General features: G+C 59.1%; 34 protein-coding genes. 16 read left to right on the top strand and 18 right to left on the bottom strand.

Annotated elements, in window-relative coordinates:
* Positions 1-251: 251 nt before the first annotated feature.
* Positions 252-3,005, bottom strand: coding sequence for a pitrilysin family protein (locus tag VFQ24_10700; protein HET9178812.1), 2,754 nt, complete (start codon positions 3,003-3,005; stop codon positions 252-254).
* 311 nt (positions 3,006-3,316) lie between these two features.
* On the opposite strand from VFQ24_10700, the gene VFQ24_10695 reads away from it, so the two are divergent.
* The gene (locus VFQ24_10695) at positions 3,317-5,512 is read left to right on the top strand and encodes a PQQ-binding-like beta-propeller repeat protein (protein ID HET9178811.1); all 2,196 of its coding nucleotides are present in this window, start codon (positions 3,317-3,319) and stop codon (positions 5,510-5,512) included.
* A gap of 289 nt (positions 5,513-5,801) precedes the next feature.
* Positions 5,802-7,112, top strand: a complete 1,311-nt coding sequence (locus VFQ24_10690) for a citrate (Si)-synthase (protein ID HET9178810.1) — start codon at positions 5,802-5,804, stop codon at positions 7,110-7,112.
* A gap of 123 nt (positions 7,113-7,235) precedes the next feature.
* On the opposite strand, the gene VFQ24_10685 is transcribed toward VFQ24_10690, so the two are convergent.
* Complete coding sequence (locus VFQ24_10685) at positions 7,236-7,664, bottom strand: response regulator (GenBank protein ID HET9178809.1); 429 nt, start codon at positions 7,662-7,664, stop codon at positions 7,236-7,238.
* A 489-nt stretch (positions 7,665-8,153) separates the two neighbouring features.
* On the opposite strand from VFQ24_10685, the gene VFQ24_10680 reads away from it, so the two are divergent.
* A complete protein-coding gene (locus VFQ24_10680) occupies positions 8,154-10,430 on the top strand; it encodes a PQQ-binding-like beta-propeller repeat protein (GenBank protein HET9178808.1) in 2,277 nt (758 codons plus the stop codon).
* 31 nt (positions 10,431-10,461) lie between these two features.
* On the opposite strand, the gene VFQ24_10675 is transcribed toward VFQ24_10680, so the two are convergent.
* Entirely contained in the window at positions 10,462-10,605 is a 144-nt protein-coding gene (locus VFQ24_10675) for a hypothetical protein (GenBank protein HET9178807.1), read from the bottom strand.
* On the opposite strand from VFQ24_10675, the gene VFQ24_10670 reads away from it, so the two are divergent.
* Positions 10,604-12,016 (top strand): nucleotide sugar dehydrogenase, encoded by a 1,413-nt coding sequence (locus VFQ24_10670; protein ID HET9178806.1) that lies wholly within the window; start codon positions 10,604-10,606, stop codon positions 12,014-12,016. The genes VFQ24_10675 and VFQ24_10670 overlap by 2 nt on opposite strands.
* A gap of 61 nt (positions 12,017-12,077) precedes the next feature.
* On the opposite strand, the gene VFQ24_10665 is transcribed toward VFQ24_10670, so the two are convergent.
* The 6 genes from VFQ24_10665 to VFQ24_10640 form a co-directional block, all read right to left on the bottom strand.
* Positions 12,078-13,076 (bottom strand): M55 family metallopeptidase, encoded by a 999-nt coding sequence (locus VFQ24_10665; protein HET9178805.1) that lies wholly within the window; start codon positions 13,074-13,076, stop codon positions 12,078-12,080.
* Positions 13,052-13,996 carry a sugar phosphate isomerase/epimerase family protein gene (locus VFQ24_10660; GenBank protein HET9178804.1) on the bottom strand — a complete coding sequence of 315 codons (945 nt, stop codon included), beginning with the start codon at positions 13,994-13,996 and terminating at the stop codon, positions 13,052-13,054. The genes VFQ24_10665 and VFQ24_10660 overlap by 25 nt, the downstream gene beginning before the upstream one ends.
* A 75-nt stretch (positions 13,997-14,071) precedes the next feature.
* The gene (locus tag VFQ24_10655; protein HET9178803.1) at positions 14,072-15,310 is read right to left on the bottom strand and encodes a Gfo/Idh/MocA family oxidoreductase; all 1,239 of its coding nucleotides are present in this window, start codon (positions 15,308-15,310) and stop codon (positions 14,072-14,074) included.
* 393 nt (positions 15,311-15,703) lie between these two features.
* Entirely contained in the window at positions 15,704-16,978 is a 1,275-nt protein-coding gene (locus VFQ24_10650; protein ID HET9178802.1) for an MFS transporter, read from the bottom strand.
* 136 nt (positions 16,979-17,114) lie between these two features.
* A complete protein-coding gene (locus VFQ24_10645; protein HET9178801.1) occupies positions 17,115-17,387 on the bottom strand; it encodes a hypothetical protein in 273 nt (90 codons plus the stop codon).
* A gap of 68 nt (positions 17,388-17,455) precedes the next feature.
* Positions 17,456-18,109: a tetratricopeptide repeat protein gene (locus VFQ24_10640; protein ID HET9178800.1), complete on the bottom strand. Its 654-nt coding sequence runs from the start codon at positions 18,107-18,109 to the stop codon at positions 17,456-17,458.
* Between the two features lie 148 nt (positions 18,110-18,257).
* On the opposite strand from VFQ24_10640, the gene VFQ24_10635 reads away from it, so the two are divergent.
* The 5 genes from VFQ24_10635 to VFQ24_10615 all read left to right on the top strand — a co-directional run bounded on the left by VFQ24_10635 (position 18,258) and on the right by VFQ24_10615 (position 25,677).
* On the top strand, positions 18,258-19,715 hold the full coding sequence (locus VFQ24_10635) for an aldehyde dehydrogenase family protein (GenBank protein ID HET9178799.1): 1,458 nt from the start codon (positions 18,258-18,260) through the stop codon (positions 19,713-19,715).
* A 31-nt stretch (positions 19,716-19,746) separates the two neighbouring features.
* Entirely contained in the window at positions 19,747-20,676 is a 930-nt protein-coding gene (locus VFQ24_10630) for a hypothetical protein (protein ID HET9178798.1), read from the top strand.
* Between the two features lie 127 nt (positions 20,677-20,803).
* The gene (locus VFQ24_10625; GenBank protein ID HET9178797.1) at positions 20,804-23,407 is read left to right on the top strand and encodes a SpoIIE family protein phosphatase; all 2,604 of its coding nucleotides are present in this window, start codon (positions 20,804-20,806) and stop codon (positions 23,405-23,407) included.
* 208 nt (positions 23,408-23,615) lie between these two features.
* Positions 23,616-24,269 (top strand): hypothetical protein, encoded by a 654-nt coding sequence (locus VFQ24_10620; GenBank protein HET9178796.1) that lies wholly within the window; start codon positions 23,616-23,618, stop codon positions 24,267-24,269.
* Between the two features lie 124 nt (positions 24,270-24,393).
* A complete protein-coding gene (locus tag VFQ24_10615) occupies positions 24,394-25,677 on the top strand; it encodes a lactonase family protein (protein HET9178795.1) in 1,284 nt (427 codons plus the stop codon).
* Between the two features lie 81 nt (positions 25,678-25,758).
* Here VFQ24_10615 and VFQ24_10610 read toward each other — a convergent pair whose 3' ends face one another.
* Both VFQ24_10610 and VFQ24_10605 read right to left on the bottom strand, forming a co-directional pair.
* Positions 25,759-25,968 (bottom strand): hypothetical protein, encoded by a 210-nt coding sequence (locus VFQ24_10610; protein HET9178794.1) that lies wholly within the window; start codon positions 25,966-25,968, stop codon positions 25,759-25,761.
* A 65-nt stretch (positions 25,969-26,033) separates the two neighbouring features.
* Positions 26,034-27,701: a sodium:solute symporter family protein gene (locus tag VFQ24_10605; protein HET9178793.1), complete on the bottom strand. Its 1,668-nt coding sequence runs from the start codon at positions 27,699-27,701 to the stop codon at positions 26,034-26,036.
* A gap of 469 nt (positions 27,702-28,170) precedes the next feature.
* Here VFQ24_10605 and VFQ24_10600 point away from each other — a divergent pair, with 469 nt between their 5' ends.
* Positions 28,171-29,064 carry a TIM barrel protein gene (locus VFQ24_10600; protein HET9178792.1) on the top strand — a complete coding sequence of 298 codons (894 nt, stop codon included), beginning with the start codon at positions 28,171-28,173 and terminating at the stop codon, positions 29,062-29,064.
* 170 nt (positions 29,065-29,234) lie between these two features.
* Here the strand turns inward: VFQ24_10600 and VFQ24_10595 are convergent, their stop codons facing one another.
* Both VFQ24_10595 and VFQ24_10590 read right to left on the bottom strand, forming a co-directional pair.
* A complete protein-coding gene (locus tag VFQ24_10595) occupies positions 29,235-30,404 on the bottom strand; it encodes a hypothetical protein (protein ID HET9178791.1) in 1,170 nt (389 codons plus the stop codon).
* Positions 30,405-30,624: 220 nt separating this feature from the next.
* Entirely contained in the window at positions 30,625-32,382 is a 1,758-nt protein-coding gene (locus VFQ24_10590; GenBank protein HET9178790.1) for an IlvD/Edd family dehydratase, read from the bottom strand.
* 187 nt (positions 32,383-32,569) lie between these two features.
* Here VFQ24_10590 and VFQ24_10585 point away from each other — a divergent pair, with 187 nt between their 5' ends.
* Positions 32,570-34,426 carry a beta-galactosidase family protein gene (locus tag VFQ24_10585; protein HET9178789.1) on the top strand — a complete coding sequence of 619 codons (1,857 nt, stop codon included), beginning with the start codon at positions 32,570-32,572 and terminating at the stop codon, positions 34,424-34,426.
* A gap of 23 nt (positions 34,427-34,449) precedes the next feature.
* Here VFQ24_10585 and VFQ24_10580 read toward each other — a convergent pair whose 3' ends face one another.
* Entirely contained in the window at positions 34,450-34,632 is a 183-nt protein-coding gene (locus tag VFQ24_10580) for a YbdD/YjiX family protein (GenBank protein ID HET9178788.1), read from the bottom strand.
* A 17-nt stretch (positions 34,633-34,649) separates the two neighbouring features.
* Positions 34,650-36,704, bottom strand: a complete 2,055-nt coding sequence (locus VFQ24_10575; GenBank protein HET9178787.1) for a carbon starvation CstA family protein — start codon at positions 36,702-36,704, stop codon at positions 34,650-34,652.
* Between the two features lie 573 nt (positions 36,705-37,277).
* Here VFQ24_10575 and VFQ24_10570 point away from each other — a divergent pair.
* From VFQ24_10570 to VFQ24_10550, 5 genes are all read left to right on the top strand, one after another.
* The gene (locus VFQ24_10570; GenBank protein HET9178786.1) at positions 37,278-37,748 is read left to right on the top strand and encodes a hypothetical protein; all 471 of its coding nucleotides are present in this window, start codon (positions 37,278-37,280) and stop codon (positions 37,746-37,748) included.
* A 121-nt stretch (positions 37,749-37,869) separates the two neighbouring features.
* A complete protein-coding gene (locus VFQ24_10565) occupies positions 37,870-38,979 on the top strand; it encodes a hypothetical protein (protein HET9178785.1) in 1,110 nt (369 codons plus the stop codon).
* Between the two features lie 306 nt (positions 38,980-39,285).
* On the top strand, positions 39,286-40,131 hold the full coding sequence (locus VFQ24_10560; GenBank protein HET9178784.1) for a hypothetical protein: 846 nt from the start codon (positions 39,286-39,288) through the stop codon (positions 40,129-40,131).
* 135 nt (positions 40,132-40,266) lie between these two features.
* Complete coding sequence (locus VFQ24_10555) at positions 40,267-42,024, top strand: amidohydrolase (protein ID HET9178783.1); 1,758 nt, start codon at positions 40,267-40,269, stop codon at positions 42,022-42,024.
* A 187-nt stretch (positions 42,025-42,211) separates the two neighbouring features.
* Positions 42,212-42,556, top strand: coding sequence for a hypothetical protein (locus tag VFQ24_10550; GenBank protein ID HET9178782.1), 345 nt, complete (start codon positions 42,212-42,214; stop codon positions 42,554-42,556).
* A 247-nt stretch (positions 42,557-42,803) separates the two neighbouring features.
* Here VFQ24_10550 and VFQ24_10545 read toward each other — a convergent pair whose 3' ends face one another.
* The 3 genes from VFQ24_10545 to VFQ24_10535 all read right to left on the bottom strand — a co-directional run bounded on the left by VFQ24_10545 (position 42,804) and on the right by VFQ24_10535 (position 44,796).
* A complete protein-coding gene (locus VFQ24_10545; GenBank protein HET9178781.1) occupies positions 42,804-43,667 on the bottom strand; it encodes a DUF6159 family protein in 864 nt (287 codons plus the stop codon).
* 162 nt (positions 43,668-43,829) lie between these two features.
* On the bottom strand, positions 43,830-44,333 hold the full coding sequence (locus tag VFQ24_10540) for a hypothetical protein (GenBank protein ID HET9178780.1): 504 nt from the start codon (positions 44,331-44,333) through the stop codon (positions 43,830-43,832).
* A gap of 22 nt (positions 44,334-44,355) precedes the next feature.
* On the bottom strand, positions 44,356-44,796 hold the full coding sequence (locus VFQ24_10535) for a hypothetical protein (protein HET9178779.1): 441 nt from the start codon (positions 44,794-44,796) through the stop codon (positions 44,356-44,358).
* Between the last annotated feature and the right edge of the window lie 234 nt (positions 44,797-45,030).

Here is a 45,030-nt window from a genome sequence, read left to right as displayed (position 1 = left end):
ATGATTGCTGCCCAGAACATCCCCCACCGAGGGCGGCAGCAGGTAAGCTTGATCGGGATTGTAATCAAAAAATTTCATCTGCGGATCTCCTCTCACCCGCATTATAACCAGGTGTCAAGATGGAGTTGCCACACAGACTCTGCAGCTCCGACCTCCTGAAGAATAGTTCTTGCCATCCTCGGCGGACATCGAGCTTCCCTGCGCCGGTCGGCGAAACAAAAAATTAACGCAGACCGTAAATGCCCACGTCGCTACTTTGGTGCGGGGCCTTCGCTCACCTGCACCAGGTCATCGGGGCGGACCCATTTGGCAAAGGCCTTCTGGACTTCCGGCGCGGTTATCTTAATGTAGCGCCGGGCCGACTGCACCGGCTCATCGAGCGGCAATCCCATCGAGGAGCGGTAGATCAGCCCGCCGGCGATGCTGCCCGTGCTGGATTCGGAAAGCGGAATGGCCCGCAGCAGCATGGCCTTGGCCTGGCGCAGTTCGTTGGGGCTGACGGGGTTGGTCTGCATGTCCTTCAGGTTGCGGGCGATGATGGCGCGCGCCTTGGACACGTTCGGAGGGTCGCAGGCGTACCGCACCTCGTACACCGCGCGCGTCTTCCCAAAGTTAAAGGACGAGCCGACGTAATAAACCAGGCCGGCGTTTTCGCGCAGGTCCCGATAGAGGCGCGTTGCGTAAAAACCTCCGCCGAGAACGTGATTGCCGACTTCCAGTGGGTAGTAATCCGGGCTGAAGCGCGTGAGCTTCAGCGTTTCGGCCAGGGTGACGTTATCCTGAACGCGGCTCTTGTCGGGGACGGTTGTGGTGGCTGGAGAATTGTTCGGGACTTCGGGGAGGTCGGTGGGCGGCTTGGGGCCGGTGGCTTTCCAGCCGCCAAAATATTTTTCGATCACCGCCTTTGCTTCATCGGGCGTGATCTTGCCGATCACCACAATGGTGGTCAAATCCGGTCTGAAGACGTGCTGATAGTAGGCCTTGACGTCGTCGAGCTTAAGACCGGAAACCGTTTCAGGCGTGGCATGGCGCAGCGACGGATCGGTTTTCGGAAACAGGGCAACATGGACGGCTCGGCTGGTGAGATAATCCGGGCTTTCGAGCTGCTGCGCCACGGTGGAGGCCAGTTGCTTTTGAGTAATCGCGAAGGCACTCTCGGGCAACGCCGGCTGAAGCTCATTTTGCGCCAGCAGTTCCACGCCTCGATCCAAATGGCTGGCGAGCACGCTGAGCGAGAAATCGGAGCCGGCGGACTCATCGGCGCCAATATCGTCCAGCGCCTTCTGGAAGGCCATGCGGTCAAGCGATGTGCTGCCGTAGGGAAACAGTTGTTCCAATTCCTCGGCAGCGCCCTCCTGGCCCTGAGGAGTTTCGAGGTCGGCATTGCTTTGGATGTGGCCGTAGATGCTGACCGTGTCGCTGATGGATTCGGGCTGCACAATCAGCTTCAACCCGTTTGGGAGCGTGCTCACCACGGGGCTGATGGTGGCTTTGGGAATGGAAAGTTTTTTGAGGGCGGCCTCGGCCCATGCCGGCAGCGCGACGGGTTTGGTCTGTTTGGGGGCAAAAGATTCCTTGCCGCCGAATGATTGGGACGAGATCGGCTTGCCCGATACCTGCGGATTCAATACCGCGGTGATGGCTTTCGACTGCACGAGATACTCGCGGGCGACGCGGTTGACATCCTCAACCGTTACCTTCTGAATGGCATCCACATCGTCCTCGGGCGACTGCCGGCCTTCCACCGCCAGCGCATTCGACCAGGCCATCGCAAGCCCTGAGACGGAATTCTTCTGGAACTCGACGCTGGCCAGTTCACGCCGCTTGGCGGCAGCCACAAGGTCTTCGGGCACGCCGTTCTTGAGATCATCCTCGAGGATGGTTCGCATCTGGCCGGCCAGTTGCGCCCCGGCGGTTTGGTTGGTAAAGGCGCCGATGGCATACCCAAGACTTGCTTCAGGCAAAGGCTCGAGGGAAAAACCGGCGTAGAGTGCCTTGCCCTGGGGGACCAGAGCATAGAGGCTGCCTCGCTGGCTGCCGAGAACGTCGGCAAGCACTTCGGCTGCGGCAAAGTCCGGGCTGCTCGATCCCGGCAAACGGAAAGAAATCACTGAAATCCCGTAGGGCAGGTCCGTCTTCAGGTCGAGCGTCTGAGAGCTGACCGGCTGGAATGAGAAGGATGGTTTGGAGGGAAGTTCCCTCGCGGGAATGGCGCTGAACAGGCCCTTCACTTCCTCCAAAGTCGGCTGCGGGTCAACGTCCCCAACGATCACCAGGATGGCGTTGTTGGGAGCATACCACTTGCTGTAAAACTCGTGAAGCATGGCGCCGGTGGTCTGGTCGAAAGAAGGGCGCGAGCCGAGGGCGTCATGCGCATAAGGCGTTCCGCGAAACATGGCGGCGAGCAGTTTGGTGTAGAAAACGTACTCAGGATTGGAGAGGTCCTGGGCCACCTCCTGCTCAATGGCGCCGCGTTCCTGCTTCCAGAGTTCGTCGGTGTCCAGGATTCCGCGCATGCGGATGGACTCGACGTGAAGGGCGACATCCAGATCGGCAACCGGCACAGTGAAGAAATACTGGGTGACGGTTTGCTGCGTGTCGGCATCGAATTCGCCTCCCATGGCCGCCGCAATGTCCGCCAGTTGGTTCGCGGAAAGTTCGGGGCTGCCGCGGAACATCATGTGCTCCTCAGCGTGGGCCGTGCCCGGAAAACCTTCCGGCGCCTGGTCAGAGCCAGCCCTGTAATTCATCACCGTGGTGACCACAGGGGCCAGCCTGTTGCGGACAATCACAACCTGCAGACCATTGGGCAGGGTGGCCCGGAGCACATCCTGGCTGGCAGCGGCTTGGGCGCGCGCCGCCCCGGCCGCGAGCAGAAGGAATGCCGTGAATGCCGCCAGCGGGATAGCAGAAGCGCACAGTCGATGCCGTAGGCCAGGCAGCCGAAATCCGCGCTGCTGCCCGTTTTCGCATGTTGCAAAGTGCTCTGGTCGTGTCCGTTTCATTATTTTTCGATCCCTCAGCTTGAGCATTACCTGGAACGTATGAGTCCGGCTGGTATGCACCTTCCCCGGAGCCACCGCAAACCATGTTCCTGTGGTTAGATGCATAGATTCGCGCCTTCGTCTCACCACTCACCCACGCGGCGCATTGCGGGCGGGTTGAATCGTCCGGACCTCGATGCAAGGTCCACCGTTCATAAAATCCTACCGCTTGCGTGCGAATTTTTGGTAAATTTAGCGGCTTGCCACTGGGAGCGGATTTTCGCGGAAGCCCGGGTTTCCGTGGAGCGAATCTTTGCAAAAGGACTGCTGGAATGCCTGAGCCAATAAGCCATCTTCCGATCGCGCGAAGTCGATGCAGCCGCCGCGCGATACCGATCGCGCTGTTACAAATCGCGGCCCTGCTGGTTGCCGCCTTGTTCCTGGCCCAATGTTCGAAGCGGCAGGGCGAGAACCCCGGCGGTGAAAACTACGATGGCTGGCGCGTGGTGGGCGGCACGCCGGACAACATCCACTACTCCGCGCTCAAGCAGATCAACCGCGGCAATGTCAGCCAGCTCAAGGTGGCCTGGAAATACGATACCGGCGACGCGTTTAAAGACTCGGAGATGGAGTGCAATCCCATCGTGGTTAACGGCGTCCTTTATGCCGTGTCTCCCAAACTCCGGGTGTTTGCTCTCAATGCCGCCACGGGCAAACTGATCTGGAGTTTCAGCCCGCCCGAGGCAGAGCCCGTCCTGCACGCGATGCACTTTCGGGGACTGACCTACTGGAGCGACGGCAACGACACCCGCATTTTTTACGTATTCGGACACAACCTATACGCGCTGAATGCCAAAACCGGCCAGCCTGTTCCTTCCTTCGGGCAGGAAGGGCACATCGATCTGCGCCAGGGTCTCGGACGCAACCCCGAAGACCTCTCAGTCAAGGTCACAAGCCCCGGTGCAATCTACAAGGACCTCATCATCATGGGCAGCAGTCTGCCCGAAGACCTGCCCTGCCCTCCCGGCGACATCCGCGCCTATGACGTGCGCAGCGGCCAAATGCGCTGGAGTTTCCACACCATCCCGCGCCCCGGCGAACCCGGCTACGAGACCTGGCCGAAAGACGCCTGGAAATACACCGGCGGGGCCAACAATTGGGCTGGCCTCACTGTTGACGCCAGGCGCGGCCTGGTGTTCGTGCCTACCGGCTCAGCCGCTTTCGACTTCTATGGTTCTGACCGCGTCGGTGACGACCTTTATGCAAACTGCCTGCTGGCGCTTGACGCCAATACGGGCCGCCTGGCGTGGTATTTCCAGGCGGTGAAGCACGACCTCTGGGACCGCGATTTCCCGTCCGCCCCGGCGCTGGTGACCGTGGAACACGACCGGCAGCGCGCGGATGCGGTGGCCCAGACCACCAAGTCGGGATACGTTTTCGTCTTCAACCGCGAAACCGGCAAGCCCCTGTTTCCGATTGAATACCGCAAGGCGCCCGCGTCCGACGTGGACGGCGAGAAGACAGCCGAAACGCAGGCGTTTCCGCTGCTGCCGCCGCCGTTTGCAGAGCAGCAATTTACGCCGGAGATGCTGACCAACCGCACGCCGGCAGCACACAAGGCGGTGCTGGCGCAACTGCGCAAGCTGCGCTATGGAGGCCAGTTCATTCCTCCCAGCCGCCAGGGAACGGTGATTTTTCCGGGCTTTGACGGCGGAGGTGAATGGGGCGGCCCGGCGTTCGATCCCGCCACCGGCCTGCTTTACGTCAACGCCAACGTCATGGCGTGGATTCTGCGGCTGGTTCCAAGACCAAGAACGCTGGGGCTGGTGAGCGGGCGCGAGCTTTACCTGAGCCAGTGCTCCAGTTGCCATAAGGCCAACCTGGCTGGAAGCCCGCCGGAGTTCCCTTCCCTTAAAAACATTGCAAAAAAGTACAACGAATCCCAGGTTGCCGACATCATCAGAAAGGGTGGCGGACGAATGCCGGCCTTCGCGCAAATGGGAAAGAGGGCGATTGAGGCCATCGCAACTTATCTGGTGACAGGAAAGCAAACCATGGCGAAGGCCGCATGGGACGAAGCGGAAATGGGCCCGTGGCTGAAATACATGAGCGATGGGTACAACAAATTTCTCGACCCGGACGGCTACCCGGCCGTGAAGCCTCCCTGGGGCACTCTGACGGCCATCGACCTGAACACGGGCAAATTTGTCTGGCGGATTCCTTTCGGCGAGTTTCCAGAACTGGTGAAGGAAGGAATCCACAACACGGGCAGTGAAAACTACGGCGGTCCGCTGGTGACCGCGGGAGGTCTGCTTTTCATTGCCGCGACCGACCATGACAACAAGTTTCATGCGTTCGACAAGGCCACAGGAAAACTGCTGTGGGAAGCCACGTTGCCTTTCGCGGGAAATGCCACGCCCGCAGCTTATGAAGTGGGTGGGCAGCAGTACCTGGTGATCGGCGCTGGCGGAGGGAAGTGGGGCGCAGCTTCCGGCGGCACTTACGTTGCGTACGCGCTGCCGAAATAGCCCGCTCCAGACAAAGGGCAGCTAATGAGGATTGCATAACAGAGCGACGGACTTGCGTAGCGCCGGTCCCGCCAAGCGGGACCGGCCCTGAAAATTGCCGCCAGGACGGCGGCGCTACAAATTGCACTCCTCAGCAGATGTGGCCAAAGACCGGCTACGATGCTCACGACAGGCCAATATAGCTGCAGGCGCAAGGGCCATCACAAATCCTTAAGAGCGCCCTCACTGCCTCTAGACCAATAACGACATACAAGTTATTCTAGAACCATCGACTTGTATGGGAGTTGCGATGGGAAAACTACATGATCGGCTGGCAGAACAAGCGCCAGCTCTCCGTGAGAAAATTCGCAGCGTGGTGGCCGAGCATGGCAAAGCTGTGATATCCGAAGTGACGGTCAGCCAGGCTTTCGGGGGTATGCGGGGCGTGAGGGGGCTGGTTTGTGACACCTCGGTTGTTGGACCCGACAAAGGACTGATCGTGAGAGGCATCCCTATCGGCGACCTGAAGAAACGGCTCCCGGAAGAAATCTTTTACCTGCTTTGCACCGGCGAACTTCCAGACGCCAAGGCGTTAGCCAGCGTGCAACAGGAGCTCCGGCAGCGTGCCCAGGTCCCCTCATACGTCTGGGATGTTCTGAGGGCGCTGCCTGGGGACACCCACCCCATGGCCATGTTCAGCACGGCCATTCTTTCGATGGAGCGTGAATCAGTTTTCCGGAAATCGTATTCAGAGGGAATGCAGAAGGCGGACTACTGGGAGTCGGCGTTGGAAGATGCGCTGCGCCTGCTCGGGGTGCTCCCTGGAATCGCGGCGGGCATCTACCGGATTCATACTTGCAAGGGCGGGCCGTTGCCACCCAATCCCACTCTCGACTGGGGAGCGGATTACGCGGCGATGCTGGGTCTGCCGGACCCCACGGGAGGGTTCCGCGACCTGATGCGGCTGTTCCTGACGTTGCACTGCGACCACGAGGGCGGGAACGTCAGCGCGTTCACCTGCCACACGGTCGGTTCGGCGCTTTCGGACCCCTTCTATGCGGTGTCGGCGGGCATGAACGGCCTTGCAGGGCCTCTCCACGGACTGGCGAATCAGGAGTGCCTGCACTTCGTCTTAGGCATTCGCAAAAAATACAATGGCGTGCCCACAGACGATCAGCTTCGGGACTATGTGTGGGAAACGCTGAACGGCGGCCGCGTGATTCCCGGTTATGGCCACGCCGTCCTCCGCGTCACCGATCCCCGTTTTACGGCCCTCCATGAATTTGGCGATCGCGTCTGCCCCGATGACGTCATGTTCAAGATCGTGGACCGCCTTTTCCACATCACCCCGCAGGTCCTCAAGGAACAGGGCAAGGTGAAGGACCCATGGCCGAACGTCGATGCCGTTTCTGGCTCCCTGCTTTACCTGTTTGGTCTCACCGAATTTGAGCACTACACGGTGTTGTTCGGAGTTTCGCGCGCGCTGGGAATGTGTTCACAACTGGTCCTCAATCGCCTGCTCGGTACGCCGATTACACGGCCCAAATCCGTCAGCACCGAGTGGCTGATTAAAGCAGCAAGCGGCGCGCGTGTGCCGGCGGCGCAGGGTGGATCGAAGTAAGTGACCTGGGGCCGCCCCGGCACGATCACGAATCCAGCAAATTTCTCAACGCTCCCTGAAGACCACGGCCCTGGAAGCGCCTGGAGCGGATGCTGCGTGCCGCGCCGGCGTGGAGATGCAAAATTAAGCCGCGTCTTTCATCCGAAGGTGAGCATCCACTGATAGCATGAAGTCCCGCGGGGCGGCGCACCGCTCGAGGTAATCGGCCGCGCCCATCTCCATGGCTTCCAGGTAGCAGTCGATGTCCAGCGCCCGAGCCACAACCAGTACCGGCCGTTCTGGATTAATTTCCCGCGCGCGCGCCAGCACCGGACGCCCTTCAAACGCAGGACTGCCCTGCGCCACCACGACCATGTCAAAATTCTGCCGCCCTAACCTGGCCAGCGCATCCTCGTAGGTCGCCGAAACCACAACTTCATGCCCCACGGCCTGCAACATGCCATGGTAGTACCGGACTTCGCTTGGGTCCTCATCTACAAGGAGAGTCCTGAACATGGGCCCGCTGTGAGCCAGGTTGATCCGAGATGGAGCGGCTTTAACGGCACTCACCATAACTTCCTCCTGCCCTCAGGCGGCGACTTACAGGCGTTTCCACAATCAGCGCCACCAGGAACTGCCTGAGCGTCATTCAACTAGTACATAACACCTGGGCATTTTCCGGGAAAGTAGAAAAAATCAAGCTGAATATTCCGTATTTTCTAACTTTATTTTATCACCCGAACCACCAGCCGTTTCACTTGATGTCCCCGCATGAATCATCCCTTTGCGAGGAGGGCTTGCCGCCTGCAGGATCTTCGGGAAGTGCGATTTTCCTTGAATTCGCACGCCGAGATGTGGCACAAGAACGGAAGTGCCAAGGCCTGCATCTCCTGCCAGCCATGAGAACACGATGGGCAGGATTCATGTTTTTCCCAGTAAGGATTATGATGAGACCGCTGCTGGTTTGAGGATTCCTGGTCCCGGTCCCCCAATATTCGAATGGGATTCCCATGACGGTTCGGAACCAGCGCCGGAACCCGCTTCGTCAGGAGTGCAAGTACTATGCTCTGTTTTTCGCCAGGTATGATCGCCAGGACATTTCTTTGCCTGTTGGTGGCAGAATCGTTGGCCCTTGCAGCCGGGCCTCAGCAACCGCGAGTGGCCGCCGGGCGCGCCGCGTTTGAAACAAATTGCGCCATTTGCCACGGCGCCGACGCCGGAGGCGGCGAGAGAGGACCCAGCTTGATGGGCGCCCGGCGCTCAAAGGCGCAGGTCCTCGACATTGTCCGCAAAGGAAGGCCGGGCGGCATGCCTGCGTTTCATCTTCCTGCAAAGGAAGAGTCAGCGGTAGTCGATTTCGTTTATTCGCTCAGCGCTCCTGCCGCAAGCAGCAGAACCGCAGGAAACGCAGCCGCCGGTAAAGCGTACTTCTGGGGCCAAGGCGGTTGTGGCAACTGCCACATGATTTTTGGCCGTGGAGGCGTGAAAGGACCGGACCTCACGACACAGGGCGGGACGCTCACGCTGCGGACACTCGAACGGACGTTGATCAGTCCGGGCAGAACGCCAGGATATAAGGTGGTCTCTGTCCGGTTGAAAGATGGCGCCACGCTGCGGGGTTTCGCCAGGAATGAGAGCAGCTATGACCTCCAGCTTCAGGATTTTGATGGGAACTTCCATTTTCTGCGGCAGGACGATATCGTCGATCTCGAACCCGACACGAAGCCATTGATGCCGCCGGTCCATCTCAGCGGACCTGACCTTCGCAACCTGCTGGCTTATTTAAGCGCCCCGACACGGCCAGAACACGCTCCGGAGGCTTCGCTTAAAGGAGCGGCTCCGGGCCCCGGCGACTGGCCCACATACAACGGCCAGGCCGGCGGCAACCGATATAGCCCGCTCGATCAGATCAACATCGGAAACGTCACCCGTCTTGCGCCGCGATGGACTTTTCAGCTCCCGGGCGACCAGGGCCTTGAAACGACGCCTGTGGTGATCGGCGGCCTGATGATTGTAACCGGCCCGAATGAAGCTTACGCGCTCGATGCGGCCAGCGGGCGTGAGGTGTGGCATTACCGCCGCGTCGTCCCCGTAGCAGAGGGCGCGGAGGCGCAAGCGGCGAATCGCGGCGTCGCAGTGCTTGGCGACAAGATTTTTATGGGCACGCCGGACGCCCATCTGCTGGCCCTGAATTGGGTGACAGGCGGCCTGGTGTGGGACGTGAGAGTGGCCGATTACCGCGAGCAATTCAGAATCACTGCGGCCCCGCTGGTGGTGGGAGACCTGGTGATCACCGGAGAAGGATTCGGCGACCTTGGCGCGCGCGGCTTCATTGTCGCGTATCAAGCGTCCACGGGGAAAGAAGCGTGGCGGTTTTACACCATGCCTGCGCCCGGCGACCCGGCAGCCAAAACCTGGCTGGGCCGCGCCCTGCCCCATGGCGGCGCTGGCACCTGGATGACCGGCGTCTACGACCCTGAAGATGATCTGCTCATTTGGACCACGGGAAATCCCTGCCCCGACTTCAACGGGGATGAGCGCAGGGGTGATAACCTCTACACGAATTCGGTGGTGGCCTTGAAACCTGAGACCGGCAAGCTGCAATGGTACTTTCAGTTTACTCCTCACGACACCCACGACTGGGATGCCCAGGAAACTCCTTTGCTGGTGGACGCCATGTTTCAGGGCCGGAAGCGCCATCTGTTGCTGCAAGCCAACCGCAATGGATTTTTCTATGTACTGGACCGGACTATGGGGCAGTTCCTGTTGGGCAAGCCCTTTGTACACAAGCTGACATGGGCGCGCGGCATCGCGCCCGATGGGCGGCCGGAGGTGCTGCCGGGGACCGAACCAACGCTGAAAGGATTGAAGGTCTGCCCGGCGGCTGAGGGAGCAACCAACTGGATGTCTCCTGCCTGGAGCCCGGCCACTGGCCTCTTCTATGTCCAGGCGCTTGAGAAGTGCGAAATCTACTTCAAAGGTTCGGACGTATGGGAAAAGGGGAAAGGATTCCGCGATCAGATCGCTCACGAGGTGCCCGGCGAACCCGGTGAAAAATACCTGCGGGCAATCGATATCCAGACAGGTCATGTGGTTTGGGAGAGGCCGGAGGTGGGGCCTGCCAAAACCTGGGGAGGTTTGCTGGCCACCGCCGGGGAACTTGTCTTCTTCTGCGACGACGGAGGCGCATTTGCTGCCGTGGACGCTCGAAGCGGCAAGCTGCTCTGGCATTTCAGTATGAGTGAGCCCTGGCATGCATCGCCAATGACCTACACCGCGAACGGCAAGCAGTACATCGCCATCGCCACAGAGTCCGGTATTATCGCTTTTGGCCTGTAAACCGCAGACTGCACGGCATTAACTAGCGGCCTTATGCGCCAATCCGCCAGCGGATTGCCAGATATCCCAGGTACGTTTTGCCAGCCCGCAACCCGAAGCGTTCCTGCCACGCGTTTGCAGTCAAAAAACCGTCCGGCATATAATCAGGGCTTCGAACCAGGAAGGCAGGATACATGAGCACGACTCCAGACAGCAGAGTACCAGCCCAGAATGAAATCCTTTCGGCATTCAACCAGCTTGTCCAGCAAAAGACGGTGCAGGTGGGCATCGTGGGGCTGGGGTACGTCGGTTTGCCGATTGCCCTGCTTTTCTCAGGCAAGGGTATTTCGGCCACCGGCTTTGACATTGATTCAACGAAGGTCAACCGCCTTCAGCAGGGGCAGAGCTACATCAAGCATATCCCGGAAGCAGCCATCGCAGACGCTCTCCGCCGCGGGCATTTTAAAGCCACAACAGATTTCTCGGAGTTGCGAGGCATGGACGCCATCATCATCTGCGTGCCGACTCCGCTTGACGACCATCGAGAGCCGGACCTGACCTATGTGGAGAACACCGCCCAGTCCATCAGCGCGCACCTGCGCCCGGGGCAACTGGTGGTGCTTGAAAGCACCACCTATCCCGGAACCACTGAGGAAGTTGTCCTGCCCATTCTGGAGCGGTCCGGGCTTCGCTGCCAGGTTTTCCCTTACGCCGTGGAAGACGGCGCGGCGGTGGGTCCGGATTCGCCCGGCATCGATTTCCTTCTCGCCTTCTCGCCGGAACGCGAAGACCCCGGCAATCCCGTGTTCAAGACCCATCAGATTCCGAAGGTCGTGGGAGGCGTCAACGCCGCAAGCGCCACAGCGACAAAGCTGCTGTATGAGGCGGCCTTTAGCCGGATTATCATGGTCAGCTCGTCCCGCGCCGCGGAAATGACCAAGCTGCTGGAAAATATCTACCGCAGCGTCAACATCGCCATGGTAAATGAGTTGAAGCTGCTCTGCCAGCGCATGGGGCTCGACATCTGGGAGATCATTGGCGCCGCCAAGAGCAAGCCGTTTGGATTTTCGGCCTTTTATCCGGGGCCCGGCCTGGGCGGGCATTGCATTCCCATCGATCCCTTCTACCTCACCTGGAAGGCCCGGGAATATGAGTTTCCGACCCGCTTCATCGAGCTGGCCGGCGAAATCAACACCTCCATGCCTCATCACGTGATTGAGCGCCTGTCAGACGCCTTGAACCGGCGAAGCAAGTGCCTCTATGGCGCGCGCATTCTGGTGCTCGGCATTTCCTACAAGAAGGATGTTGATGATCTGCGGGAATCGCCCTCGCTCAGAATCATCGAGCTGCTTCAGGAGCGCGGCGCTACCGTTGACTACAATGACCCGTATTTCGAGCGGCTGCATAAGATGCGGCAGTACGACCTGGGGCTCGAGTCAGTCGCGCTGACCGCGGAGTCGCTTGCGGGCTACGACGCAGTCCTCATCGCCACCGATCATTCATCCTATGACTATGGATTCATCGCAGCCAATGCCCAACTTGTGGTGGACACGCGGAATGCCACCGGAAGCCTGACGCAGCACAGAGAGAAGATTGTCCAGGCGTAAGTGCCTGGCGAAGGCCCTCAGCTTCTAACGGGATGCCCCCTGAAGGTTTCCGCCGCCCTCGCTACAGCCTTCCAAACTTGAACCACGCATCGATAATGTTGTTTCCCGTATAGACCACGGTCCGCTCATCAATGCGCCGGCTGGCACGGCGGGGCCCCGGTCCCGGAGCGCCGGGGGTCGTGAACTCCACTTTCACCTCAACCGGACCCTCGACGCGATAGGGCTTGAACTCCGCCAGGCGCTTCATTGCTCGCTCCGACGTCTCACGAATCAGTTCACAGGCGGCCGGGTGTGCAAGCGTGTAGCCTGCCGCAGAACTGACCCCGGACTTTACTTCCGCGCATTCCACCTGGGGAATTAACTCTCGAATCTCGATGCAGGCCGCGCTATCTCCCGCAAGCATGATGGCCGGAACACCCATCTCGCCGGCTATCATAGCGCGAATCCCTATCTCGCCGACGAGCCGCCCATTCACCCAAAGGTTCTGAATGTCGAAAAAGAATGAATGGGGTAGAACGCTGTCTTTCGCCCCGGCCATGGCGTGCTGGCCGACGAAGACAACAGCGCTGAACGAGGAGTCGAATTCACGGATGGGAGGAACAGGCGAACCAATCAGCAGGCGCGCTTTGGGGTTGATGTCTGCGGCGGAAAGTGACTCACCGCCATCGTGGCCGTCCCAGACAACAACCTCCGTGGCGCCGCCGGCGATCAGTCCATCAACGGCGGCGTTCACTTCGCCCGTCAGCAGCTTTTGGGATTCCTGCCAGCGAGGGCTTTTCAGAGGATTGCACTGCTCGGCCGAATTGAAGATCCCGTCCACGCCCTCCATGTCGGACATGATCAGGACCTTACGACCGCCTCGCTCCGGCCCTGGAACTTCGCTGGCCTCAGTGATGGTGGGAATCGCACGAACCGTGGCAATGCCGGCGCCGGTTGCTGCGCTCTTCTTAAAGAAATCTCTCCGGCTGATTCCCCTTGTGGTCGTTTCTTCCATATGGATCGAGAGGCATGGCGGCCCGGAGTTGCCGCGAAGGGTCAGGCCGTGGAGTATTTCCGGCACAGCTTTTTGATTTTGTCCATCAGCCTGGGCACTCCGGTCATGGCATCTTCCTTGCCCTCATACTCGGCCGACATGTAACCCTTATAGCCCGCTTCCGCAAACAGTCTCCAGACGCGTTCCAGGTCAACCGGCGTGCCGTCCTCAAAGTGGTCGCGAATATGACTGTGCGTGGCATAGGGAAGACAGGCTTTGATTTGGGCGTAGGGGTCCGCGCTCGGGGTGGCCACGAAATTCGTGATGTCCAGGTTGATGCCCGCATAAGGCGAGTCCACGCGGCGCATAATCTCCAGGCAAACGTCGGCGTTCTGGGTCACGCCCTCATGGTCTTCGATGCCGAGGGTGATGCCCTTCTTGCCGGAATAGTCGCAGGCCGGTTTCATGGTTTCAACCACCCAGTCGCCTCCCTGCTTCGCCGTCACTCCTTTCGGCAAAGGGCCGCCAAAAATCCGCAAGTGTGACGCGCCCAGCCGATCCGTAACGTCTACCCACTTCTTGATTTCCGTCAGCACCTCACGCCGCCTGGCGGCACTGGCCTGCACCATGCTCGAGCCACACGCGGCCCCCGAAAACGGAATCCCTCGCTTGAAGGCCTGGTGCCGCAGGTCAGCGAGGTAAGCGGGCTGGGTTGACTCGAACCAGTAGACCGTCATGTCGGCGCCCACTGATCCCATTTCCACTACTTTGTCGAAGAACTCCGGGTAGGTCATTTTTTTCTTGGACAGATAGGTGTTGAAGGAATACGCGCAGCAGCCGGGCAGAAGCCTGGGTTCGCGGGAGGCAAACTCCGTGGAGGTTGTTGGGGCCGCGCTGCTCTCTGCCGGCTTGTTTTCCGTCTGGGATGAGCATCCAAACGAAAGCGCCCCGGCAACCGCGAGCCCGCTTGTCTTCAGAAATCGCCTTCGTGCTAATTTGTCAGTCAAAGTTGCCTCCTTGCTCGGAACCCTATGAAATCCAGCGACGGGTGACAAGAGCAACAACCTCTTTTGTGCACTGTGCTAAACAATCTGGGCCGCTTCGGCATCCCACCGGACTTCCCGTCCCTGCCGGTAGGAGGCAACAGCCATCTGGCATGCAATTGCCGAACGGTATCCGATCTCAAATGGGCAGTTGGGAGTTTTGCGGCTGCGGACGCAGTCAAAGAAGTTCTGCATGTGGAGTTCTGTTTCGTCTCCGCGGCCCACGATATCCGGCGAAGAGGTTCCCTCGCCACCAGCAGCAGCGCCGCCGCCGCGCCGCGACCGTTTGGGAACATAGGTTACAGTGTCATTCCGCTCATCTCGCGCCACGGCGCCCTCAGTCCCCAGTACAACTTCGTCTGCGTCGTAATAGCTGCTGCCAAAGCCGGAATTCCAACTGAAGAATATTTTGTCCGGCAGCGTCATGGTGACGTCCATCGTATCGGGCACCTGCATCTCCGGCGAGAAGTAATTGGCGCCTGTCATGCTGACCCGCTCGGGGATGTGCAGGTCCATGGCCTTGAACCAGAAGCCCACCTGGTGGACCATGTTCTCAAAAACGTTGCCGCCGGAATAATCCCAGAAGAAGCGCCAGTTCATGTAACGGTTGGGATCAAAGGGATGAAGGGCAGCTTCTCCCTCGAAAGGTTTCCACTCCACGTGCTGAGTGTCGCAGTCGCCAGGAATCGGCCGCTTCCATCCGCCATAGGGCGAATTGCGGTACATATGCGAATGAATGGCGGAAATAGTGCCCATCGGCCTGCTGTGGACAAGCTCGTGCGCCTTCACCTGCGCCTGGCTGCTGGTGGACTGAATTCCCACCTGGACCACGCGGTCGGATGCCACAAACGCGTGGCGCATCCGGCGGGCGTGGTCAGGACTGAATGCCATCGTCTTCTCCTGGTATACGTCCTTACCGGCCTGGATGGCGGGCACAAAATTCAGAGCGTGCAGGTGCTGCGGAGTGGCGATCAGCACGGCGTCGATGCTCTTGTCATCGAGCAGCCGGCGGAAATCTGAATAGGTCTTTATACCCGGCGCAATGGCTTTCGCCTCATCCAGCCGCCGCGTATAAACATCGGCCACGGCGGCCGCTTCAGTGTTTGAAGCTTTGATCGCGGCCTTGAAAATTTGCTGACCGCGTCCACCCGCTCCAATCAGCCCAAAACGAACGCGATCGTTCGCGCCGAGAATGCGCCCCGCCGGTGCCAATCCTGAAACCGCCATGGCGGCGCTGCCTCCCAGAACCTGCTGCATAAAGGTCCTCCGGTCTGACATTGTGGCCTCCTGTTGATTAAAACTTGCGAGTTAGAAGAGATGCAATTTCGGCGACGGTCGCGGCCTCGGGTTCCCACGCCGGTTTTATGAATCTCTGCGTACACCCTTGCAGAGGAACCCGGGCCGCCTTTCACACGCCAGGCATGAAACCCACCCGGCAATCCACCGAACCAGCCCACCTTGGTACACCTATTCGCTTTGTAAGTCAAGGATATGTTTGTAAAATCGCCCCGGGGAAATCGGCCGATCATTGCTTCAGCGGCTGAAGCCGCTGGACTTGATCGGCCGGACAAACGTCGGAGAAAGCTCCGACCTCACTAAGGGAAGGGTCAAGATCATGCCTGACAAAAATCTAAGAGGTCGGACCTTCAGGCCCGACAGAAAACAGCAGGATCATCCCACTTCCCTTACTACAGTCGAAGAGGGCTTCCGCGAGGTGCGAACAAAAAGGGAGGTGAGCAGCGCGCCCACGAGGTAGCCAATGCCCAGGGCGGCGAAACCGTAAGCAAAGTTGCCAGTCCGCTTTTCGAGGTACCCGACGATCACAGGCCCAAAGTAACCACCCAGATTGCCCAATGCGTTGATCAGCCCCATGGCTGAGCCGCTGACCGATCGCGGCAAGGTTTCGGAAGGGATTGCCCAGAAGGGGCCGAGCGCCCCGAACGACCCTGCGCCCACCACACTGATTGCGATAAAAGAGAGCACGAATGAATGCGGGCTGAAGAAAACGCTTGCCAGCATAAACACACCGCCCCAGGCCATGGCTCCCGCAACATGCCCTTTCCTCTCCCGGGTCTTATCGGAATGCCGCGAAAGCAATACCATCCCGATGCCCGTCACAATAAACGGGATCGTAAACAGAAGCCCTACGGTCAGGTCGCTCAGGTGTTTCTCGCGGTGAAGCGCGCTGGGCAGCCAGAACAGATAGCCGTAGTTGCCGCTGTTTTGCGTGAAATAAATAATCACCAGCAGCAGCACCTGAGGGCGCAGCAGCACTTTGAGGAACGGTTCCGGCTTCCCCGGATTGAGTTCGGCTGACTCTGTCTCCAGAGTAGTCTTCAGAAAGTTCCGTTCTTCGCCTGAAATCCATTTGGCGTGGTGCGGGTGGTCTTCGATGAACATGAGCCAGATAATCAGCCACAGAAAAGGCAGTGCGCCTTCTGAGATCAGCATCGCGCGCCAGCCCCAGCGGCCGAGAATCCAGCCTGATACCGGCGAGGAGAGCACCACGGCTGTGGGCAGGCACAGCATCCAGTAGGCATTTGCCCGCGCGCGTTCGCCACGTGGGAACCAGTGCGCCAGCAGGACCAGCGTGGCCGGCCACACGCCGCCCTCGGCGATGCCAAGCACAAATCGCATGACCCAGAACTCCTCCCATGTGCGCACCAGCCCGCAAACCACAGCCGCAACCCCCCAGCAGACCAGCAGAATGCTGATAAACTTTTTCGCACTCCAATGTTCTGCCAGGTAGCCGCCCGGAATCTGCAGCAGCAGGTAGCCCCAGAAGAAGATGCCCGCCGCGCTGCCGGCCTGTGCCGCGTTCATGTGAAGATCGTGGCTGAGCGAGGGCAGGGCCAGAGAGATGTTCGTCCGGTCAACGAACGCGATCGTGTACATGATGAAGGCGACCGGAATGATGTGCTGCCAGCGTTTCTCTGGAATGGGCATAAGCGGGCAGGATTATACCAGACTCCCGCCTCGGCACAATCCTTAAGTGAGTTTGCCGGACAGGTCTCAAAGGAAGAGTATTCAAGAAGAACGGGTGCTGAGGGAGACGACGTGATACCGCCAGGGAACTGCGAGGTCACGTGCGCACTTTGCGCTTCTCGTAATTTTCCATGCAGTTCTTCGAGCAGAAGTGAAGGATGCGCCCGTTTTCTTCCAGCCGATGTGAAACCTCAGTCGAAACAAACATGCCGCACACAGGATCGCGTGCAGTGTGGCCCTCGGCTACTTTGGGCGAGCTCTTCTGCCCGCTTTGGGACCGGCTGTCCACACCCCTGGGCCCGCCGCCCAGCATGCCGCGAATGGACCTTGAGATGGCATACACCATGCCGATCATCAAAACCAAGTCCATGATGATTTCAATTAAGCGTGCCACACTAGTAAGACGGCGCCCAACCTGGCGGGGATGCCCCGTTTACTCTAACGGGCCATGGCAGAGCCTGGGCCCGCCATCGCTGCATCCAATTTTGCCTTGATTTCCCCAAGCCCAGGATAATTCGGGTTCTGCCGGTTGAGTTCATTCCAATATTTGGCGGCGGTCCGCAAGTCGTGAGTGCCCTCAAGGTTCACAACGATGAGGTTGAATATGGTCGGCTGGTGATTCGGGTCGAGCGCAAGAGATTTGTTGTATTCCGCGATGGCCTGCCGGGCCTGGCCGGTGTAAAAGTAGCAGGTTCCCAGGTCCGTCCACGCGTTAATCTCATTAGCGTTCAACTTCAGCGAACGCTCGTACCACTCGACCGCTAGGTTGAAATATTTTTTGTCATAAAGGTAGTTTGCCAGTTGCAACGGGATTCCGGCATCCTGCGGATTCTGCCTGGCTCGTTGTTCGTAACTCTGGATAATTTGCGCGACTTCGAGCGGCGGGTGCCCCGCGGGAAGGCCCGTTGCCGGATCAACATTCGCGTTTCCGCCCATGCCCATTGCAGCGGCTGGACCCGATTCCGCGCCTTGCGCAGCCGCGGCAACGGCCGGCGCCGGAATATTAACCTGCCGCTGGGACTTGTAGATGAATCCTGCCAGAAATCCGACGCTTAAGAAAATAACAGCCGTCACAATCGTTTCGATTTTCACTTCGCTCCAATGCCCGAATTCTCAAACTTCTACTCGAAGAACTTTATAGTACGATATAACCTCAGCCAATGGTAGCAGAAGGAGTTGTTCAGCTCCGTTAGAGCGTTCTGCGTTTTCATTTTTAACCGTTATCACCGAGGGAGGCAATATGCCGCAAATTTTTCGAAACATGATCGCCGGCGAGTGGGTTGAATGCGCTTCAAAGGAAACTTTTCCCAACATTAATCCTGCCAACACGGACGAAGTACTCGGGAACTTTCAGGCTTCCGGCGCCGAAGAAGTGAACACCGCCTGCGCCGAGGCGGCAAAGGCGCAGCCGGCATGGGCTGCACTGCCAGCCCCGCGCCGCGGCGAATACCTCTTCAAGGCCGCCGAGCTGCTGGAGTCCCGCCTCGACAAGGTTGCTGAAGACATGACCCGCGAGGAAGGCAAAACCCTGCCCGAAGCCAAGGGTGAAGTCAAACGCGCCATCAATATTTTCCGATATTTCGGTGGCGAGGGTGCGCGGTCATTCAGTTACCAGATTCCTTCCGAGCGCCCAAACGTTTTCTGCTACATGATGCGCAAGCCGCTCGGAGTGGTGGGACTGATCACGCCATGGAATTTTCCCAGTGCAATTCCTGCGTGGAAAATGGCCCCCGCGCTGGTTGCGGGCAACACAGTGGTGATCAAGCCCGCGTCGCTGGCGCCCCTCAGCCCCTACCGCCTGGTGGAGGCGCTGGTTGAAGCCGGAATACCCGGCGGCGTAGTCAATTACGTCACCGGAAGCGGCAGCGGAGCCGGTAACGCGCTGGTGGAACATCCTGCCATCCGCGGCATCTCGTTTACCGGCTCGTGCGATGTGGGCAATCGCCTGCACGAGAAACTGGCTGGGCGAAAGGTGCGAATTCAGCTTGAAATGGGCGGCAAGAATCCAACCATTGTCCTGAAGGACACGGATCTCGATTACGCCGCGGAGATTCTGGTGAATGGCGCCTTCTTCTCCACCGGGCAGAAATGCACCGCCTGCAGCCGGGCCATCATCGAAAAAGATATTTACAAGCCGCTGGTGGAAAAGCTCGTCGCGAAGACGAAAGCGTTGAAAGTAGGTAACGGAGTTGAGCCGGGAATCCAGATGGGGCCTGCGGTTGACGAGAGGCAGCTCGAGACCGATCTGAAGTATATTGAAATCGCCAAAAAAGAGGGCGCCAAACTACTTTGCGGCGGGAAGCGCCTGACGGGCGGGATTTATGACAAAGGCTTCTTTGTCGAGCCGACGATTTTCGACGAGGTCAAGCCGGAGATGCGCATTGCCCAGGAAGAAGTCTTCGGGCCGGTGCTGGGGTTGATGGCGGCTGAGGATTTTGAAGACGCCATGCGCGTGGCCAACGGAGTGCCGTTCGGACTTTCCGCCTCCATTGTTTCGCGAGACCTGACGCGGGTGCATCAGTTTATCAACGGCATCGAGGTGGGCCTGATCACCATCAACCTGCCGACGGCGGGAGTGGAATATCAGCTTCCCTTTGGCGGCACGAAGGAATCGAGTTTTGGCATGCGCGAGCAGGGGCCATTGGCGCTTGATTTCTATACAGAATCGCGCACGGTTTATTTGAAGTATACGCAATAGGAAGAATCTGAGACTCCTCCAGGAGATTGCCATGAAGAAGACGCAACAATTTCTCGCCAAGCTCAAGCTGCCGTATGAAGACAATCATGCGCTCAAGCCAACTTCGCTCCGCTTTAAGGACGGCGGGCAATACCGCTTTGAAATTCCCAGCGTCGAGGGTCCGCGCGTTTTCCGCGACGTGCTGGATGCCGCCAAGGACCTGAACGTTCCGATTCACCGTGTCAGCCAGGGCAGCGGCGTCATGCTGCTGACCCGCGCCGAAATCTCGGAGATGGCGCACATCGGCCGCGACCAGCGCATCGAGGTGTGCCTGTTCGTTGGGCCGCGCGCCACTTTTGAGACGGGCGCGCAGACCGCTTCAACGGCCGGCAAGGTGATGGGGCTCCAACACCGGGGGGCCGACCAGCTCGTCTACGCCATTGAAGACGTCAAACGCGCCTGCGATCTCGGAATTCGCAGTATTCTTCCCGCCGACCTTGGTTTGATCTGGGTGATCAACGAAATGAAGAAAAAAGGTGAACTGCCCAGGAACCTGGTGGTCAAGAGTTCGGTGACGCTGCCGGCGGCCAATCCCGCTACGGCAAGGCTGTTTGAGCAGGCGGGTGTTTCCACGTTGAACATCCCCACCGACCTTGCGCCGGCTCAGATCGGCGCCATTCGTCAGGCGGTGAATATTCCCATCGACCTCTACATCGAAGTGCCTGACAACTTCGGAGGTTTTATCCGGTATTACGAGATGCCGCTGATCATCCAGGTGTCGGCGCCCAATTACTTCAAGTTCGGGTTGCGGAATGCTCCTGACATTTATCCCTCCGGCGGCCACATTGAAGACCTGGCGGCCCGGATGGGCCGTGAGCGCGTCCGTCGCGCGCGCATTGCCCTTGATCTGCTCGAGCAGTACGCGCCAAACGTGACGATGTCGCCGCTCGGTTCGAAAGACCTGGGCATCCCGGAGGTGTAGCCCGAACGCTGCCCGCAGTAGCGCCTCTGGCGTTTTGTCAAACCTCTGTCAAATCTTCCGGGCTTGCCGCGCCACTCAGAAACCCGCCTGGCCAAATCCCGTATTATGATGTTAGGCATCTGTAAGCATGGAAAGCGTTCTCCCAGTCTCGAAGCCCCTGCTGGCTGCATTGGCGGCAACTTTTGCCGCTGCGGCCGTGCTTTACAGCTCGCTCTGGATGTACTCCATCCGCTGGCAGAGCGGCGTAGAGCTGGGCTTTGATTTCGACTATATTGGGGCGCTGCACGCTGAACGCGTCCGCACCGTCGAGCCCGGCGGGCCCGCGGCCAAAGCGGGGTTAAGACCGGGAGACCGCATCACAGCCGTCAACGAGCACCCGATTGAAGATCGCCACATGATTTTTGACGTGTGGTCACGCCAGAAACCCGGCAACGAGGTGGAACTCAGAGTCGTTCGCGAAGGGGAAACGTCTCCTCTGCTGCTGACCGCCACCTTCCGAGCGCGCCGGTCGCCGTCGAAAGAGGCCGGGCTGACCGAGCGGTTGGGCCAGGAAGTTCTTCATACTTATCCCCTGGTATTCCTGATAGTCGGCTTGCCGGTCCTCTTTTGGCGGCTTGAGGACCGCAACGCCTGGCTGCTGTTGCTGATGTTCATGTGTTTCACCGCCGCTCCTCCTTTTCCAAACATGTTCGCTGGATTGGATCCTGCGCTTCGCTCGTTTTCCATGGCCTATCGGGCAATATTCAGCACCTTCCTGGGAGCGATCTTCTACTGCTTTTTCACCCTCTTCCCTGCCCGCTCGTTCCTGGAGCGCCGCCTGCCGTGGCTGAAGTGGCTTGGCTTCGCCATTGCCGCCACATTCGCGGTTCCCGGATTGCAGATCGGAACTTCTCGAGCTCCTGAGTTTGTGGAACATCTGATCGGAGGGCATGCTTTACACATTTTCCGCCTCACCTACAGTTATGGCTTCATTGCAGCGGGTTTGATCGCGCTGCTGGCGAACGCCGTCACCGCGCCCACCCCGGAAGCCCGGCGCAAGATTCGTGTAATTCTTTGGGGCACTCTGGTGGGAGTGCTACCGATCTCGTTCCTCACAGCTCTGGGCGATTTCCTTCGGGTCCATCCGCCACTGGCTTTGGGCGTAATACTGGTCGTTCTGCTCTTTCTCTTTCCTCTCTCCTTCGCCTATGCGGTGGTCAAACATCGCGTCCTCGAGGTCCCTGTCCTGTTGCGCCGCGGCGCGCGTTATCTGCTCGTCCTTCGCGGCTTTACGATTTTGCTGGCCCTTGTCAGCATCGGAGTTACGCTGGCTTTCGCGGTCTTTCTGGCCCCCTACCTGGAACTGTTTGCCGCCGGAGGAATTCCAGGCGGCATCGCCTTAGGGGCAGGCTTCGGCACCGTTCTGCTGTGGGCCGGAATGGAGGTCCACAAGCGTGTGGGAGAAAGGATCGACCGCGCCTTTTTCCGCAATTCATACGATGCCCGCATGGTCCTTGAGAACCTGGTCGAAATTTCCCGGAATGCAACTGACCGGGAAAAATTGGCCGGCCTTTTGCAGAAACACGTGGGACAAGCGTTGAGTCCAAGCTCGTTGGTGGTTTACCTGGAGACGGACGCCAACCGGCTTTCCGCCATGCGCGGCGATGTCCCGCCGGAACTGGCTTCCCTCTCCCCCTCTGATCCCGTGCTGGCTGAAGTGGTCCGTCGCGGGCGGCCCTGGGACGTGACCGAGGAGGAGGATAAGCTTCCCCGGCCGTTTCGGCTGGCGCCGCTCAAGCCCGACTGCCTGGTGCCAGTGCTTGGACGTCAGGGCCATCTGGTGGGTCTGCTGGTGCTCGGTTCAAGGCTATCGGAGGAGCCTTATTCCCGCGAGGACAGGCGGCTTCTGGCGTCTGTGGCCATCCAGGCCGGCATCGCCATGGAAAGCATCCATCTGGGCGAGGAGATTGCCGAACGCATCGAGACGGAGCGGCACGCCGCGCAGGAAATGGAGTTTGCGCGTCAGGTCCAGGCCCGGCTGTTCCCCCAAAAACTTCCCCCTCTGCGCACGCTTGAGTACGCGGGAGGCTGCGCTCCGGCCCGCGAAGTTGGCGGCGATTTCTACGATTTTCTGGAACTCCGGCCCGGCCGCCTGGCGCTGGTGCTGGCGGACATCGCGGGCAAGGGCGTGTCGGGCGCCTTGCTGATGGCCAATCTGCAGGCCAACCTGCGCAGCCAGTATGTCCTGGCGCTCGACGATATTTGCCAGCTTCTGAGTTCGGTGAACCGGCTATTCTACGAAAACACGGGCGACAGCAGCTATGCTACGCTTTTTTTCGCGGATTACGACGACTCAACCCGCCGACTCCGCTACGTGAATTGCGGACACCTGCCGCCCCTTCTGTTGCGCAAGTGCAGCCCTTCCACTGCCGGCCCTAACCCGCCGTTGAATGTCGAACGCCTGGATTCCACGTCAACGGTGCTGGGCCTGTTTGAGGCATGGGATTGCAGGGTCTCGGAGATCGCCCTCAGCCCTGGTGATACTCTGCTCCTTTACACCGACGGCGTGACAGAGGCTGCCAATTCCTCGGGCGAAGAATTTGGAGAGTCGCGGCTGCTGGAGACGGCGTGCTCCCATTACAAACTCAATGCCGGGCCGCTGCTCGATTCTGTAATCCAGGCCGTGCAGCGGTTCAGCAGCGAGAAACAGGCGGATGACATCACCCTTGTGGTGGCGCGCTGTCTGGCGTGACCGAAGGACGCAGAGGACTGGCGCCTGCAAAACACCTTCAACAGCCTGATGGTGACTCAGTTTGGTTGCTGTTTTGTGGCACGGCCATCTTGGCCGTGTCCTTTCACAGAAGCAAGGGCGAGGACGCCCGTGCCACCAATCAAACTGTACCACTACCCAGCGTCTTGGTTCCTGCGTGTTCCGTTTGGATTTGTGATAAACTTTGCTCATGAGGTGTCTGCTCGCCTTTGCGGTGTTTCTGGCGGGTGCCTTATCTCCACTCGCCCTTAGCGGCCAATCCGCTATCGCAGTGGCGGCTCCGTCCGCTCCCGGCTCTTGGATGCAGCCCGGACCTTTCATCGTTCGCCCGTTCGGCTTCCATAACATTGTTTTTCCGCCATTTTACGGATATCCGGAGAGCTATCCCTTCACCTATTTCTACCCCAGCCTGTGGCCGCCGCTCGATGTTCAGTACCAGCAAGCCTCTCTGATCGCGCACGGTGACGTTGCCGCGGAAGTGGCTGCACAAGAGAAAGAGTATCTCTCGAACCAGGTGCAGTCGCTGAAAGACGAGCTGCACTCGCTTCGCGAGCAACAGGCCTCCATGGAGTCCCACGCGCCGCCAGGCGCCGAACAGCCCGGGCAGCCTCTGCCCCAGGCCCAATCCCACCCTCAGCCGGCATTCCCGGCCACGGTGTTCATCTACCGCGACGGGCACGAGATGGAAGCGCGCGACTATGCAATCTTTGGTGAAACACTGTGGGTCTTCGACGGCCAGTCAGCCCGCAAGTTTCCGCTGTCCGATTTCAACATCGCCGCCAGCCGGCAAGTCAACGAAGAACACGGGGTTGAATTCCCGCTGTCTGACCAGCACCGCCAATAATCTCACCCGGCCCACCCAACACCACATGCCCTGATTAGTATTCCGTGCTTGCGTTCCTGGCCGGATGACATCATAATCTTGCCTTTTCGGGTCCATCTGCGCTCGCAATCAAAGGAGGATTCGCATGCCATCGGAAGAGGTTAAGCTGAATCAAGACCTTTCAACCAAACCGTCACGCCGTAGATTTCTGAAAAGCGCCGCCGCTATAGCCTTGGCGGGGCCTGCTCTGGCCTGTGGCCCCGACAGCGGGGTCAAAGAAGGGGCCACGGCGGCGCGGTCGGGCAAGCCGCGTCTGCTTTGCGTCGGGACCTATAGCTCGCCGGCAGGGCCCGAAGGAAGCCCCGGCCGCGGCCAGGGTGTCTACCTTTTTGAAATGGATTCCGCAAGCGGCGCCCTCACCCAGCGCGGACTGGTCGAGAATCCCAGGAACCCTTCGTGGCTCGCTCTGAGTCCTGACAAAAAGCATTTATATTCCGGTGATGAAATCCACAATTACCAGGGCAAACGCTCGGGCGCGGTCAGTTCGTATTCCGTTGATCCTTCCACCGGGCACATTACTTTGCTCAACACCGTCAGCTCCGAGGGCGACGGTCCGGCCCACATCAGCGTCCACCCTTCCGGACGCTACGTCTTTGTCGCAAACTACGGCGGAGGAACCATCGCCGTCGTGCCCATCCTTTCCAACGGAGAACTAGGGCCTGCCACCGACGTTCACCAGGACAAAGGTCCGCTCGGCCCGCAGCACGCCACCAGCGCGCCTCCGGGCAGTTTTGCCATCAGCGGCCACGACGCGCCGCACGCGCACATGATTGAATCGGATCCCAGCGGTAAACGCGTCATCTCCACGGACCTGGGGATGGATAAAATCCTGATCTGGAACATTGATCTCGACAAGGGCAAGCTGACGCCGAACGACCCACCCTCGGCTTCAGCGCCTCCAGGCGATGGCCCGCGCCATTTTGTGTTCCATCCTAACAGCCGCTGGTTCTATTGCATTCAGGAGGAAGGCTCGTCAATCGTAGTCTACGATTATGCCTCGAACGGCAGCCTGACCCAGAAGCAAGTGCTCTCGACGTTGCCCAAGGGCTTTGCCGGCACCAACTACACTTCCGAGATCCGCATTTCGCCCGATGCAAAGTTCATTTACGGCGCCAACCGGTTGCACGACAGTATCGCATGGTTCTCTATCGATGGAGACGGCAAGCTTACTTTTGCTGGCGAAGAATGGACCCGCGGCGATTATCCCCGCAGCATCACCATCGATCCCGCGGGCGACTTCCTTTACTGCTGCAACCAGCGTGCCGACGCCGTCACCACGTTCCGCGTCAACAAGCAGACCGGCGCGCTCACCTTTACCGGCCAGTACACGCCCGTCGGAACTCCCGCTAATGTGGTGTTCCTGACGTGAAGATCATATTGTCCAAGCGGATTGCAGGGCCGGAGGGCTGGTCCAGCGCCTGCTTGCCGTGTGGAGAATCGTTGGCATTGCTTATTTCTTCGGCCGGAAGAGCTGGACAAACACTGCGCCCATCACGATCATAATGGCCCCCCACCACACCGGCGCGTGGAAGCTGGCCAACACGGTAGCCGGCGGATGGGACCATTCTACAAGTCCACTGACAAAAATCAGGATGCCGTATATAAGAATTAAGATACCAGCAAAAAACCAGACAGGGATCATCCTACGTTCTTCACTCATTCCGACACTCCCGTGTACTCAGTTTCAGTATGACTCCGCTTTCGGTCATGGCTCTCTCCCAAGTTCTACCGGAAGATCCATTGCAGCACCAGGAACACCGCGAAGCACACTCCGCACCAGAAGATCGGCCGCTGATAGAGCGGCAGATGCCCTTCGCTGGGGATTTCAGTTTCGCCGTAAACGAGGCCCTGCAATTCCCCAGCGGGCGTGGGCGTGGTTAACAGGCTGATGATGACCGTGACGATAACGCAGGCCACCCAGGCCCACAGAGCCTGCCACATCGCCTGCGCCAGCGGCGCCGACTTTGAATAAAACGTGAACCAGGCGACGCGGCCGGGATGGTTGCGCATCAGCGAAAACATGGTGACAGACGAGACCACGCCCGCCAGCAAGCCCCAAAACCCAGCCTTTTTCGTGGCGCGCTTCCATAACATGCCGATGAGGACGGTGCCAAACAGCGGCGCGATGAAAAAGCTGAACAACGCCTGAACATAATCCATCAGGCTGCCGAACCGCGTGACGACATACGCGGCGCCAATACTCACCAGCAGCCCGATGATCGTACACCAGCGTCCCATGGCCACGTAGTGCTGGTCGGTGGCGCCCTTCCTGATGAATGGCCGGTAGAGATCGTAGGTCCAGACGGTGGCGAAGGCGCTGATGTTCCCCGCCATTCCGGACATAAACCCGGCTATCAGCGCCGTGATTCCCAGGCCCAGCAAACCGGGGCCGAGATAGCGAGCCATCATCAGCGGCAGGACCTGGTCATAGGTGTGTTGTCCGGGCGCTGCCATGTTGGTGGGATAGAGGTGGAAAGGCAGCACCGCCAGGCCCAGCAATCCAGGCAGGATTACAATGAACGGGACTGCCATCTTGAAGAATGCGCCGATGATGGGCGCGGTTTTCGCTGCGCGGATGTCTTTGGCGGCGATCACGCGCTGCACCACCAGAAAATCCGTCGTCCAATAGCCCATCGAGAGCACCGCCCCGAGGCCAAAAACGATTGCCACCCATTGCACGCCCATGGGGTTCTGCGATGGGTTGGTCATCGGCGTCCACAAATGAGTGAAATCCTGTCCGGGGAAGTTCTGATGGATTTTTGCCACCATGCCGGACCAGCCGCCGCTTTCCACCAGTCCCAGGATGGGAATCAACAGAGCGCCCAGCCAGATGAGGAAGAACTGGATGACCTCATTGAAAATGGCCGAAAACAGCCCGCCCAGCGCAACGTAAATGCCCACGGTCAGAGAAGAAACCCAGATGCTGAAATGAATGTTCCAGCCCAGGATCACCTGCATCACCACCGCCATCGCATACATATTGACGCCGGACATCAAAATGGTCATCACGGCAAAGGTCACGGCGCTGAGCCCGCTTGTAGCATGGCCATACCGCAACTCCAGATAACCCGGTACGGAGTGCGTCTTGCAGATGTAATAAAAGGGCATCATGACGATGGCGAGAAACAGCATGGCGGGAATCGCGCCCACCCAGTACCAGTGCGCCGCCAGAATGCCATACTGGTAGGCATTGCCGGCCCAGCCCAGTAATTCGAGCGATCCAAGGTTGGCGGAGATGAAGGCAAGTCCGGCCACCCAGGCTGTCATCTCGCGGCCAGCCACGAAAAAGTCCTCGCCGCGCTTGGCGTAGCCCTTCAGGTAGAATCCGATTCCCAGTACCGCAACGAAATAAATGATGATGATGGCCAGATCGACCGGCCTGAGGCTGATCATCCTTCTTCCGGCCGCGGCCGGTGCTGCCAGCAATGCATAAACCAGAACGCCGAAGTGGATCATCTTTCACCTTTGGCCTGGAGATCTATGAGCGCGAGCCATGCCGCCAGGCTGGCCTGCCACAACCGATCCGCCGATTTTAGCAATATCGGGCCGCAGCCTTGTTGCCGCCCCTCGAAGACAGCGCGTCCTGTCTCGATCCTCTGACGGAAAAAGCAAGATGTCATGTTCCGGCAGGATGTTCAAGAGGAAACTGCAATTGCTGTCGGTCTCATCTTGCCGCCCAGCCATGCACCTGCCACCCGCAGGTGCTTCCTCGAAATTCTCTTTGCTTCGTCAAAGCGTGTTCTGTATCATCAGGCGGGTAAATGCCGCGCTGAGATAGGGTGGCTTTGCACCGGTTTTGACCGGCCTCGCACCCGCGGCGGATCTGGCGCTGAACACCATTTCAACTTCCGGGAGAGTCCCCATGAATCGTCGAAGCTTCAATCGAATCCTCGCAGGAGCAGGGCTGGGCAGCCTTGGCGCGACCTCTCTGCTCCCGGCCACACCAGCAAGTCCGGCCAGGGCGCCAGCCGCCGCCGCTGCGCCGTACAAGGTTTCCATCATGTTATGGACGGTCTTCCACAACCTGCCCTTCGAGCAGCGGCTTGAAAAGGTTTCCGAAGCCGGCTACCACGCCGTGGAACTCGTGCGCGAGTTCGAACATTGGACCGATTCCGATTACACCCGGTCCAACCGGAAGAAGCACCAGCTTGGCATCAACTTTGATACAACTGCCGGGCTCCGTCATGGAATTGGCAATCCAGCGGAACGCGACGCGTTCTTGAAAGACCTGAGCGGGATGCTTACGGTTTGTGACAAGCTGGACTGCCCGCGCCTGATCGTCATGTCAGGCAATGTTGTGCCCGGAATGGCGCGCGCCGATCAGCACCAGAGCTGCGTCGAGGGATTAAAACGCGCGGTAGAAATGGTGGAGGGCAAAAACATCACGCTGCTGGTCGAGAACATCGATCCCGAGGAAAATCCCAAATACTTCCTCACCTCGGTGGCGGAAGGATTCGATATCATCAGGGCAGTCAACCACCCTCAGGTAAGGTTCCTCTACGATTTCTATCATGAGCAGATCGCCGAGGGGAACCTGATCGAGAAAATGGAGAAGAACATCGATCTGGTTGGGGTATTCCACGTCGCCGACGTTCCACACCGCCACCAGCCCGGCACCGGCGAAATCAATTACAACAACATCTACAAAAAAATGGTGGAACTGAAATATGACCGCTACATCGCCATGGAATTTATGCCCGTTGGCGACCCCATCCAAATCCTTCGTGCTGCGCGTGAGGAGGCGGAGCGTGTCTAGCAGCCTGGTGTTGCGTTACCCCAATAGGTGAACCACCCGAGACGGCCGCTCATGCTGACCCCTTGCCTGTCATCCTGAGCCCGCGAAGCGGGAGAAGGATCGCCGCAGTGGTGGGACGTCCGCAGCGAATCCGCCGCTGCACCGCCCAATCCTGCGGCTGTCTTCTTATGCTACTGGTACATGATGTAGCTCGGCTGGGGAGATAGGCGCAGTATTTCTGCGGGGGTCATAAGATGGTGGCCGATAATCACATCGTTCTTATAGAAGAGCTTGAACCCGGTGAACTGGACCGGCTGGCTTGCGATATAAGCCTTATACGTTGAAATCTTCAAAACCGGCGATCCGAACCCATCCATATCCATCACGATCTCAACTTCGGGCAGCGGTTTAATGGCGTGGAAGCCCGTCACCATATCTTCAGTGAACCGGTGGACAATGAGGATTTTGGGAGACACGTGGTTTTCCCGAACGATCTTTGCCAGAAAACGCGCTGCAAAATTGATTTGAGCGGCGTTCAATGTGCCGACACGGGTCCCGGGGCGCTTGCCGCCGGTCAAGGCAAATTCCGGGTCGAGAGCAAGCTCGACGTTCGGCCGCTTCAGATACGGCGCCAGTCGCGGCAGTTCTTCCTCCACAGTGCTCCAACCGGGCTGCACATCCAGAAAAACCAGCCCGTGGATCTGCTCAGCCATACTGATTGCTTTTTCGATATGGCTGGCCGGCATGCGCAGGCGGTACTTCCCGTCGCGAGTGGGAACGTTCTGCCCGGAAACCGCAATGTAATCCACCGCCGGAACAACCGGTGTGGACGGGTCCGCGGCCGCCCACGAGGCCGCTGCGGCTTTCAGCATCTGGAGCACCTTGTCCGGGGGATATTCACCCAGAATTCCCATACGCGTCGAATAAAAATTGCCGTAGTACGCGACGATGCGCTTGAAGGGCAGCACTGCGCCGGCATCGGGATAGGCGGCATGCACGGGCCAGAGCGGCGCCGGGCATGGCCGGAGCACAGTCTGCTTTGTAACGTATGCCACCGGGCGGGCTGCGGCAACGGTCCGGTAAGCCCTTGCCCGCTTCCGGCCAGAAGGACCGGTCGAGGGAGACGGCGAGCAATCTCCGCGCGGCGGAAGGTTCGCGATCTCGAGCATTTTTTCGTTATAGGCAGCCCGATCCAGGACAGGAACCACGGGAGTACGCACAGCAGATACGGGTGCGGACACGATCTGTGTGTGCATCCGCGGGTGACGGTGCCGTAGAAGCAGCGTGGCGCCGATACCGGCGACCGCGATAGCGCACAATACACCGATAACTTCCCTTGGCTTTATGACTCGATGGCTCATATTTTCCTGTAGCACTCCGTTCCGGCCCCGTGGTGGTCCCTCCAGCCATCATCGTGACTCCTTCGCGCTCGAACGGGCGGCGCACTCCCGTTGGCTAGCTCACTAGCACGACCCTCCATCTTATCATAAGCACGCAAATCTGAAGCCGTCGGCCGTCGTAATTCAGTCGGCCGGAAGCAGACTGTGATCTATTGGAGGATTGTCCGAAGGCCCAAGCTGGCTACATTCCAGGGTTTTTGAACTTCACCGGCGGCGCGACCCTTTCCGGACCGTTCACTGCCATCAGGAAGTCGAAATCGCACCCCTCGTTCGCCTGTAGGATATGGTCCAGGAACATCCGGCCGTAACCTCGCACGTAATGCGGCTGTGCTGGCTTCCATGACTTCATGCGTTTCTTCAACTCTGATATGGATACTTCTAATTCCAAGCGTCTTTTGTGAACGTCAAGCTCTATTAAATCACCGTCTCTTACCAGCGCCAGCGGCCCGCCGATAGCGGCCTCAGGTGCAACGTGCACCACCATTGTGCCGTAGCTCGTGCCGCTGATCCGCGCGTCGCTCAACCGAACGACATCGCGAACGCCGGCTTTCAGCAGTTTCCGAGGTATCGGCAGATGGCCCCACTCCGGCATCCCCGGGCCGCCTTTGGGCCCGGCGTTCTTCAGCACCAGCACGCTGGATTCATCCACATTTAACTTGGGATCGTCAATCCGTTTGATCAGGTCAAGATTATTCTCAAAAACTACGGCCCGCCCCTTGTGCCGGGCAAAGTGCGGCGAAATGGCCGATTGCTTGATCACAGCTCCATCCGGCGCCAGATTCCCGCGCAGAATTGCCGTTCCGCCCTCCGGACGTAAAGGCTCATCGAGAGTCTTGATCACTTCCCGATTGAAGGTAGCCGCCTGGGCCAGATTTTCGGCAAGCGACTTTCCGGTCACGGTCAGGGCTTTGCCATGCAGCAGGGGCAGTATTTCTTTCATCAGCGCGGCGTTTCCGCCGGCGTAGCTGAAGTCTTCCATCAGGTAGCGCCCGGAGGGCCGTACGTTCGCCAACACGGGAGTGGTACGCGAAAGGTCGTCAAATTTTTTGAGCGGCAGGTCGATTCCCAGCCGGCCCGCAATCGCCACCAGATGCACGATGGCGTTGGTTGAACCGCCAACCGCCATGTCCACGCGGATGGCGTTCTCAATGGCCTGGCGGGTCATAAGGTGCGAAGGCCTCATGCCCTCCCAGACCATCTCCACAATGCGGGCCCCGCTCTTTTCAGCAATTGCGAGACGCCGCGAATCCGAAGCGGGAAGATCGGCCGAGCCCGGCAGCATCATGCCCAGGGCCTCGGCCACGCAGGCCATCGTAGAAGCTGTACCCATCACGGTGCAATGGCCCGCGCTTCGGGACACGCATGATTCCACCTCGCACCATGCCTCCTCGCTCAACTGACCGGCGCGGACTTCGTCCCACAGCCGGCGCACGTCCGTCCCGGACCCAAGTTCCTGCCCGCGCCACATGCCCCGCAGCATGGGTCCGCCCGTCACCATGATGGCCGGAATATCGGCGCTGGCCGCGCCCATCAGTTGCGCAGGTGTCGTCTTGTCGCAGCCCGCCAACAGAACAACGCCGTCCAGCGGGTAGGACGTGATGCACTCTTCCACGTCCATGGCCATCAGGTTGCGATAGAGCATGGTGGTGGGCTTCATTAGCATTTCGCCCAAAGAAATGGTCGGGAACTCCAGCGGGAATCCGCCCGCCGCCCACACGCCACGCTTCACGGCTTCCGCCACCTGGCGAAGGTGCGCGTTGCAATTGTTGAGCTCGCTCCACGAGTTGCAGATGCCGATCACGGGTTTCCCCTGGAAAACACGCTCACTGAAGCCTTCCGCGCGCAGCCAGGCCCGGTGGCCAACCCCCCAGCGGTCATTCGATCCGAACCAGGCGCTGCTGCGGAGCGGGTTGCGTTCTTTCTTTCTGGTGGTGTTCATCTGCGGTTTCCCTTTCCTGAGAAGCTGCTTGGGTCTGTAGTTGGTTGCAATGAATTTCGCGGCTTATTATGATACAGCAACACGGTAGCGCAAGATCAATGGTGAAGCGCGGGCACGAGCACAAGGGCCTTCCTTCGCAAGCGAATCAGAGGAGCAGAATGTGGGCGCCGAAAGCTCAAGAGGAAAGTTGGGCAGGAGAGAATTTCTGGGAACGGCGGCGATGATGGCCGGGCTGGAGTCGCTGGGCCCGCTGCTGCGCGCCGCGCGAAATGAAGCTGCTCCCTCCGCGCAAAGCGCGACGCACGCCTTTACCTGGCGCGATCAGGACTTTCTACTGGACGGCAAGCCATTCCAGGTCCGCTCCGGCGAGATGCATTATGCGCGCATCCCGCGGGAGTACTGGCGCGACCGACTGAAGAAATTGAAGGCCATGGGCCTGAATACAGTTTCGACTTACATGTTCTGGAACTTCCACGAAGCGCGGCCCGGCCAGTTCAACTTTGCCGGCCGGCACGATGCGGCGGCCTTCGTCCGCACGGCGCAGCAGGAAGGTTTGTGGGTGATTCTCCGTCCCGGCCCGTATAGCTGCGCGGAATGGGACTTTGGCGGCTTCCCGGGATGGCTGCTGGCCACGCCCGATATCAGGGTCCGCAGCAGCGACTCCCGTTTCCTCGACGCCGCGCGCCGCTACCTGCTGCACGTTGGCGCGGAGCTTGCGCCTCTCCAGGTGACCCGCGGCGGCCCTATCCTGATGGCGCAAGTCGAGAACGAATACGGATCGTTCGGGAGCGACCACGCCTACATGCGCGCGATCCGGCAGATGCTGCTTGACGCCGGGTTTAATGTCCCGCTGTTCACGGCCGACGGTCCCACCCCAAGGATGCTGTCAGGCGGCACTCTCCCGGAGGTCCTTTCCTGCATCAACTTCGGTTCCGACCCTGCTAAACAATTCGAGGCCTTTGCCCGCTTCCGGCAGAACGTTCCGCGCATGTGCGCCGAATTCTACCCGGGATGGTTTGACCACTGGGGCGAGATTCACCACCACGGCAACAATCAGAGCCTCATGGAAGGCGTGGAATGGATGCTCACGAACGGCGTTTCATTCAACCTTTATATGTTCCATGGCGGCACATCGTTCGGTTATATGAACGGAGCGAATTTTGGCAATGCGTACCAGCCGGATGTCACCAGCTACGACTATGACGCGCCGCTCGATGAGGCCGGCCGCCCGCGCGCAAAATATTTTGACTTGAAGAAACTTGTCGAGCAGCATTCGCCCGGCGCACAAGCTCCTCCTCTGCCGGCTGTGTTGCCGCTGATTGCAATTCCCCGCTTCGAGCTCACCGAATCCGCCCGGCTCGACGGCCTGCTCGACAATCCCATCCGCTCCATCGAACCAAAGCCTATGGAGGCGGTAGGACAGTCTTACGGGTTCATCCTTTACCGCTGGCTTCCCGAACGCCCTATCAAAGGCCGCCTGAACATCATCAGCATGAACGATTACGCCCTGATCTATCAGGGCGACAACAAGCTGGGTGAGCTCGACCGACGTTTCAACCAGAATGCCGTTGACGTTGACCTGGCTCCCGCGCAGCCCCTGGACATCCTGATTGAGAACATGGGCCGGATCAACTACGGCCCGCACATGGTGGATGACCGAAAGGGCATCACTGAAAGGGTGCTGCTGAACGGAAGAGAGTTGGGAGGTTGGCAGATATTTCCCCTCCCGCTGGATAACCTGTCAAAGCTGCAATTCTCGCCAAAGCCCAAACGCGGCCCGCGTTTTTATCATGACACGTTCCAACTATCATCCGTCGGCGACACCTTCATCGATATGCGCGGTTGGGGCAAGGGGCATGTCTGGGTAAACGGGCATCACCTGGGCCGCTTCTGGAAGATCGGCCCCCAACAGACCCTCTTCTGTCCCGCGCCATGGCTCAAGGCCGGAGAGAATGAGATCATTGTTCTCGAACTTGAAACAACCGGCGAAACTTCCGTCCAGGGTTTTAAGGACCCCGTCTACGAAACCGTTGAAATGGAGTAGCTCTGCTTCGAGCGCGGACGAGCTCAACAGCAGCGGTTCGGGCGCGAATATTTCTCCTGCTGGCGCTGGTCGTAGAATTCCCTTCTGCTCACGGGGTCGGCGCCTTTGGCGGCCACGCTCGCGCGGTAACGGGCGTAATCATTTTCGCCGCTCACTTCGCGGAGGTAATTCCAGAAGGTCCTCAGCAGGTTGGTCACAACAGCCATTCGTCACACTCTCCTTCTTATGCTTCCAGACCCGATAGTTGCGCGGGCGTTTCATTGAGGACGGGTTCCCTGCTCCCCACCGCGTAAGCCCACCAATGACGGCCGGACTCGACAAGAATCAAAACCACCAGTACGGCAAACGCCAGAGTGACTGCGGCGTCGAGCCGGTTGTTGAAGATGAGTCTCTGAGTTGTGGCAACCTGAGCAGCAGGGATTGCTCCGCTGGCAATCCGGTCGGTCAGCATCTGCGCCTGCGCCAGAAATCCCAGGTGCGGGTCGGGACTCCAGATCTTTTGATAGCTCGCCGTCATGGTCACGGCCACCAGCCAGGCCAGCGGCGCCAGCGTCACCCAGGCAAAACGCAGCTTCTTCATCTTGATCAGGATGGTTGTGCACACGCACAAGGCGATGGCGGCCAGCAACTGATTTGAGATGCCGAAAAGCGGCCACAAACTATTGATGCCGCCCAGCGGGTCTACCACTCCCTGATACAGAAAATAACCCCACGCCCCAACCACAGCCAGGCTGGTGAGCACCACGCCCGGATACCAACCCGTGCGGCCCAGCGGTTTCCATATATGGCCAAGGAGGTCCTGCAGCATAAAGCGGCCCACCCGTGTGCCGGCGTCGAGCACGGTCAGGATAAAGAGCGCTTCAAACATGATGGCGAAGTGGTACCAGAAAGCCATCACTTCAGTTCCGCCCAGCACGTTGGAAAAAATATGCGCCATGCCCACCGCCAGCGATGGCGCGCCGCCGGTGCGGTTGAACAGCGTGATCTCGCCCACCTTCGAAGCCAGGTCTGCCATGGCCGCCTGGGTCACGGGAAATCCCCACCCGGAAATAGTCGCTACAGCTTTGCCGGCCGTCTCGCCCACGACGCCCGCCGGGCTGTTGACGGCAAAATAGACGCCGGGCTGCAACACACCGGCCGCCACAATCGCCATGATGCCGACAAAGGACTCCATGAGCATGCTTCCGTATCCGATCATGCGCGCGTGTGTCTCTTTAGTGATCAGCTTGGGCGTCGTGCCGCTGGAGATCAGCGAGTGAAATCCCGAGATGGCTCCGCAGGCAATCGTAATGAAGCAGAAAGGGAAAATTTTCCCGGCAAAAATCGGGCCTGTGCCATCGGCAAAGCGCGTGATGGCGGGCAGGTGCATCATCGGCCGCGCCGCCAGAATGCCAACCGCCAGTGCCAGAATGGTCCCCAGCTTGACAAATGTTGAAAGATAATCGCGTGGCGCCAGCAGCAGCCACACCGGCAGGATGGATGCCGCCAGCCCGTAAATAATAATCATCCAGGCCAGCGCTGGTCCGCTGTAGTTGAACCAGTGGGACAGCGTGGCAGATTCGGCCACATAACGCCCGCCCACCACAGCCGCTATGACCAGCGCAACTCCCATGAGAGAGCCCTCAAGAATTCGGCCGGGGCGCAGATATCGGAGGTGGATGGCCATCAGGAAGGCGATCGGGATGGTGGCGGCAATGGTGAAGAGCCCCCACGGGCTGCCCTTCAATGCGTTCACCACCACCAACGCGATCACGGCGATCAGGATAATCATGATGAGCAGAACGCCAAAAAGCGCCGTCCACCCTGCCGTCGAGCTGATTTCTTCCTTCGCCATCTGGCCCAACGATTTGCCATCGCGCCGAATCGAGCAGAATAGCGTCACGAAGTCCTGCACGGCGCCGCCCAGCACTCCGCCAATCAGTATCCAGAGCGTACCTGGCAGATAGCCGAATTGCGCGGCGAGGATCGGCCCCACCAATGGCCCCGGACCGGCAATGGCGGCAAAGTGGTGTCCGAACACGACCCATTTGTTGGTAGGAATAAAGTCGCGGCCGTCGTCTTTACGCTCGGCGGGAGTGGCCCGCGTTTCATCCAGCTCGAGCACGCGATAGGCGATGAACCGGCTGTAAAAGCGGTACCCCAGCACGAAGATGCACGCGGCGGCGGCGACCAGCCACACGGCGTTGAGTTGCTCACCGCGCGAGATAGCGATCATTCCGAGGGCCGCCGCCCCCAGCCCTGCCACCAGCAACCAGAAGATTTTTTTGATGATGCTCATAGGGGCGGCGCCAAGACGCTCGAATTATAGCGTACGTCCGGCCAACACGTTGCCAGATTTAAGCACGTCGGGAACACTTGTAAAAATGGCCAGAGGGTGAAGTGAAAATTGATGCACTTGGTGCGCAAGACCCTGCAACCAATGGTCAGTGTTTCTTGCATACCTTCTCAGGAATTTCCGCGCTCCTTCAGGAACTCCACCCACAACCCATGGAGCAGATATTTTCCTCCATTGCTGCAATCGCCCAATTGAGCGAATCGTGTAAACGCCTTACCGTAGTCTTGGCGCGACCAATGCCCGCTGTCCTCGCGAGTTCCTGCCTCAGGTGAACAGTGTCAGACGCGATGACGGGCAAAGGTTGATGTCAAAACTGTCTGCTGAAGGAGGAAACAGTTCTTCCCAATGTGATGGGCCGTCGACCGCTTGTACGCGTTAGACGTTCGGCCAGTGCGACGAGGCCCAGATCTGAACTTGAGGCGCGAGAAGGGCTAATCCTGATCACAACTTCAGAATTCAAGTAGAGCAAATCAAATCAATTGATATCGCACATCTCGAGAGGATCAAGGAGGGGGAATGGAGAAATTCCTGAAAAGGTCATGGCACGAACAGAAAGGCCAGGATTCCGCAGAATATGCATTGATGTTCATCCTGGTAACCCTGGTTGTGGTTGCCGTGCTTCAAATCATGGAAGCCACGGTGCACAAAAGCTACGCGAGCGCGTCTTCAACGATGGCTGCAGTAGCAGGACACCGATCGTCCAGCAACTCCGATGCGGCTGGCGAGGCCGCTGCGGGGAATAACTCCGGTTCGCCGGACCAACCGGACCCGGGTGGCGCTGGTGACTCGAGCGGTGGCCAAGGATCGGGTCATGGGCACGGTCATGGACACGGCCATGGGAACGGCGGCGGAAATGGTTCCGGAAATGGCCACGGGTCCGGCCTTGGAAATGGATCGGGTGGCGGCTACGGCGGTTCAGGCGGCGGCAATGGCGGCACCCATGACGGCCATGACAATGGAAGCGGAAAGGTCCACAAAGACCACTAGTGGCTGCACACGTTGCGATTGGACCCGTGCTTTGACCGAGGCTATTTCCCTGCCGGTGGGCCGAGGAGCGCCGGCAGGAAGCTTTTGATTGTTCCTGTTTTGCGAATAAAGGACACCTACAATGGAGCTGTTCAACAGGCAAATCTTCGCGATCCTGGAAAAGCCTCTCGACCTGACAACGAAACTGGTCCTCGGCCTGCTGAAAGGAGACGGCTCTCTATCGCATACAGGATCGAAGGATGGCCACTACAAGCCGTCTCCGTCAACGCATTCTCCCATCACCTCAAACCCGCTGGTTCCCGCCTTTCTGCTGCTGTTGGTCGGCTTCCTCGTGCTCTATTCGACCCCAGTCAAGACCTGGCTGATTGAAACGGAGGGCTTGCCGACATTGGCTCAGATCTTCTCGTTTTCCCGGAAGCAGAAACCGCCATCGTTGCCCAGGGAAGGTGAGCGCGTGAGTGTATGGGCAAGGACGCAGTCAGGCTTCTATTACTGCCAGGGTGGTACTCTGTTCGGCAGCGAGCCGGGGACAACGATGACGCAAGTTGACGCTCTGACATCAGGATATCGGCCTTTCGGCGGCGATTACTGCGCGGGCGGCCAGCAAATGGTGGCGGCCTCTGGCGGTCCACCGCCGGAGGACCAGCAACAGCCTGAGCAGGCAAGCATGTCAACGCCTCAGGAGGAGGCGCTCGATCGAGGTTTGGCGAAACCGCTGGATATCTCAAATGCAGACTCAGGTATCAGGGTATGGGCGATCAAGGAGTTTGGCTATTATTACTGTCAGGGCGAAAACCTGTTCGGCGATAAACCGGGCAAGTTGATGTCGCAGTCCGACGCCCTATCGGCAGGTTACCGGCCGTCTGTGGGCCATTGCACCTATAAACAGCCCAACGAAGCGCTGGCCAGCGATTTGCCTATCGAGCCACAGCGACCGGCGGGCGCCCGAACCGGGTCAACACCGGGAGCGGAACCACTCGCTTTGCTTCCGAAGAAACCGCTGGACGCGCCAAAAGCTGAAGGCGGCGTGCAGGTCTGGGCCAAGAAGGAGTTTGGCTTTTACTACTGCCGGAACGATGTTCTGTTCGGCAACAGGCCCGGGCAGTTGATGGCGCAAGCATCCGCCCTGACGGCGGGCTACCAGCCGTCAGACGGGCGCTGCACTGATGCCAAACCGGCCCGTGCAACCGCCGAAAGGTTGCCGCCCCATGGGCTTCCCGGCACGAAATAGGTCCAATGCGCCACAGGCGGTCCGGTAAACCGCTTGAATTCGATAAGACAGCCTTTCGTGTACCCTGTCCGGGGTTGAGTCCCGTCTAACAAGCAGATTGCAATCCGCTCCTCTCTAAGGCGGGCGCCACAACAGACTTGCCTGGATTTCAGGGCTACCCTGGGAACAAATTCCCCTCTTTGCCGATCGTGACTGCAAGTCGCTCATTCGACAAATCATCTTGTGATGGCCAATGGTAGTAGCACCATCGGGCGATTGTTTGAAGAGTTAAGTTAGGCTTCAATCTACACCTGTAGGGAGGAGACCATGGTGGGGGAACACAGTCCGCTTTCCATCATTCCAGGTGAATCTTTCCGCTGGCGGCCGCGAGTCCAGTTCATCGATTCATTCAGCACGAAGGGATCAGCAATCGACTATGCTATCAAGCACGGTTACAACCTGATCGTCGAGCGTAATGAGGGAACTGGGGAACTCTTTGACGTGTTGCTGGATATCGACGAGGCCTGCACCGAAGAGCTCAACCTGGAATCAACTCATACCGAAGAGGTTCTTATCGAACCCGAGGTCCACGGGTGGGCAATCCATATGGCTTTAACTGCCTGGCGTGCGTACAAGCGGTCCGCCGCGGCGTTAGCCAGCCAGCGCTGCTGGACGGATGCGTACCGCAGCATTCGCGGAGTTTGGGCCAGTCCTATCTATGGGGGCGTGCATAACCTTGGGAACCGGGTAGCCCCTTCCGTCCACCGCGCGGCCAGCCGCTGCTGGTGGTCAAACAGCGCCCTTGCATTCAGGCGCTGGCAGCATAGGCACTCGCACGGCTCGGCGTCCGATTTCGCCAAACGCTTTGCGGCCTGCCTCGACGGTCTGTATGCACGCGAAATCGCCCCGCGACTACTCAAGGGCATTGAGGAGTGCCGGCAGGCAGACATCGCAGGCGCAATTCGCCGCGCATGGAACAGTCCGCTGGTGACTTTTTCGAACTTTGCCACTCGCTTTGCCGCCGCTGCCGCCGTTTTCCTGAACCCGGAGGTCGCCCCCGTCGTTCTTCAGGCTGCCAGCAATCTTCGACGCGCTCATCTCGTACGTGCCTTCCACGGCAACGTCGAGGCAGTTGCGGTATCGCGCAACGCAAATACTTCTCAGCTCGACTGATTAGCCCTCGCCAACGCCGCCTTGCAACCCCGGCATCCTGCCCGCACGGTTGCCCTGCAACTATGCTATCGTTATGCCTCGGCTCAAATCCTTGCGGACCTCGGCCGGACAAAACATTTTCCGAACCAGGTTGCGATGTCCCGATCTACGAAAGGACCTTCCGTCACTGCCATCGGCAGCGCCAGTTTTCTCGTAACGGCGTGCGCTTTCTTCGTCGCCGCCCGGGCAACCCCGCAGAAGCCTCCCGACACGATCTACTACAATGGCGTCATTATCACCATGTGCGCCGCACGTCCGGTAGTCGAGGCCGTGGCCATTCAGGGAGACCGGTTTGCGAACATCGGTTCCGACAAGGATGTGCTCCGGACGGCGGGCCCTGCTACGGTGAAGGTGGATTTGCACGGGCGATGCGTGCTGCCCGGCCTTATTGATAGCCACTGCCACCCGATAGAAGCCGCTCTAGGTGAGCGGGAGAGCCAGGCGCCGCCGCTGCACTCCATCCCTGATGTTCAAACCTATATTCGGCATCGCGCCAGGGAGCTCCCGGCCCGGGATGTCATCCTGGTCCCTCACGTCTTTGTGACGCGGCTCAAGGAGCGGCGTTATCCCACACGCGCGGAGCTTGACGTGGCGGCTGCGGACCGGCCCGTGATTGTGGACAACGGTTACGCCTCGGTCCTGAATTCGGCCGCGCTGAAGGAAATTGGCATCTCCAGCAGCACCCCTCAGCCAGCCGACGGGAAAATCATCAAAGATGCGCAAGGCAGACCCACCGGACTGGTCCTTGGCGCTCCGGAACTTCTGGCGCCACTGAGGGCTACGCCACCCGCCACGCCGCAGGACCGCCTGTGGGCGCTTCAAACCATGCTGCACCACTACAATGAAGCTGGCATCACCAGCATCATCGATCGGGCCGAAGGGCCGCCGGGATTTCGCGCCTACCAGCAGCTTGACCGCGAAGGCAAGCTTACCGCCCGGTGTTATGTGACGTATGTAATCGACGCGCAGGGCACGCCGTCCGACGTGCGGAACTCGATCCTGCAGATCCCCTTTGCCACCGGTTGGGGAGACGATTGGTACCGGGTCGGGACCTTGAAAACCTTTGTAGATGGCGGTATCTGCATAGGCACCGCCTATCTGCGGGCGCCCTACGGCACCCACACAGAAATATACGGTTACCACGACCCCAACTATCGAGGAGTGCTTCGCGTGCCGGAAGCGAACCTTGTCGCCATGGCGAAGGCGGCAGACGAACTCGGCTGGCAGATGACGGCGCATACTACCGGCGGGGGCGCCACCGATCTTCTGCTGCAGGCTTACCAGGCGGCAAACCGCGAAAAGCCCATCCACGATCTTCGCTTCACAGTAACCCACGGAGACTTCCCCGATCCTCATGCTATCCAGCTCGCCAGAGAGCTGGGAGTTTCATTCGATTGCCAGCCGACATGGCTTTACCTGGACGGCCCTGCCATCAAAGACGTTTTTGGGCCGGCGCGGATGGCCAACTTTATTCCACTTGCCTCGCTGTTCCGGGCGGGAGTTGTGGTGGCGGGCGGTTCCGACCACATGATCGGGTTTGGCCCGAACACTTCAACCAATCCCTATAACCCCTTTCTGGGCATGTGGGTCGCCATCACACGACATACAGTGGACGGAACGGTCATCAATCCCAGCCAGCGGGTCAGCCGCGAGCAGGCGCTCCGGATGTATACACTCAACGGCGCCTACCTTTCATTTGACGAAAAACGGAAGGGCTCGATCGAACCCGGCAAACTGGCCGATATGGTCGTGATCTCCAGGAACTACCTCTCCTGCCCCGTCGATCAAATCAGGAGCATCCAGACATTACGGACCATCGTAGGGGGAAGGACCGTTTTTGATCGCCTGCGCTGAAAGCCGCCGTCGGCCCCCTCTCGACCACACCTGCATCTCACTGAAAACACATGACAAATAGAAGACAGCGCTTCGCCCTACGGCACCGGGGAGAATGACGCCACGGGGTGCAATCAAGGTTGTAGTACTATTGGGTCATTGCAAACATTTGCACATACTGGTTCAATAGTCCTCGGGAGGAAATACTATGGGGACGACAAGCAGCACGATCTCACTGATTCAAAGCACAGAATTCAAGTGGACAGCGCAGATCCAGTACATGGAAAGCCTGGAGAGCCGGGATGAAGCCATCCGTTATGCCGGCCAACGCGGCTGCAATCTGATCGTGAAGTACGATCGGCGCAGCGGGCCGCTTTTTGATGTGATGATCGACCCGAACCTCGGCGCCGAATTCGGTACCACCGGCAATTCACTCGAAACAGTGACCGTGGAGGTCGAGGCCGAACCCGCCAGCAAGAGGGCTAAAGTGGCTCGGGGCATTTTCGGTCTGTTCACCCGACGCCATTCCGCTTCGGCAAGCGTATCCCAATGAAAAAACGTAGTGCTCCGCCACGGACCAGGTCCGCCACACCGAGCACCGCAGCCAGCAGCCCATCTCTCCCATTACCGCATCGTGTCGAGGTGCTGCTCCTGAAGGCTGAACTCTGAAACTGCCAGTCGGGGCAAATAGTATCACCGCCCAACCGCTTCGCCTCAGAAAACAAGAATTCATCCTATCCACCACTGAAGGCTAACGACGGGTCACCGACTTCTGTTCCGCAATCCCCAATTCCTGGTCTCTAATCCCTGCCTCTCAACTTCGGCTGCCAGGCGGAGGACAATCTGTTGGGTCCGAAGCCAGGAGAGACTTCGCCGGTGGTAGCGTAGCGATAGAGCGCGGCAAGGAAAATGCCGTGCGTTGAGGCGCTGAGGATGGAGAGGAAAATGAAGTAGATGACCATAAGGCAACTGCCGAGAATCACGCCAAAGCCTCCCGCAAACGACCCGCCCAGAATGGGAAGCAGAATCCCCGGCACAGCCAGCAGTGTGAAAATGAGACCGAAACTGAAGCTGCCCACTGCTTCCTCGCCCCAATTTTTGCGGAACAGTTCCACGGAGCGATGAAGCGCCGCAATGGGTCCGAGGTTTTCAAAAGCGATCACGGGGACCACCAGGAATGTTCCAAGCGTCCAGGCCAGGCCCAGCAGGCCAACTACCAGCCGCCCGATCAGGCTGGAGCGTTCTTCAATCATGCGCAGGACCATGCCCACCGTGGCCGCTAACAGCGCCCACTTGAAGATGACGCCCAATCGGCTCCACGCAGCCCGCAGACCACCGCGCACGGTGGGATCGCCGCCTTCCAGGCGGATGGAGGCCGCACTCACCAGCGCCGTGTTAAAAAAGACGATGACGAAATAATTTGCCAGGTAAAAAATAAACATGGCGCCGGCGATGAGGTAGTTGCTGGGGCGCCAGCCTGCCTGTTGGGCAATGGCCGCCTTGATCTGGGGATAATAAAATAAGCCGCTCCCCGCCAGCAGCGAAAGAGTCACGGCAACGCAGGAGATCGCGGACAGCACCGGCAGCAACATGAGCTCCTCGTCCTGCCGCAGGACCGCAAAACTCTGCTTCACCAGTTCCCAGGAGTTGCTGATCTTCCCCATCGTCATCTCTCCTGTCGATCCACCGTTGTGCGATAGCCGAGGCATCATGGCCTATGCCGCAGGTGACGCAAATGGCCGCATTATAGCGTTTGCGGTATGGCAAAGCGAGAGGCTTTGCCAGGCTACTGGCCCCGCGGAGAAGGTCAGCAGGAAAGCCGGAAGCTATGCTCCCCGACGGCGGGCAGCGCCCGGGCGGGCGGCTAAATAGTAGAGGGCGAGGCCAACGCCGATCGACACCAGGCAGAGCACCCAGCCGTCACCCAGGAAGGCAAAAAGGATGGCCCAAATCGGCAAGGTGATATACGACATGGCCCCTGCCGGACGGATGTCGGTCGCAACCAGGTAGGCCGAGAACAGCAAAGCAAACAGCGCGATGGCCAGCAGTGAGGTTATCGCCCCGAGCATCGCGGCGCGCGACGCTGTAGATGTCCGCGCACCGTCCACCAGACGCGGGCCGGTAATGGCCCCGACGATGGCATGGCAGAGCGCCACAGTAAGGGTGAGAACGGGCGCGAGGCCTTCCATTCTGGCATCCGGGACCCATACGAAATGCTGTACAACCAGCGTCAAGCCTCCGAAAGCCAGCGCCCCGGCGGCCCGTGGGCTCTGCCGGATGTAGGCTGCGAGAAGAGGCCCGGAATCCTTGCTGCCCTCAACACCTTCCATTTACCGCTCCCCCTGCCCTTGATTACAGCAGCGTGTCAACCGGGAATTCACAACGCCGGACCGCTTTCAGCCAGCCAGGAAGGGCTTCCCCATCTCGCCTCGAACCTCGGCGCTGTGGTGCGTGCGCTTCCGGACGCTCAAGAGGCGCCGATTGGAAAAGCCGCTCGGTCCACGACGCCAGCGACTTTCTTCGCCGGCTGGGAATTGTAGTCAAAAACAAAGTATCTAGCCCCCGAGAGGCCCGGTTCGTTTTCGGGCCGCTTTTTTCGCCATTGTTTATTTTCAATAAGATCGGTAGTTTCGTTTTCGGTTCGTTTTCGGTTCGTTTTTTCCACAGATACGTGTTTTCAACAGCTTCCCCGCTTCGTTTTCCGGTTCGTTCCGGTTTGTTTTTTGGCCATTTCTCTTTGTTTTCAACAACCTCTCCGGTTCGTTTTTCAAAAAGCGTGTTTTTCTGTCCCATTTTGTGTACTTTTAGCCCCGAAAAACTCGACCCATGCAGGCACTGAAAGAAGACTACCATGCTAGGCCAGAAAAGTCAAGCAAAATCGGCGGGATGTCGCTGCAAAGTGAGAAGTTCCGGTATGAGCAAAGTAGAAAGTTCCGCTTTAGGTGGTAGAAGCTTGGGGGATGAGAAAAGAGGAACTGAGGTTGAGTCAGCGGGACCGGGACCGGTTAGTGGTGTTAGAAGGGATCG

The sequence above is a fragment of the Terriglobia bacterium genome (genome assembly GCA_035712365.1).
GTDB lineage: Bacteria > Acidobacteriota > Terriglobia > UBA7540 > UBA7540 > SCRD01.
This window is presented reverse-complemented; position numbering and strand designations above follow the sequence as displayed.

Coding starts and splice junctions, on each gene's coding strand:
- VFQ24_10650 (HET9178802.1), bottom strand. CDS start 16,978: ATGCCCATTCCAGAGAAACGCTGGCAGCACATCATTCCGGTCGCCTTC.
- VFQ24_10600 (HET9178792.1), top strand. CDS start 28,171: ATGAATCGTCGAAGCTTCAATCGAATCCTCGCAGGAGCAGGGCTGGGC.
- VFQ24_10605 (HET9178793.1), bottom strand. CDS start 27,701: ATGATCAGCCTCAGGCCGGTCGATCTGGCCATCATCATCATTTATTTC.
- VFQ24_10565 (HET9178785.1), top strand. CDS start 37,870: ATGGAGCTGTTCAACAGGCAAATCTTCGCGATCCTGGAAAAGCCTCTC.
- VFQ24_10540 (HET9178780.1), bottom strand. CDS start 44,333: ATGGAAGGTGTTGAGGGCAGCAAGGATTCCGGGCCTCTTCTCGCAGCC.
- VFQ24_10535 (HET9178779.1), bottom strand. CDS start 44,796: ATGGGACAGAAAAACACGCTTTTTGAAAAACGAACCGGAGAGGTTGTT.
- VFQ24_10625 (HET9178797.1), top strand. CDS start 20,804: ATGGAAAGCGTTCTCCCAGTCTCGAAGCCCCTGCTGGCTGCATTGGCG.
- VFQ24_10545 (HET9178781.1), bottom strand. CDS start 43,667: ATGGGGAAGATCAGCAACTCCTGGGAACTGGTGAAGCAGAGTTTTGCG.
- VFQ24_10580 (HET9178788.1), bottom strand. CDS start 34,632: ATGGCTGTTGTGACCAACCTGCTGAGGACCTTCTGGAATTACCTCCGC.
- VFQ24_10655 (HET9178803.1), bottom strand. CDS start 15,310: ATGTCAGACCGGAGGACCTTTATGCAGCAGGTTCTGGGAGGCAGCGCC.
- VFQ24_10670 (HET9178806.1), top strand. CDS start 10,604: ATGAGCACGACTCCAGACAGCAGAGTACCAGCCCAGAATGAAATCCTT.
- VFQ24_10615 (HET9178795.1), top strand. CDS start 24,394: ATGCCATCGGAAGAGGTTAAGCTGAATCAAGACCTTTCAACCAAACCG.
- VFQ24_10695 (HET9178811.1), top strand. CDS start 3,317: ATGCCTGAGCCAATAAGCCATCTTCCGATCGCGCGAAGTCGATGCAGC.
- VFQ24_10555 (HET9178783.1), top strand. CDS start 40,267: ATGTCCCGATCTACGAAAGGACCTTCCGTCACTGCCATCGGCAGCGCC.
- VFQ24_10680 (HET9178808.1), top strand. CDS start 8,154: ATGCTCTGTTTTTCGCCAGGTATGATCGCCAGGACATTTCTTTGCCTG.
- VFQ24_10675 (HET9178807.1), bottom strand. CDS start 10,605: ATGTATCCTGCCTTCCTGGTTCGAAGCCCTGATTATATGCCGGACGGT.
- VFQ24_10570 (HET9178786.1), top strand. CDS start 37,278: ATGGAGAAATTCCTGAAAAGGTCATGGCACGAACAGAAAGGCCAGGAT.
- VFQ24_10645 (HET9178801.1), bottom strand. CDS start 17,387: ATGGACTTGGTTTTGATGATCGGCATGGTGTATGCCATCTCAAGGTCC.
- VFQ24_10595 (HET9178791.1), bottom strand. CDS start 30,404: ATGAGCCATCGAGTCATAAAGCCAAGGGAAGTTATCGGTGTATTGTGC.
- VFQ24_10575 (HET9178787.1), bottom strand. CDS start 36,704: ATGAGCATCATCAAAAAAATCTTCTGGTTGCTGGTGGCAGGGCTGGGG.
- VFQ24_10610 (HET9178794.1), bottom strand. CDS start 25,968: ATGAGTGAAGAACGTAGGATGATCCCTGTCTGGTTTTTTGCTGGTATC.
- VFQ24_10590 (HET9178790.1), bottom strand. CDS start 32,382: ATGAACACCACCAGAAAGAAAGAACGCAACCCGCTCCGCAGCAGCGCC.
- VFQ24_10685 (HET9178809.1), bottom strand. CDS start 7,664: ATGGTGAGTGCCGTTAAAGCCGCTCCATCTCGGATCAACCTGGCTCAC.
- VFQ24_10620 (HET9178796.1), top strand. CDS start 23,616: ATGAGGTGTCTGCTCGCCTTTGCGGTGTTTCTGGCGGGTGCCTTATCT.
- VFQ24_10700 (HET9178812.1), bottom strand. CDS start 3,005: ATGAAACGGACACGACCAGAGCACTTTGCAACATGCGAAAACGGGCAG.
- VFQ24_10635 (HET9178799.1), top strand. CDS start 18,258: ATGCCGCAAATTTTTCGAAACATGATCGCCGGCGAGTGGGTTGAATGC.
- VFQ24_10560 (HET9178784.1), top strand. CDS start 39,286: ATGGTGGGGGAACACAGTCCGCTTTCCATCATTCCAGGTGAATCTTTC.
- VFQ24_10690 (HET9178810.1), top strand. CDS start 5,802: ATGGGAAAACTACATGATCGGCTGGCAGAACAAGCGCCAGCTCTCCGT.
- VFQ24_10630 (HET9178798.1), top strand. CDS start 19,747: ATGAAGAAGACGCAACAATTTCTCGCCAAGCTCAAGCTGCCGTATGAA.
- VFQ24_10550 (HET9178782.1), top strand. CDS start 42,212: ATGGGGACGACAAGCAGCACGATCTCACTGATTCAAAGCACAGAATTC.